General features: G+C 41.9%; 44 protein-coding genes, 1 tRNA gene, 1 rRNA gene and 3 pseudogenes (1 of these 49 running past the window's edge). 18 read left to right on the top strand and 31 right to left on the bottom strand.

All coding sequences use genetic code 11. The features are described 5' to 3' along the window. The 5 genes from D3222_RS01410 to pepQ all read right to left on the bottom strand — a co-directional run. A 16S ribosomal RNA gene (locus D3222_RS01410) occupies positions 1 to 79 on the bottom strand; the annotation flags it as partial. Between the two features lie 377 nt (positions 80 to 456). Then, the gene (gene hemG / locus D3222_RS01415) at positions 457 to 993 is read right to left on the bottom strand and encodes a menaquinone-dependent protoporphyrinogen IX dehydrogenase (RefSeq protein WP_118984523.1); all 537 of its coding nucleotides are present in this window, start codon (positions 991 to 993) and stop codon (positions 457 to 459) included. 23 nt (positions 994 to 1,016) lie between these two features. Then, positions 1,017 to 2,468, bottom strand: coding sequence for a Trk system potassium transporter TrkH (gene trkH / locus D3222_RS01420; RefSeq protein ID WP_118984524.1), 1,452 nt, complete (start codon positions 2,466 to 2,468; stop codon positions 1,017 to 1,019). A gap of 37 nt (positions 2,469 to 2,505) precedes the next feature. Beyond that, complete coding sequence (locus D3222_RS01425; protein ID WP_118984525.1) at positions 2,506 to 3,117, bottom strand: IMPACT family protein; 612 nt, start codon at positions 3,115 to 3,117, stop codon at positions 2,506 to 2,508. Next, positions 3,117 to 4,451 carry a Xaa-Pro dipeptidase gene (gene pepQ, locus D3222_RS01430; RefSeq protein ID WP_118984526.1) on the bottom strand — a complete coding sequence of 445 codons (1,335 nt, stop codon included), beginning with the start codon at positions 4,449 to 4,451 and terminating at the stop codon, positions 3,117 to 3,119. Before pepQ ends, D3222_RS01425 begins: the two co-directional genes overlap by 1 nt. Positions 4,452 to 4,724: 273 nt before the next feature. On the opposite strand from pepQ, the gene fadB reads away from it, so the two are divergent. Further along, entirely contained in the window at positions 4,725 to 6,911 is a 2,187-nt protein-coding gene (fadB, locus tag D3222_RS01435) for a fatty acid oxidation complex subunit alpha FadB (RefSeq protein WP_118984527.1), read from the top strand. 11 nt (positions 6,912 to 6,922) lie between these two features. After that, positions 6,923 to 8,089, top strand: a complete 1,167-nt coding sequence (fadA, locus tag D3222_RS01440; RefSeq protein ID WP_118984528.1) for an acetyl-CoA C-acyltransferase FadA — start codon at positions 6,923 to 6,925, stop codon at positions 8,087 to 8,089. A gap of 83 nt (positions 8,090 to 8,172) precedes the next feature. Here fadA and fre read toward each other — a convergent pair whose 3' ends face one another. Both fre and ubiD read right to left on the bottom strand, forming a co-directional pair. Continuing rightward, positions 8,173 to 8,874 carry an NAD(P)H-flavin reductase gene (gene fre, locus D3222_RS01445; protein ID WP_118984529.1) on the bottom strand — a complete coding sequence of 234 codons (702 nt, stop codon included), beginning with the start codon at positions 8,872 to 8,874 and terminating at the stop codon, positions 8,173 to 8,175. A 10-nt stretch (positions 8,875 to 8,884) separates the two neighbouring features. After that, positions 8,885 to 10,357 (bottom strand): 4-hydroxy-3-polyprenylbenzoate decarboxylase, encoded by a 1,473-nt coding sequence (gene ubiD, locus D3222_RS01450; RefSeq protein ID WP_118984530.1) that lies wholly within the window; start codon positions 10,355 to 10,357, stop codon positions 8,885 to 8,887. 596 nt (positions 10,358 to 10,953) lie between these two features. Here ubiD and rfaH point away from each other — a divergent pair. Then, positions 10,954 to 11,442 carry a transcription/translation regulatory transformer protein RfaH gene (gene rfaH / locus D3222_RS01455; RefSeq protein ID WP_112878799.1) on the top strand — a complete coding sequence of 163 codons (489 nt, stop codon included), beginning with the start codon at positions 10,954 to 10,956 and terminating at the stop codon, positions 11,440 to 11,442. A gap of 49 nt (positions 11,443 to 11,491) precedes the next feature. Here the strand turns inward: rfaH and hemB are convergent, their stop codons facing one another. The 13 genes from hemB to metE form a co-directional block, all read right to left on the bottom strand. Beyond that, a complete protein-coding gene (hemB, locus tag D3222_RS01460; RefSeq protein ID WP_118984531.1) occupies positions 11,492 to 12,505 on the bottom strand; it encodes a porphobilinogen synthase in 1,014 nt (337 codons plus the stop codon). 109 nt (positions 12,506 to 12,614) lie between these two features. After that, positions 12,615 to 13,397 (bottom strand): Sec-independent protein translocase subunit TatC, encoded by a 783-nt coding sequence (gene tatC / locus D3222_RS01465; RefSeq protein ID WP_118984532.1) that lies wholly within the window; start codon positions 13,395 to 13,397, stop codon positions 12,615 to 12,617. 3 nt (positions 13,398 to 13,400) lie between these two features. Further along, positions 13,401 to 13,862 (bottom strand): Sec-independent protein translocase protein TatB, encoded by a 462-nt coding sequence (gene tatB / locus D3222_RS01470; RefSeq protein ID WP_118984533.1) that lies wholly within the window; start codon positions 13,860 to 13,862, stop codon positions 13,401 to 13,403. Positions 13,863 to 13,865: 3 nt separating this feature from the next. Further along, positions 13,866 to 14,126 (bottom strand): Sec-independent protein translocase subunit TatA, encoded by a 261-nt coding sequence (gene tatA / locus D3222_RS01475; protein ID WP_036778270.1) that lies wholly within the window; start codon positions 14,124 to 14,126, stop codon positions 13,866 to 13,868. 97 nt (positions 14,127 to 14,223) lie between these two features. Next, complete coding sequence (ubiB, locus tag D3222_RS01480) at positions 14,224 to 15,864, bottom strand: ubiquinone biosynthesis regulatory protein kinase UbiB (protein WP_118984534.1); 1,641 nt, start codon at positions 15,862 to 15,864, stop codon at positions 14,224 to 14,226. Further along, entirely contained in the window at positions 15,851 to 16,501 is a 651-nt protein-coding gene (locus D3222_RS01485) for a ubiquinone biosynthesis accessory factor UbiJ (protein WP_118984535.1), read from the bottom strand. Before D3222_RS01485 ends, ubiB begins: the two co-directional genes overlap by 14 nt. A 1-nt stretch (position 16,502) precedes the next feature. After that, complete coding sequence (ubiE, locus tag D3222_RS01490; protein ID WP_118984536.1) at positions 16,503 to 17,258, bottom strand: bifunctional demethylmenaquinone methyltransferase/2-methoxy-6-polyprenyl-1,4-benzoquinol methylase UbiE; 756 nt, start codon at positions 17,256 to 17,258, stop codon at positions 16,503 to 16,505. A gap of 72 nt (positions 17,259 to 17,330) precedes the next feature. Next, positions 17,331 to 18,626: a DNA recombination protein RmuC gene (gene rmuC / locus D3222_RS01495; protein ID WP_369973493.1), complete on the bottom strand. Its 1,296-nt coding sequence runs from the start codon at positions 18,624 to 18,626 to the stop codon at positions 17,331 to 17,333. 165 nt (positions 18,627 to 18,791) lie between these two features. After that, positions 18,792 to 19,328: a DedA family protein gene (locus tag D3222_RS01500; RefSeq protein WP_369973492.1), complete on the bottom strand. Its 537-nt coding sequence runs from the start codon at positions 19,326 to 19,328 to the stop codon at positions 18,792 to 18,794. Between the two features lie 68 nt (positions 19,329 to 19,396). Then, positions 19,397 to 20,179 (bottom strand): tyrosine-protein phosphatase, encoded by a 783-nt coding sequence (locus D3222_RS01505; protein ID WP_118984715.1) that lies wholly within the window; start codon positions 20,177 to 20,179, stop codon positions 19,397 to 19,399. Between the two features lie 94 nt (positions 20,180 to 20,273). Further along, entirely contained in the window at positions 20,274 to 21,029 is a 756-nt protein-coding gene (gene udp, locus D3222_RS01510; RefSeq protein ID WP_118984538.1) for a uridine phosphorylase, read from the bottom strand. Positions 21,030 to 21,641: 612 nt separating this feature from the next. Then, positions 21,642 to 22,475, bottom strand: a complete 834-nt coding sequence (locus tag D3222_RS01515) for an intradiol ring-cleavage dioxygenase (protein WP_118984539.1) — start codon at positions 22,473 to 22,475, stop codon at positions 21,642 to 21,644. Positions 22,476 to 22,844: 369 nt separating this feature from the next. Then, a complete protein-coding gene (metE, locus tag D3222_RS01520) occupies positions 22,845 to 25,121 on the bottom strand; it encodes a 5-methyltetrahydropteroyltriglutamate--homocysteine S-methyltransferase (protein WP_118984540.1) in 2,277 nt (758 codons plus the stop codon). Positions 25,122 to 25,229: 108 nt separating this feature from the next. Here metE and metR point away from each other — a divergent pair, with 108 nt between their 5' ends. Beyond that, the gene (metR, locus tag D3222_RS01525; RefSeq protein WP_118984541.1) at positions 25,230 to 26,186 is read left to right on the top strand and encodes an HTH-type transcriptional regulator MetR; all 957 of its coding nucleotides are present in this window, start codon (positions 25,230 to 25,232) and stop codon (positions 26,184 to 26,186) included. A 203-nt stretch (positions 26,187 to 26,389) separates the two neighbouring features. Here metR and D3222_RS01530 read toward each other — a convergent pair whose 3' ends face one another. Both D3222_RS01530 and D3222_RS01535 read right to left on the bottom strand, forming a co-directional pair. Continuing rightward, positions 26,390 to 28,039 (bottom strand): Na+/H+ antiporter, encoded by a 1,650-nt coding sequence (locus D3222_RS01530; RefSeq protein ID WP_118984542.1) that lies wholly within the window; start codon positions 28,037 to 28,039, stop codon positions 26,390 to 26,392. A 273-nt stretch (positions 28,040 to 28,312) separates the two neighbouring features. Next, positions 28,313 to 29,659 (bottom strand): NCS2 family permease, encoded by a 1,347-nt coding sequence (locus tag D3222_RS01535; RefSeq protein ID WP_118984543.1) that lies wholly within the window; start codon positions 29,657 to 29,659, stop codon positions 28,313 to 28,315. Positions 29,660 to 29,978: 319 nt separating this feature from the next. Between D3222_RS01535 and D3222_RS01540 the strand changes: the two genes are divergently transcribed. Both D3222_RS01540 and D3222_RS25780 read left to right on the top strand, forming a co-directional pair. Beyond that, complete coding sequence (locus tag D3222_RS01540; protein WP_118984544.1) at positions 29,979 to 30,701, top strand: DUF6088 family protein; 723 nt, start codon at positions 29,979 to 29,981, stop codon at positions 30,699 to 30,701. Beyond that, positions 30,698 to 31,657 (top strand): annotated as a pseudogene (locus D3222_RS25780) (nucleotidyl transferase AbiEii/AbiGii toxin family protein). The gene D3222_RS01540 and the pseudogene D3222_RS25780 overlap by 4 nt, the downstream one beginning before the upstream one ends. A 9-nt stretch (positions 31,658 to 31,666) precedes the next feature. On the opposite strand, the gene D3222_RS01555 reads toward D3222_RS25780, so the two are convergent. Further along, entirely contained in the window at positions 31,667 to 32,839 is a 1,173-nt protein-coding gene (locus D3222_RS01555) for an MFS transporter (protein WP_118984547.1), read from the bottom strand. 108 nt (positions 32,840 to 32,947) lie between these two features. After that, a complete protein-coding gene (locus D3222_RS01560) occupies positions 32,948 to 33,700 on the bottom strand; it encodes a sulfite exporter TauE/SafE family protein (protein WP_118984548.1) in 753 nt (250 codons plus the stop codon). Between the two features lie 659 nt (positions 33,701 to 34,359). Here D3222_RS01560 and D3222_RS01565 point away from each other — a divergent pair. The 3 genes and pseudogenes from D3222_RS01565 to D3222_RS01585 all read left to right on the top strand — a co-directional run. Continuing rightward, positions 34,360 to 34,964: pseudogene (locus tag D3222_RS01565) on the top strand (restriction endonuclease subunit S); the annotation flags it as partial. Positions 34,965 to 37,189: 2,225 nt separating this feature from the next. Next, positions 37,190 to 37,477 (top strand): hypothetical protein, encoded by a 288-nt coding sequence (locus D3222_RS01580; RefSeq protein ID WP_232832370.1) that lies wholly within the window; start codon positions 37,190 to 37,192, stop codon positions 37,475 to 37,477. Positions 37,478 to 38,125: 648 nt separating this feature from the next. Continuing rightward, positions 38,126 to 38,596: pseudogene (locus tag D3222_RS01585) on the top strand (IS982 family transposase); the annotation flags it as partial. Positions 38,597 to 38,678: 82 nt separating this feature from the next. On the opposite strand, the gene ptuB reads toward D3222_RS01585, so the two are convergent. The 5 genes from ptuB to D3222_RS01610 all read right to left on the bottom strand — a co-directional run bounded on the left by ptuB (position 38,679) and on the right by D3222_RS01610 (position 42,790). Then, the gene (gene ptuB, locus D3222_RS01590) at positions 38,679 to 39,329 is read right to left on the bottom strand and encodes a retron Ec78 anti-phage system effector HNH endonuclease PtuB (RefSeq protein ID WP_118984550.1); all 651 of its coding nucleotides are present in this window, start codon (positions 39,327 to 39,329) and stop codon (positions 38,679 to 38,681) included. Next, complete coding sequence (ptuA, locus tag D3222_RS01595; RefSeq protein WP_118984551.1) at positions 39,326 to 40,984, bottom strand: retron Ec78 anti-phage system effector ATPase PtuA; 1,659 nt, start codon at positions 40,982 to 40,984, stop codon at positions 39,326 to 39,328. Before ptuA ends, ptuB begins: the two co-directional genes overlap by 4 nt. Next, a complete protein-coding gene (locus tag D3222_RS01600) occupies positions 40,981 to 41,916 on the bottom strand; it encodes a retron St85 family RNA-directed DNA polymerase (RefSeq protein WP_118984552.1) in 936 nt (311 codons plus the stop codon). Before D3222_RS01600 ends, ptuA begins: the two co-directional genes overlap by 4 nt. A gap of 245 nt (positions 41,917 to 42,161) precedes the next feature. Beyond that, positions 42,162 to 42,512 (bottom strand): integrase arm-type DNA-binding domain-containing protein, encoded by a 351-nt coding sequence (locus D3222_RS25785; RefSeq protein ID WP_157975268.1) that lies wholly within the window; start codon positions 42,510 to 42,512, stop codon positions 42,162 to 42,164. Positions 42,513 to 42,705: 193 nt separating this feature from the next. Then, a tRNA-Leu gene (locus tag D3222_RS01610) sits at positions 42,706 to 42,790 on the bottom strand. 408 nt (positions 42,791 to 43,198) lie between these two features. Between D3222_RS01610 and ampH the strand changes: the two genes are divergently transcribed. Beyond that, positions 43,199 to 44,416, top strand: a complete 1,218-nt coding sequence (gene ampH, locus D3222_RS01615; protein ID WP_118984554.1) for a D-alanyl-D-alanine-carboxypeptidase/endopeptidase AmpH — start codon at positions 43,199 to 43,201, stop codon at positions 44,414 to 44,416. 112 nt (positions 44,417 to 44,528) lie between these two features. Here the strand turns inward: ampH and lptG are convergent, their stop codons facing one another. Together lptG and lptF are read right to left on the bottom strand one after the other, a co-directional pair. Beyond that, complete coding sequence (gene lptG / locus D3222_RS01620) at positions 44,529 to 45,608, bottom strand: LPS export ABC transporter permease LptG (protein WP_118984555.1); 1,080 nt, start codon at positions 45,606 to 45,608, stop codon at positions 44,529 to 44,531. Then, the gene (gene lptF, locus D3222_RS01625; protein ID WP_118984556.1) at positions 45,608 to 46,708 is read right to left on the bottom strand and encodes an LPS export ABC transporter permease LptF; all 1,101 of its coding nucleotides are present in this window, start codon (positions 46,706 to 46,708) and stop codon (positions 45,608 to 45,610) included. Before lptF ends, lptG begins: the two co-directional genes overlap by 1 nt. Before the next feature lie 286 nt (positions 46,709 to 46,994). Between lptF and pepA the strand changes: the two genes are divergently transcribed. The 8 genes from pepA to D3222_RS01670 all read left to right on the top strand — a co-directional run. Then, a complete protein-coding gene (gene pepA / locus D3222_RS01630; RefSeq protein WP_118984557.1) occupies positions 46,995 to 48,515 on the top strand; it encodes a leucyl aminopeptidase in 1,521 nt (506 codons plus the stop codon). A gap of 61 nt (positions 48,516 to 48,576) precedes the next feature. Continuing rightward, positions 48,577 to 49,026, top strand: coding sequence for a DNA polymerase III subunit chi (locus D3222_RS01635; RefSeq protein ID WP_118984716.1), 450 nt, complete (start codon positions 48,577 to 48,579; stop codon positions 49,024 to 49,026). Positions 49,027 to 49,039: 13 nt separating this feature from the next. Further along, positions 49,040 to 51,937, top strand: a complete 2,898-nt coding sequence (locus D3222_RS01640) for a valine--tRNA ligase (protein WP_118984558.1) — start codon at positions 49,040 to 49,042, stop codon at positions 51,935 to 51,937. 632 nt (positions 51,938 to 52,569) lie between these two features. Beyond that, complete coding sequence (locus D3222_RS01650) at positions 52,570 to 53,343, top strand: amino acid ABC transporter substrate-binding protein (protein WP_118984559.1); 774 nt, start codon at positions 52,570 to 52,572, stop codon at positions 53,341 to 53,343. 272 nt (positions 53,344 to 53,615) lie between these two features. After that, positions 53,616 to 54,317 carry an amino acid ABC transporter permease gene (locus D3222_RS01655; RefSeq protein ID WP_118984560.1) on the top strand — a complete coding sequence of 234 codons (702 nt, stop codon included), beginning with the start codon at positions 53,616 to 53,618 and terminating at the stop codon, positions 54,315 to 54,317. Continuing rightward, positions 54,295 to 55,059 (top strand): amino acid ABC transporter ATP-binding protein, encoded by a 765-nt coding sequence (locus D3222_RS01660; RefSeq protein WP_118984561.1) that lies wholly within the window; start codon positions 54,295 to 54,297, stop codon positions 55,057 to 55,059. Before D3222_RS01655 ends, D3222_RS01660 begins: the two co-directional genes overlap by 23 nt. 87 nt (positions 55,060 to 55,146) lie before the next feature. Next, entirely contained in the window at positions 55,147 to 55,920 is a 774-nt protein-coding gene (locus D3222_RS01665; RefSeq protein WP_118984562.1) for an amino acid ABC transporter substrate-binding protein, read from the top strand. A 393-nt stretch (positions 55,921 to 56,313) separates the two neighbouring features. Continuing rightward, positions 56,314 to 57,671: the beginning of an RHS repeat-associated core domain-containing protein gene (locus tag D3222_RS01670; RefSeq protein WP_118984563.1), read on the top strand. It continues 1,453 nt past the right edge of the window; only the first 1,358 of its 2,811 coding nucleotides appear in the window; it begins with the start codon at positions 56,314 to 56,316; its stop codon lies off the right edge, out of view.

The raw sequence follows: 57,671 nt of genomic DNA on the forward strand, positions 1-57,671 counted from the left end.
TTTCCTGTTACCGCTCGACTTGCATGTGTTAGGCCTGCCGCCAGCGTTCAATCTGAGCCATGATCAAACTCTTCAATTTAAAGTTTGATGCTCAAAGAAACTGACCGTTCATTCGTAATGAATTCACTGTTGTTCACTCTTCAAGACTTTAAAACGTATTTTTTGGTGATACGGTCTTGTGAGTGCCCACACAGATTGTCTGATTAATTGTTAAAGAGCAGGCTGAATTAAAAAATGACATTCTCGTTCAGCCGGGCTGCGTATAYTACGCTTTTCGCCCGCAGAGTCAAGCGCTTATTCGCYTTCCCTCTGCCTGACCTCACAATGTTTATCAGCGTTGTGTCGGTCAGTGGGGGCGCATTATAGGGCGTTCTTCGGCGCTGGCAAGCATTTATTTAAAAAAAACCATCGTTCGCGCATTTTTTCAACAAAACACTAAAAAAAAGAACAAATAAGTTACTTTTTACCCATTATTCCAAGGAAATCATCAGCAAAATGATCAACTTGCTGCCAGTCGGTATATTCAATCTCTTTAGTTGTATCAGTTTCCCCACCAGTCATTTTCATAATCATTTTAACCATTACCCGATCCAACCAATGATAACGAGGATAAAGCAATGCACCAGCAAAAACACCACACAAATCTGGCTTCCACGGGGTATTAAGCAGAAACTTACGAACATATACATTCGTTTCTGGTGTACGTTTCTCTGGCTTCCTTGCTGTCAGGTTTACGCAAAAAAATGCAGTTGGCATTTTATTAAGTTGTTGTTGATGACAGATGGCAAACTTTTTCAGTGCCGAATTGAAATGACCATATCTGATCGAAGCTCCAATCATAACCTTGTCATAAGATTCCAAATTGATCGTTTTTACTGTTGCTAAATCTCTGAGTTCGCATATCTCCCCTGATCTGCGTAAATTTTCAGCAATGCGGGTAATGATTTTCTTAGTCTGCCCATCCCGACTGGAATAAAGAAACAAACAATTCATAGCCATATCCCTCTCCCAATAGACTATTCACGCCAGAAGGTTGGTGTAAATAAAACTAATAAAGTGAATACTTCCAAGCGACCAAACAACATCGTTATAACTAATATCCATTTGGCTGTCGGATTCATTGCAGTGAAGTTATCCGCAACAGCACCCAATCCAGGCCCTAGATTATTTAGTGTAGCGGCTATTGCAGAAAACGCAGAAAGTTCATCTACACCAGTTGCGATAAGTAATAATAAACTAATGATAAATACCAAAGCATAAGCAGAGAAGAATCCCCAAACAGCTTCAATAATCCTTTCAGGTAATGCTCTTCGCCCTAGTTTGAGGGTATAAACCGCATTTGGATGAACTAATCTCTTCAATTCACGGGAACCTTGCAAGAATAGCAATAAGATACGAATGACCTTCAGTCCTCCTCCCGTCGAACCCGCACAACCTCCAATAAAAGCGGAACACAATAGCAGTATCGGCAAAAATGATGGCCAACGAGCAAAGCTATCTGTACTGAACCCTGCTGTTGTCGCCATTGAAACAACCTGGAAAAAAGCTTGGTTTAGTGTCTCTATACCCGACTTATAAACAGCGTGATTCCATAAGATCAGAGTGCAAATAATAACAAGCACTAATTGAATGGAGATAAACATACGGAATTCAGGGTCCCGCCAATATACTGTCAGGCTACGTCCCGTTAATACCGCGAAGTGCAAACCAAAGTTACAACCAGAAATCAGCAGAAAAATCGCAATAATGGTATTTATCGCGGGGCTATTGAAATAACCAATACTCGCGTCATGTGTAGAAAATCCACCAATTGCGATAGTTGAAAAACTGTGAGAAATGGCATCAAAAACTGACATACCCGCAGCCCATAACGCTAAAGCGCAGGCAATTGTCAGTAACACATAAATCAACCATAAAGTTTTTGCCGTTTCAGCAATTCGCGGGCGCATTTTATTATCTTTCAAGGGACCAGGCATTTCAGCCCGATAGAGCTGCATTCCACCAACCCCAAGTAGAGGCAGTATTGCAACAGCCAGCACAATAATCCCCATACCACCTAACCATTGCAGCATCTGCCGGTAGAAAAGAATCGCTTTAGGCAAGGAATCAAGCCCAATCAGTGTCGTAGCACCCGTTGTTGTTAAACCGGAGAAAGATTCAAAAAATGCATCTGTAATAGAAAGACTTGGCTGTTCAGAAAAGATGAAAGGTAAAGCCCCGACACTACCAAGTACTGTCCAAAACAAAGCAACGATAAGAAACCCTTCCCGGGGCTTTAGCTCATGTTTTTGCTCCCGGTTTGGTATCCAAAGCATCAAACCGATAATTAAGGCAAAAATAAATGTCTGACTGAATGCACGCCCAGCGCCATCACGATAGATAAGTGCTACCAATCCTGGAATTATCATGGTGACAGAGAAAAGAATGACAAGCAGCCCAACAATACGGGTTATGGCACGAAAATGCATTCAGCTGGTTCCTTAGAAATCCAGTTACAGAGAATATTTACAGATCAGGTGTTAAATACAGTACACCGCGACTTAGATCACGTAATTTATCACCGACTTCCCCCACTAAGGTAGTTGGAAGTGAAATTCGCAAAGTAACATTCTCTGCGTACTCACTGGAAATAATTTGCCCTGATGATTTCTGTAATAACTGTTCAATCATAGAGATATGGGCATATTCACACTGCAAGGAACAGAGTTTCTGTGGAACCTTATATTTTGTCTCCAGCAATTTCAGTGCCTGTTGGGCACCACTTCCATATGCCCTTACCAACCCACCAGTACCTAATTTTATTCCACCAAAATAGCGGACAACAACCGCGGTTATTTCACCAATATTATTTCCCATAAGTTGGGATAGTATCGGCTTACCCGCGGTTCCTGAAGGTTCCCCATCATCTGAAAAACCCAACTGTTGTGAATCATCCGGTGCACCAGCAACAAATGCCCAGCAGTGATGGCGGGCATCAGGGTACTGAGCTTTAATTTGCTGGATAAACGCTTTAGCCTCATCCACCCCGCCAGTATGCTCCAGCAAGGTAATAAAGCGACTTTTTTTAATCTCTTCAGTAAAACTCACTGAAGCGGCGGGTATCAAATAAGGCTTCATTATGGCAATTGAAGATCCCGAGTCATGTTTTCCACTTTATTTTCATGGATCACAATATTGTCTTCGATACGAATACCACCGAAAGGTTTAAACGTCCCAATTTTATTCCAGTCAAAATGTTTGCTGAACTCACTTTCACGCCAAGGTACAAGCAGCGATTCGATGAAATAAATGCCTGGTTCGATAGTCAGCACCATGCGGGGTTCTAGAATACGGGTACAACGCAGATAAGGATACATATCCGGAGCGGCTAAATGTGTGCCTGTATCATCCTGCATAAACCCTGCCACATCATGGACCTGTAATCCAAGAGGGTGACCAATGCCATGTGGAAAGAATGGCGTTGTCAGCCTTTTTTCAACCATGACTTCTTCACTGACATCTTTCACGATACCATATTTTTTCAACAACTTAGCAATCCGATGATGCATCTGAATATGATATTCGGTATAGCGAACACCTACTTTAATTGTACTCATTAACGCTTTTTGTTCAGCATCCATATCTTTAATTAGAGAAGCAAATTCATTATTACTTTTTGCTGAATAAGTGCGGGTGATATCTGCTGCATAGCCATTATATTCAGCACCAGCATCAATCAGAAAACTACGAATATCCGAAGGTGCGTTGTGCTGCAATGCAGTGTAATGCAAAACAGCCGCATTCTCATTCATAGCAATAATATTGTTATAAGGCACATCTGTATCACGATGACCTGTTGCCATAAGATAAGAGATATTAATATCAAACTCACTCATCCCAGCCTGAAATGCTTCATAAGCAGCCAAGTGTCCGACAATAGCCGCTGTTTGTGCTTCACGCATACAGGCTAGTTCATAATCTGTTTTGTATGAACGATAGAAATGTAAATAATCAAGAATAGACTTTGGATTAATATTGTGTTCAGAGAAACCAATCTCTTTCGCTCTTTGTGGTGAATAACCGATGTAAGCAACATTCTGTTTCACATAAGTGCTTAACACTGAATTGATATCTCCAGCATTTGCCAGCTGAATCATTTCAACTTCTTTAGTCCAGTAGCTAGTCGGCAGCGGCTCTACACTGTGCCAATAATCTACCGGCGAGTAAAACCATAATTTAGGTTTATTAATACCATCTACCCACAACCAACAATTAGGCACTTTAGTTACTGGTACCCAAGCTTTGAAGTCAACATTAACTTTGAAAGGGTAATCTCTATCATCAAGAAAAATACGCTGTAACTCACCAGAGTGAATAAGCAAAGCATCAAATTGATTAAGGGCCAATGCTTCACAGGTACGTTGCTGCAATGTAGAAATATGTTCGTGGTACAGAGATGCCAACTTTTCCATTTCAATTGACCTTTTTTATTTTATGACTAAACCATTAGCTTATCATAGCCATTGATATTTGCAGGTATCACGCAAAAAACCTCTCAATTTATCGGCTCCCGCTAACACCTTATTTATCAAAATATAAAAACAATTATTGTCAATGAGATACGAATCTCACTTGTGATCACCCTTGCAAAAAACTAATCACTCATTTGCATTTACTTAACATAATAACCACAATCAAACCCATCTGGTCATACCAGATGGTATGCGCTCATTTAGGAGAACGACATGCTCTATCAAAGTGAAACAATTCAAATAAGCTGGCTGAAAGATGGCATTGCTGAACTGGTTTTCAATGCCCCAGCCGCGATTAATAAACTAGATACCAAAACCGTTGCATCTCTCGATAAGGCTGTTGCCAGCCTGGAGCAACAAACTGGATTGAAAGGCGTTTTATTACGTTCTGAAAAAGCCGCATTTATTGTTGGTGCAGATATTACTGAATTCCTCTCTTTATTCGATTCACCTGTAGAAAAACTGCAAGAATGGCTTAATTTTTCAAATAGCATTTTTAACCGGATAGAAGATTTACCCGTCCCAACCATTTCAGCAATAAATGGTTATGCTCTTGGTGGCGGTTGTGAATGCGTTCTATCTACAGATTTCCGTGTAGCCTCCCCGGATGTACGCATTGGGCTGCCAGAAACCAAACTTGGTATTATGCCTGGTTTTGGTGGCTCAGTTCGCCTTCCACGCCTGATCGGGACGGATAATGCACTGGATATCATTGCCGCAGGTAAAGACATTGGTGCAGAAGAAGCATTGAAAAACGGTTTGATTGATGCTGTTGTTCCCAAAGAAAAACTGATTGATTCCGCAGTATCAATGCTGGAACAAGCAATTGCAGGGAACCTTGACTGGAAAGCCGCGCGCCAACCCAAATTAGAGCCTTTGAAACTCAATGAAATTGAACGTGGCATGAGTTTCAGTGTGGCAAAAGGTATGGTGATGAAAGTCGCCGGCCCTCATTACCCAGCGCCTATCACCGCAGTTAAATCCATAGAAAAAGCCGCTACATTTGGTCGTGATGAAGCACTGAAAATAGAAACCGCCAGCTTCATTCCTTTAGCACAGACAAATGTTGCCCGTGCCTTAGTGGGTATTTTTCTTAATGACCAGTACGTAAAAGGACTGGCAAAAAAACATCTGAAAGAAGTCACAACACCTGAGTATGCCGCAGTTCTAGGTGCTGGAATTATGGGTGGTGGTATAGCCTATCAATCTGCCCGCAAAGGGATTCCTGTCATGATGAAAGACATCAGCCAGCAAGCCCTTGAATTAGGTATGAATGAAGCCGCTAAACTTCTAAACAAGCAGTTTGAACGTGGCCGTCTAGATGCCATAAAAATGGCGAAAACCCTCTCTTCTATTCAACCTACCTTAAATTATGCCGGTATCGAACAGGTTCAAATCGTGGTTGAAGCTGTAGTAGAGAATCCTAAAATCAAAGCAGCTGTACTATCAGAAGCTGAAACTCTGGTTAACGAAGATTGTGTCCTAGCATCCAACACATCAACAATTCCAATTTCAGAATTAGCTAAGTCCCTAAAACGCCCAGAAAACTTCTGTGGTATGCATTTCTTCAACCCGGTACACCGTATGCCATTGGTTGAAGTAATTCGCGGTGAAAAAACGTCTGAAAAGACAATTTCAACCGTAGTCGCTTATGCCAGCAAAATGGGTAAAACCCCGATCGTCGTTAACGACTGTCCAGGGTTCTTTGTAAACCGGGTACTGCTTCCTTATCTCCTTGGCTTCGGTCTGCTATTGCGTGATGGTGGTGATTTCCGCCAAATAGACAAAATCATGGAGAAAGAATTTGGCTGGCCAATGGGTCCTGCTTATCTTATTGATGTTATCGGTCTTGACACCGCACATCATGCTCAATCAGTCATGGCCCAAGGGTTCCCAGATCGTATGCGGCGTGATTATAAAGATGCCATTGATGTTTTATATGACAATCAACGTTACGGGCAGAAAAACGGTCTTGGTTTCTACAAGTACACTCAAGATAAGAAAGGTAAGCCTAAAAAAGAGCGGGATGAGCAAACAGACCAATTGCTGGAAACTATCTGCCAACAGAAGAATAATTTCTCCGGTGAAGAGATCATTGCTCGTACTATGATCCCGATGATCAACGAAGTTGTCCGTTGTCTGGAAGAAGGTGTCATTGCCAGCCCGGCAGAAGCTGATATGGCTCTGGTTTATGGCCTTGGTTTCCCTCCATTCCACGGTGGTGTTTTCCGTTATCTGGAAACAATGGGAACAGCAGCTTACGTAAAAATGGCTGAAAATTATGCTCACCTCGGTGCTCTTTATCAGGTACCACCTGGTCTGAAAGCCAAAGCTGAACGTAATGAAAGTTACTACTCTACAGCAGCAGCAATTGCTGTCAGCACCGGAAAAACAGCGTGAGGTCTGGAAACATGGAAAATGTAGTCATTATTGATGGCATCCGCACCCCAATGGGGCGCTCAAAAGGTGGTGCATTCCGTCAGGTCCGGGCTGAAGATCTCTCTGCTCACCTGATGAAAGAACTATTTAAACGTAATCCGGCAATACAGCAACATGAAATCGACGATATCTACTGGGGCTGCGTCCAGCAAACTCTAGAGCAAGGTTTCAACATTGCCCGTAATGCAGCTTTACTGGCCGATATCCCTCACTCTGTACCGGCCGTAACGGTTAACCGGCTATGCGGTTCATCAATGCAAGCGCTGCATGATGGCACTCGTATGATCATGACCGGAGAAGCTAATGTTACATTGATTGGTGGTGTAGAGCACATGGGGCATGTCCCGATGACTCATGGAGTGGATTTCCATCCTAAAATGAGTCTGAGCGTTGCCAAAGCCGCAGGAGTCATGGGTTTAACCGCTGAAATGTTGGCAAAGATTCACCATATCAGCCGTGAAATGCAGGATGAATTTGCGCTTCGTTCGCACCAACGTGCAACACAAGCAACGCAATCAGGTGCATTCTCCAATGAGATATCACCAATTTATGGTCACGATGCCGATGGCATACTAAAACTGTTTGATTACGATGAAGTTATCCGTCCAGATACCAATCTGAAAGATCTGGCAGCTCTGCGTCCTGTCTTCGATCCGGTAACAGGCTCGGTTACAGCAGGCAGCTCCTCTGCCTTATCCGATGGTGCATCTGCGATGCTGATAACCAGTGAAAGCTATGCTAAAAATCTGGGACTAAAACCTCGCGCCCGTATCCGTTCAATGGCTGCTGTAGGTTGTGATCCTTCCATTATGGGATATGGCCCTGTCCCTGCTACACAGAAAGCTCTCAAAAAAGCAGGTTTAGAGCTGGATGATATTGGCGTAATTGAACTAAACGAAGCATTTGCCGCTCAATCACTTGCCTGCATGAAAGGTCTGAATTTGCTGGATCGCATGGATGACAAAGTGAACCTTAATGGTGGAGCAATCGCTCTCGGGCACCCATTAGGCTGTTCAGGTGCTCGCATTACAACAACATTGTTGAATCTCATGGAGCGCCGCGATGTTCAGTTTGGGCTGGCAACCATGTGTATCGGTTTAGGCCAAGGTATTGCCACTATTATAGAAAGAATGGATTAAGAACTTATCTGTAGAAAATATTATAACTGAGTCGTTGTTGCCGTAATTCCCGCCTGTCAGGGGCGGGTTTTTTTATTATTATTTTAAATGAATTCGAAAGCATCGCCATACATGTTGTCAGCAGAAGCATCACGCTCACTACAAAAACGCTCACGAGCAATTTTTGCCATTTCAAATCGCCCTGCAATATAGATATCATAATTGGCTAAACTACCGAAATCCTCTAGTACCGCTTTGAGCACGGTTCCAGTACGTCCACACCATCCATTCTCCGACTGTTCAACAACCGGAACAACCTTCAGATTAGGATAACGCTCTGTAAGTAATTGCAATTCAGCCAAGTCATATAAATGTTGAGATTCTCTACCACCCCAATAAATAGAGATCTGGCGTTCAGGTTGTTCTTCCAATGCTGTCAGTAATATAGAACGGGTATAAGAAAACCCCGTACCGCCTGCAATTAATAACAGCGGATTAGTGCTGCTTTGACGAAACCAGGCTTTACCATGAGGGATATCAATATCGATCACTTTCTGATCCAGAATTCTATCCATCACAGCCATTGCATACAAATTCAGTTCAGAAGCACCAATATGTAATTCAATAAACTCCTTTTCTGAAGGCATTGATGCCATTGAAAACGGACGTTTATCTCTCTCACCCATTACCACCATCAGATACTGACCGGCGCGGAATGAGAACGGAGAATCGGGAAGTAACCGTACCCGATAAACCGTATCAGTAATAGCCTCTACAGAGGTTACTTTGCAGCTCAGTGTTGTCATGCGTTCCCTCTTATGGTCCTAAAATATCTAATTCATCCCAGATTTTGTCGACGCGGGTACGCACTTCTTCACTCATCACAATAGGACGTCCCCATTCCCTCTGCGTCTCTCCCGGCCATTTGTTCGTTGCATCCATTCCCATTTTCGAACCCAATCCTGAAACTGGTGATGCAAAATCGAGATAATCTATCGGAGTATTCTCCATTAATACTGTATCTCTTGCCGGGTCCATTCGCGTAGTGATTGCCCAAATGACATCGTTCCAATCTCTGGCATTGATATCATCATCACAAACAATAACAAACTTTGTATACATAAATTGCCGTAGATATGACCAAACTCCCATCATGACCCGCTTGGCATGACCTGGATATTGTTTCTTCATAGTCACGACGGCGAGACGATAGGAACAACCCTCAGGAGGCAAATAAAAATCGACAATTTCAGGAAACTGTTTTTGTAAAATCGGTACCAGCACCTCATTCAATGCCACCCCCAACACCGCAGGTTCATCTGGCGGGCGGCCAGTATAAGTCGAATGATAAATAGCATCATGACGCTGAGTAATATGTGTCACAGTGAACACCGGGAACATATCGATTTCATTATAATAGCCCGTATGATCACCATATGGCCCTTCTGGAGCTAACTCGCCAGGCTCAATATACCCCTCCAATACGATCTCAGCACTTGCTGGTACCTCCAAGTTACTTGAAAGACATTTTACAACTTCTGTTTTATATCCTCTTAATAACCCGGCGAATGCATATTCCGATAATGTGTCAGGAACTGGCGTCACAGCCCCCAATATTGTCGCTGGATCAGCCCCCAAGGCAACAGCCACCGGGAAACGTTCTCCTGGATGTGCCTGACACCATTCCTGAAAATCAAGCGCACCACCACGATGAGATAACCAGCGCATAATGAGTTTATTTTTACCCAGTACCTGCTGGCGATAGATACCAAGATTTTGCCGCTCTTTATTCGGGCCGCGAGTGACTGTCAACCCCCAAGTAATCAACGGCGCAGCATCCTCTGGCCAACAGTGCATAATAGGAATACGGGTTAAATCTACATCGTCACCAACCGAAACCTGTTCCTGACAAGGCGCAGTATTAAGCCGTTTAGTTGGCATATTAAGGACTTGCTTAAATTTCGGTAGTTTATCCAGTAAATCACGAAAACCTTTTGGAGGATCGGGTTCCTTCAAAAAAGCTAGCAGCTTACCTACATCATGCAAAGCTTTAACATCTTTCTGCCCCATCCCCATAGCAACACGTTCAGTAGTACCGAACAAATTACACAATACAGGCATTGAATAACCTTTGGGATTTTCAAACAACAAGGCAGGCCCACCAGCGCGAAGGGTACGATCTGCAATTTCAGTCATCTCCAAATAAGGATCAACTTCAAAGCTGATGCGTTTCAACTCACCTTTATGCTCCAATAAGGTTAGAAAATCTCTTAAGTCACGGTATTTCATACTATTCATTTATGCCGGTTTTTAAGGGGGAAAACATTATAAGCCATCCCACTCAGCTTTTTTGTGTTTTTTTCAGAAGACTACAAAGTAAACCAATAAGTTACTAAAAAGCAATGGAGTTAATTCAACCTTGCGACCTTAAAGTCAAATACAACGAAATGGAACCTAATGAGTTAATACTTGAGCATCAAATTACTCAGTAAGATGTTTAGTTGGAACATCTCGATACCTTCACTCTTACCACAGAAATAATGCTGTCACTATCTTTTCTCGGTTCACCACACAAGATACAACCAATCGCTCACCACGGATTTCCCATATAACTACTCAATGACTATCAAATTTTGCAATTACTCAACAGAAATACTGATATTTTTCTTTTATTAATATTTTCTGAACAAATAACAATCAATTTTATATTAATTACTTTATCTGTCACTTACCAAAATATTACTCATCGCTTTTTTACTGAAAAACATAGGCCCCATTCATAACAATAAATATGCATCATTAAACAATTATCACTAAGATAATGCCTGTAATGCCCTTTTCTATTTTGCTATGCTTAATAGTCATTGGATCAAGGTTAATTAAAGATGGAAAACTGGTACCTCATTTACTGTAAACGTGGGCAAATTTCACGAGCAATAGAAAATCTGGAACGACAGGATGTTGCTTGCCTGACTCCTACCGCCAGAATTGAAAAAATAACCCGTGGTAAACGTACTGTGAATATAGAACCACTTTTTCCTAATTATTTGTTTGTTCAGTTTGATCCTGAAATTATTCATACTACAACTATTAATTCAACACGCGGTGTTAGCCACTTTGTCCGTTTTGGCGTGCACCCTGCTATCGTACCGGAAACACTGATTAAAGAGATCGTATCAGCAACCGAGCAAGAATATGTATCACCAGATACACCTGTGGCTGGTGATACCGTATTAATCACCGAAGGAATTTTTGAAGGATTGCAAGCTATCTACAATGAGCCAGATGGAGAAACCCGTTCTATTCTGTTACTTAATATTCTGAATAAACAATTACCTAAGGCACTTAATAATAAACAGTTTGTGAAAATTTAACCAAACAAAAAACGGGCAGAATTTGCATTCGCCCGTTTTTAATCAAATATTAACGCTTCTGTTCATATAATTGTTGAGCAACCTGTTTTGCAAAATACGTCAGTACACCATCTGCTCCTGCGCGCTTGAAGCATAACAGAGACTCCACAATTACCTGTTCCTGTAACCAACCATTCTGAATAGCAGCCATGTGCATGGCATACTCGCCAGATACTTGATAAGCAAAGGTTGGTACACCGAATGTGTCTTTTACCCTGCGGATAACATCCAAGTAAGGCATACCTGGTTTTACCATTACAGTATCAGCGCCTTCCTGCAAATCCTGTGCAATCTCCTGCAACGCTTCATCACTATTCGCAGAGTCCATCTGATAGGTTTTTTTATTACCCCCTTTCAGATAACAATTTGAACCGATTGCATCTCGGAATGGGCCGTAATAACCAGAAGCATACTTAGCGGAGTAAGCCATAATTTGAGTATTTACATGTCTTTCCGTTTCAAACAGTTCACGGATCGCACCAATACGCCCATCCATCATGTCGCTCGGTGCCACAATCTCAGCACCAGCTTCTGCATGTGACAATGCCTGTTTGACCAAGATCTCTTTGGTTATATCATTCATCACATAACCATCCTGATCGATGATCCCATCCTGACCATGTGTAGTGAATGGATCTAATGCCACATCAGTCAGCAATCCTAGTTCAGGAATGGCATCTTTCAGTGCACGAACCGTACGCTGAACCAACCCATCAGGGTTATAAGCTTCTTCCGCATCCAGAGATTTTTTATCTGCTTCAATAACGGGGAACAGAGACAACACCGGAATCCCCAGTCGAGCAATCTCTTCAGCTTCTTTCAGCAAAAGATCCATCGTCAGACGATACACCCCTGGCATAGAGGACACTTCTTGACGACGATTAGTGCCTTCCATCACAAATACAGGATAGATTAAATCATTAACAGTTAATTGGTTTTCAGCAACCAGACGGCGGGAAAAATCATGACAGCGCAACCGGCGCATACGTCGACCAGGGAAAGTTCCTGGAAATGCATAGCTCATATAGCTCTCCTAACTCAAACCCAGCGCACTCGCGCTGGGTTAATTAATATGCTATCACTTCGTGCTAATTATCTTAGCACTACAGAACAACATGTTAAGATTACTATTATCACTTTTCCGTATTCGCTTCTGGCGCTTGCTGCTCATCTTCCTCTGAACGATCCCCCAATTTCCGCTGTCCGATATAAAAACGGGAGAGCAAAATCCCCAGTTCAAACAGCAGATACATAGGAATAGCCAGCAAGGTTTGCGAGAAAACATCCGGCGGCGTTAACAACATGCCAACAACAAAAGCACCTACCAAAATATACGGACGCTTTTTCTTCAAGGATTCAGGTGTAACTACCCCACTCCAACATAATAAAATAATGGCAACGGGTACTTCAAAAGAGACACCAAAGGCCATAAACAGTGCCATGACAAAACTTAAGTAGTTACTGATATCCGTTGCAATCAGCACCCCTTCAGGCGCCGTTTTAGCAAAGAACCCAAAAGCTATCGGAAATACAACAAAATAAGCAAACGCCATCCCCAAATAAAACAACAGGCTACTGGAAACAAGCAGAGGGATCATCAAGCGGCGTTCATGCTTATATAACGCAGGTGCAATAAATGCCCACACTTGATAGAGAACCATAGGTGCAGATACGAATATCGACACCATAATGGTCAGTTTTATTGGCGTAAAAAAGGGAGAAGCAACATCTGTCGCTATCATACTGGCACCCTGAGGCAACTGCTTAATCAAAGGTGCAGAAATCATCTGATAGATGTCGTTAGAAAAATAAACCAATGCTAAAAAAACCACTAATACAGTAAGTAAACTGTTTAGAATTCGCTTACGCAATTCAATAAGGTGACTGATAAGTGGTTGAGTATCATCAACAGCCATGTTTTAGTGTTCACCATTAACTTCATCAGAAGTTTTTTTCTTCGTTGCAGAAGCCGCTTGATCATCCACTGGAGCAGAAGGTCCAGATGAAGCCACAACCTGAGACGCTGCCGGCTTTTGTGCCACCTCATTTATTTCTGATGCTTTCATACTCCCCGCATCAGGTTCATTTTGGTATGCTTTTTTCAAAGACTCAGCAGCTTCTTTTAGCTCATCCATCGAAGCTTGTAGTTCCGGGGATAAATTCTGCAACCCCGCTTCTTCTTGAACTTTTTTCAGGCTTTCCTGGAGCTCCTGCAATTTCAGCTCTTGGGCCAACTCATTTTGGACATTAGCAGCCAAAGAGCGCAGTGCCCTGATCCAACCAGCAACCGTTTTTACTGCCACCGGTAACCGTTCTGGCCCCAGAACCACCAAGCCAATAACCATAACCAACAGCAGCTCACCAAAACCAATGTCAAACACGGTTTATACCTGCTCTTTGTTTTTGCTCTCAGATGTTTCAGACTGAGCTACAGATTGTTTTTCAGTAATGTTTTTAGTCTCAAAATCGGCATCATTACTGGTTTTCTGAGCCTGTTGAGGCTGATTATCATCCCCTATCGCCTTTTTAAAACCTTTAATAGATGCCCCAAGATCAGAACCCAAAGTACGGAGTTTATTCGTGCCGAACAACAGCACCACAATGACCGCAATAATGAGTAATTGCCAAATGCTTATACCGCCCATTCTGATTACCTCTATTTAACAGGGATTATTTTAACAGCTCATTATACATACGACGAACTATAACCGACCTTCAAGAAAATCTGCACTAAGACAAATTTTACTCAATTTTACTCAGACGAAACCAGCCAAACAACCATGAAACGGTACCCGCGCCTATAAACAACCAAGGAATATTTGCCAAACCAGACAACAAAAACAAGCTGCCACAGAGAAACAATGTCGCACCAACACCAAGCAAATACTGCGACTGCCGCTGTTTTATCTGTTGTCCTTTTAAATGATCTGATAACTTCTCAATACTCACTTGCAAATGTTTATGCTGCTGAAGACTGTCATACACTAATTCAGGTAGTTCTGGCAACTTTTCTGCCCAATAAGGTGCTTTTTCTTTCAACGCCCGGATAACCGCTGGCAATCCAACCTGGCTATGCAACCACTCCTCCAGAAACGGTTTTGCTGTTTTCCACAAATCAAGCTGAGGATAAAGCTGCCGTCCTAAACCTTCTACATACAAAAGTGTTTTTTGCAGAAGAACTAACTGAGGCTGCACTGCCATATTAAAACGACGTGCAGTATTAAATAAATTCAGAAGTACATGACCAAATGAAATTTCCGCAAGCGGCTTCTCAAAGATTGGCTCACAAACTGTACGGATTGCAAATTCAAAATCTTCAACATTGGTATCGCTGGGAACCCAGCCTGAATCCACATGAAGTTCAGCAACTTTCCGGTAATCACGATTAAAGAAAGCAATAAAATTCTCAGCCAGATAACGTTTATCATCTTTATTAAGAGAACCAACAATACCGTAATCAATACCAATATAAAACGGATCTTCAGGATGTTCATAGCTGACAAAAATATTTCCCGGATGCATATCCGCATGGAAGAAGCTATCGCGAAAAACCTGCGTAAAAAAGACCTGCACGCCCCGTTCAGCCAGCAATTTCATATTGGTATTCCGCGCTTCCAATGCTTCAATATCAGAAACAGGGATACCATAAACCCGCTCCATCACCAGAACATTTTCACGGCAATAATCAGAATAAATTTCCGGTACATAAAGCGTTGAACTCTTTTCGAAATTACGGCGGAGTTGAATTGCATTAGCCGCTTCACGCAGCAAATTCAGTTCATCAATTAACGTCTTCTCGTATTCCCGCACAACTTCACGAGGACGTAAACGGCGTCCATCGGGTAATAACATTGGTACCCAATTAGCCAGACGGTACATTAACCGGATATCTGCTTTGATAATCGGTAGAATATCAGGACGAATGACTTTGATAACAATTTCTCGTCCATCCTCTTTTAACCGGGCAGTATGGACCTGAGCAATTGAAGCAGAGGCCAGAGCAATAGGTTCAAAATCATCAAACCAGGTTTCCAGTGCTCCCCCCAAAGCGGTTTCAATATATTGACGCGCCAAAGCACCATCAAAAGAGGCAACTCGGTCTTGCAACAATGCCAATTGATCCGCTATTGCTGGAGGAAACAGGTCACGCCGCGTTGAAAGCATCTGTCCAAGTTTAATCCAAACAGGCCCTAATTCCTGTAAGGCAAGCCGCAGTCTCTCCCCAAGTGATTTATCTTTATGTCTATTCGGGATCCAGAACAACAAATAACGACCAAAACGAAGAGGCCAGGTTAAGCGAATTCGAGGAATTAGCTCATCCAATCCGTAAGAAAGAAAAACCCGTATGATCAAATAAAGGCGTCTTAATTCACCTGGAGTCATATTTTTCCTCTAATACTGCCAATCGTTGTTCTATTTGCCCGATATCTTTGGCCAACATGCCAACTTCTTCACTGAAATAAGCCACTTCAAGCTGATTTGGAGCCAGTTTCCATTCTTCTGTTAACGTTTCCGCCAGATAATTTCTCTGACATTCCATTGAACCGGAAACAAACTGAAATCCTTTTTTAATGACTTGACTCATACTTTCGGCAGCGATATCCCCGAAATAAGGGGAAAGATAATGGGCCAAATCCCATTCAACCATATCCAACAAAACAGACCATTGCTGAACAACCTGCATATCCCCTTCAATAACCATTTCACCACTATTAAGCAATTTGGAAATTTGTTGGCGATCCCGTAGCTTAAGCAAAGCAGAAACATGAGTTTTAACAGTACAATCGGCAGATTCGACCCATTGACTTAATACGTCCACCTGTTTCTCACTAAACACCAATGTGAGTGGTGTACTCATTTCTTTTAATTCAATCGACAAAATTTTATTCACCAGCCGCATACGGGCTGGCCTTAACACAGGTTCACGGTACAACAGGTAATTCAACGATGTTTCCATCACTGCGGTTAAAACCGGCGTAAGTGTGGAATTAATAACTGTACTCAGTGATGGTCTTTCCATCTCAGAATTTAAAACCTCTATGTAGTGCAACAATGCCGCCAGTCATATTGGTATAAGTCACCTGTTCAAAGCCAGCCTCTTCCATCATCGTTTTAAGCGCATCCTGATTAGGATGCATACGGATGGATTCCGCCAGATAACGATAACTGTCAGCATCCTGCACAAAAACCTGACCAATTTTTGGTAGCACATGGAAAGAATAAGCATCATACGCTTTGCTTAACGGTACGAACAAAGGTTTAGAAAATTCAAGCACCAATAAACGTCCACCCGGCTTCAACACCCGAAACATAGAACGCAGGGCTTTTTCTTTTTCGGTAACATTGCGCAAACCAAAAGAGATAGTGATGCAATTAAAATAGTTATCAGGGAAAGGCAACGCTTCCGCATTAGCCTGCACATAGCTGACATTACCAACAATACCAACATCACGTAATTTCTCACGCCCAACCTTCAGCATAGATTCATTGATATCAGCAAGAACAACTTCACCTTTTTCACCAACGATACGAGAAAATTTGGCTGTCAGATCGCCAGTACCACCAGCTAAATCAAGTATCCTCTGACCTCGGCGTACACCACTGGCATCAATAGCCACACGTTTCCAGATACGATGGATACCAAACGACATTAAATCATTCATTAAATCGTATTTTGCCGCAACAGAATGAAACACTTCGGCCACCATGCCTGCTTTTTCATCTTTTGCTACAGTACGGAAACCAAAATGTGTGGTTTGTTTCGTTTGGTCTACCATGTTATTTGCCCATTTTTTATTCAAAGCGTTATAAAAGTGTATCAGCCTTTCAGATAAAACCCTATCTTGGTATTAATCATTAGCACAGGGTGGTTGGCTGGCCCTATCCGCCAGTTCGGGATCAATAGGACGTTTCACTTCAACACCTAAATTACGAAAACTCTCTGCCTGGCTGATCAGGTTGCCACGTCCCTCGGTCAGCTTTTTCATTGCCAGCCGATAATTAAGTTGAGCCTTATCCAGGCTTTGCCCCAAACCTTGCATGTCATCGACAAACAAACGCATTTTATCGTACATACGGGCGGCCTTATCCGCGATTAAACGCGCATTCTGGCTTTGATACTCATAGCGCCACAAGTTATTAATAGTCCGCACAGCAACCAACAATGTTGATGGACTAACTAGCATAATATTGTGTTTAAGAGCCTCATCAAGCAGCTCAGGCGCCTTGTTAAGCGCAACCAGATAAGCAGGTTCAACTGGAATAAACATCAATACATAATCCAACGATTTCAGTCCGGGCAACTGTTGGTAATCTTTGCGACTCAAACCACGAATATGACCTTTAATTGAATCAATATGTTCTTGAAGAGCTAACTCCTGCTGATGCCGATCGCCACTGTTAAAATAACGCTCATAAGCGACCAGTGACATCTTGGCATCAATGACCACATCCTTCCCTTGCGGCAAATGAACAATAACATCAGGTTGGAAACGGCGGTTACCCTCTACCTTGATATTAACCTGAGTACAAAACTCATGCCCTTCTCGTAAACCAGAAGCTTCCAGAATACGGGATAACACGACTTCTCCCCAATCTCCCTGAATTTTATTATTACCTTTAAGGGCATTTGTCAGATTGATAGCTTCCTGCGCCATCTGGACATTCAGTTGCTGTAAGTTACGGATTTCATGTGCAAGAGTATGCCGTTCACGGGCTTCCTGACCAAAACTTTCCTGTACCTGCCGATGAAGGCCATCAAGCTGTTCACGAAATGGCGCTAAAAGAGTATTGAGACTTTGCCGATTTTGTTCATCCGTACGGCGGCCCGTTTGTTCAAAAATACGATTAGCCAAATTCTCAAATTGAGTATTCAAACGTAGTTCACTGTTGATCAGCAACCGCTGCTTCTCTTCAGCCGCGAGACGACTCTCTTCCAAGCGTGTCGTCACTTCCCGCAGTTCAGATTCTTGCACGCTATTAATTTCTCTTTGAGCCCGCAGTTCCTGGTTCAATTGTTCGCATTCAACCCGCCAATAAGCTGATTGTTCAAGTTTCTCACTGGCAACGGCAAGCTGGCTGTCCAATTTCCGTAATTCCAATTCTTGCTGTTGAATACGTTGATGAACGGAGAACCAAACAAGAATACCACCGCCCAACAGGCCGCCAAGAGCACCTATCAACGTATATAACAACTGGATACCCACCGGTATTTCCTCTATTACACTCTTCGACCAGATAAACTAAATTGCTACTGTATAGATGTCCAGAATGATTTATACAGATGGTTCAGTCTGCGAAGCTGCTCTCAATTAACTCACCCATTGCACTAACCATTGCAAACCAAACGCGCCTGGAGCTAATACCCCAAAAGACCAGATAAGTGCGGAACAGATATTCGCTATCTGAAAATAACGCAATGGCATGGTACAAATACCTGCGACTAATGGCACAATTGCACGGAATGGCCCAAAGAATCGACCAAAGAAAATGCTCCAGATACCCCAACGTTCAAAGAAATGGTGCACTCGTGTCAGTAGTTGTGGTTTACGGGAAATCGGCCAGACTTTACTAATATCACCTTTAAAATAGGCGCCAACAATATAAGATACCCAATCGCCCAAAAAAGCCCCTGCTGCCGCAGCCAACCAAATTGGCCAGAAATTAAGACCACTTTCGCCTATTAATGCCCCCAATCCAAGCAATATGATCGTTGCAGGTAATAACAAAGAGAAAAAAGCCAGAGATTCACCAAAAGCAAGCAAGAAAACAATCGGCATGATCCAGGTATCATGAGCTTTAACAAAAGCGATTACCAGATCAACTATTTCATGAAGACTCAAATTCATATTCCTGTATTAATTAATACCACATTCAATTTAACCACCGCTGCATTAACCAGAATTAAACCAACGTTTTATTCAAGGAAATAACCTTGTAATTTCTTACGGGCAGCAAAATCAAGGCCAAGATCTTTTTCCAGCCATATATCCACACTGCCATAATGTTGGTTAATACTGTTTAATGCCGTCATTAAAAACTCTTCTCTCACGGAATAAACATAAGCGAATTTATCAACCACATCATCACCCATGGTTTTCGCATGCTCATTTAATAAATATTCACGGTAAGGAGCCAAAGTAGAGTGAGTCACTAAATAATCTTCCATTACCGTATTCAAATCAGCCCCCAGAGCAAACAATACCAAAGCAGAACCTACACCGGTTCTGTCTTTACCTACCGCACAATGCTGGACTATCCCACCTTTTTCCGGTTGTTGCAGTAATTTAACTAATGTCTTATAGGCTGAATTTTTCAGAGGCAGTAATGCATAAAGACGGAACATAAATGTTTGCGGATCAAATTGTTCCAACATCTCTGATGTCAACTTCTCCAGATTCGCATTCACTTCCTCAGATAATGGATTGGCCGGGGCATGATGATAATTAGCGCCATTCCATACCAAATCGGGCTTATCCGCTATTTCACTGGTATCACGATAATCTATGATTTGAAAGAGATTTTTATTTTCCAGGAAAGATTGGTCTTTTTCTGTTAAGCGATCCAGAGAACCTGAACGGAAAAGTAAACCTGATTTGATTTTTCCACCGTTCACTACTTTTTTACCGCCTAAATCACGAAAATTAATCCCTCCACTGAGGGGAAGTACTGATGGATGCAATAAAGATGTTGTGATCATGATGACTTTTAATGAGTTGTTAGGTATTAAAACATTAACAGATTTCTGTTTAAAATAAGAGTGAGCCGGAATACTCCGGCCCAAAAAGTATGATTTACAACAAACGGCGAGCAGCTTCCACGACAATCCCCAATGCGTTACTTTCTGTTTTCTCAAGTAATTCAACATTAGGAATCTCCTGCTGAGTACGGTTAACAATGACACCAGCAACCATACCCGCACGTAGCCCTTGGCTTGTACACATTGTTAATAAAGTTGCCGATTCCATTTCATAATTCATGACGCCCATCGCCTGCCATTCAGCCATTGAGCCTTTGAAACGGCTCACAACCCGGCCAGAATAGGTATCGTAACGCTCCTGACCGGGATAAAAAGTATCGGAAGAGGCCGTTACCCCCACATGTACCGTTGCACCCAAATCTTTTGCTGCTTCGTACAAAGCAGTCGTACATTCAAAATCAGCAACCGCCGGGAATTCCATCGGAGCAAAATGCAGGCTGGCACCATCCAAACGAACAGCAGCGGTCGTCACCAACACATCACCAACATTGATATTTTCCTGAATTGCACCTGTTGTGCCAATACGCAAAAAAGTACGCACACCCAATTGCGCTAATTCTTCAACAGCGATAGAGGTTGACGGGCCACCAATACCGGTAGAGCACACAATGACGGCCTTACCATCAATTTCTGCCCGCCATGACGTAAATTCACGTAAAGAAGCAAGATGAACTGGGTTATCCATCAATCTTGCGATTTTTTCCACACGTTTCGGATCACCCGGAACAATAGCTAAAGTTGCGCCTTGCAGGTCGCTTTTGGTCAGACCTAAGTGAAATACATCAGACATATCAGACTCCTCAGCAAGAAAATTTATAATGAAATGAGTTGAGATCTACTGTATTGAGCATTTAGACATCTTTTAGTGATAAATGTCACTTCAAAGTAATATAAAAAAGAAAAACATACATTATTTTGAGACTTAAATCACAAAATAACCATAAGACAGTAAAGAAACAGGGCATTTTCTTCCGCTAACTAACTTGAATGAGCCATATTATGGAAAAAACCATCCATTGTTTAGTTATACCTAATAGATTTCGAGTTGCAGCGCGGCGGCAAGTGAACGAATCCCCAGGAGCATAGACAACTATGTGACTGGGGTGAGTGAAAGTAGCCAACAAAGCAGCAGCTTGAAAGATGAAGGCTATATATTTATTTGACATTCTGCTTGCAAGACTGAAAGTTTTTCTCTGAGAAAATGACAGGCACAAAAAATATGATCTACTGGTAATATCCATCAAACAGTAAAGATAATCCTCTCTGTGCCTGCACAATATCCGTATGTAAATATCAAGTACCTGATACTTTATTAAATTATTAATCAGCATACCATTTACATAGGTTACTTTATAATTTAGATTGTTATTATATTGAAATTTAGTTTATTCAACAAAACCGGTCATACCGTATGGGAATATAAATCATCTTTAGTTATGAAATTAGATATATTTTCCAAGTCTATCGATAGAATTATTTCACCCAGTATCCCACGGTTAATATCAGATTCGTCTATTTTTGTTACTTTTATTTCTGAAAGATGACCACTCATATTTTTAAAATATTCATCCTCATGATTTTTGGTTCGGATTACCCTCCGTTTTGAATACAGATCATACTTATAAACCTCTGTATTGATCTCTTCTGGAAAATACATTTGACCAACAAAAGCAAAATGCTCTTTGTCAGTTATATCTGCACTCAATTTTCTGATTCCAATATGAATATGAGTCGCTCTACCAGCATAAAACCCAGGATAAATAGTCGTAAAATTAACTATTCCATTCTTATCCGATGGTTGAGCTCCTCTTAGAAAATTTTTATCATCAGTTCGATTGCTAGAACCTATTCCAGCAACGTTAGGTACTATATCGGGGCTGATATAACTCCAACCAGAATATTTTCCCCGACTATTACAATGCCAAATATCAACAAATAGATTATCAACTGGTTTACATGTTTTTTTATCCATGACAGTAATTTTCAATAAAAAAGGTATTCCTACTTCTGAATCGGTAATATCCCTTCTTACAATTTTGTCATTTCGGAAATACGGCCCTGATATCTGCTCTGGCGCAAGCGTACATACGCCTATTCCATGTTGTGGGGATAACTTTGCTTCCGCACGAGCTAAACTCATCGGAGCAAGTGCCGCAGTCGCCGTAATAGCGGCACCACTTTTTAAAAAATTTCTTCGAGAGCTACTTTTCTTACCTTGCAACTTATTAACATCCATATAATCCTCTCTTTAATTATTAAGTTTCTATACCCGTTATCTTTCAAGTTGCCTCTTTGTTGGCTGCACTCGCTCACCCCGGTCACATAGTTAGCTATGCTCCGGGGGATTCGCTCTCTTGCTGTCGCGATGCGTCTTGAAATCCATAGGGTATATATTACAATGCTTCCATCTTGTTACTACACGGGTTATTTTGTTAATAAAATGTATTTTTTCAAATACCAATATGGCATATATAAGTTACTAAAAGTTTGGTAATAGAAAAGATCCCGGCTAAGCCGTATCACAATGCGCTACTGCAAAAAAAAAGATTATTTTATGAAAAATGCCCATCACCAATTAATGGTGACAGGCAAATTGCTGGATTAGTTATTTCACTGATTCGCGGAGGCGTTTCGCCGCTTGTACCATGTTTTCCAGTGACTGGCGAGTTTCAGTCCAACCACGGGTTTTCAGGCCACAATCCGGGTTAACCCATAAACGTTCAACCGGAATACGATCAGCCGCTTTACGTAATAGTGCTTCAATCCATTCAATACTGGGTACGTTAGGTGAATGAATATCATAAACACCCGGCCCGATCTCATTCGGATAAGAGAAGTTTTCGAATGAATCCAACAGCTCCATATCTGAACGGGAAGTCTCAATAGTAATCACGTCCGCATCTAATGCTGCAATGGAAGGCATAATGTCATTGAACTCGCAATAACACATATGAGTGTGAATCTGTGTGTCATCTTTAGCAATTGCAGCATTCAATTTAAATGCTTCCACCGCCCAATCAAGATAGGACTGCCACTCTTCCCGGCGCAGTGGTAAACCTTCCCGCAATGCTGGCTCATCAATCTGAATGATACCAATGCCCGCTTCTTGCAAATCGTCCACTTCATCACGCAGTGCCAATGCAATTTGCTTAGCAATCGTCTCACGGCTGACATCTTCCCTTGGGAATGACCAACAGAGAATTGTCACCGGCCCAGTTAACATCCCTTTGACAGGTTTCTCTGTCAGCGATTGAGCATATTTAGCCCATTCTACAGTGATAGCTTCAGGACGGCTGACATCACCAATAATCACTGGTGGCTTAACGCAGCGAGATCCATAGCTCTGAACCCAGCCATTCTGCGTAAAGACAAAACCGTCGAGGTGTTCACCGAAATACTCCACCATGTCGTTACGTTCAGCTTCACCATGCACCAATACATCTAATCCTAAACGTTCTTGTTCGTTAATTGCCTGCTTAATATGTTCACAGATATTGGTACGATAGCTGGCACCATCCACCCGACCTTTTTTGAAATCCAAACGCAAACCACGAATTTCCGTCGTTTGCGGGAATGATCCAATTGTTGTTGTCGGCCACAATGGCAAGTTATAGCGCTGACGCTGTATTTCCGCACGCTGTGGGTATGGCTGATTACGCTCACTGTCCTGTGGATTAATTGCGGCAAGGCGCTCAGTAACAGCCTGATTATTCACCCGTTTAGATTCACGACGGGCACGGATTGGCGCACTGTAAGCATCCAACTCTGCTTGTTTACCGCCTTCTGGCTGATTCAATCCCGCAGCCAGCAGGGCTAACTCTTCACATTTCTGCAATGCGAACGCAAACCAGCTTTTCACCTCTGCATCAAGCGCAGTCTCATCATTCAGATCGATAGGGCTATGCAGAAGAGAACAGGAAGAACCGATCCACAGTGTACGGCTATCTACCAATGGCTTAATCAACTGATATTTAGCAGTTAAATCAGCACGCCATACATTACGACCATTAATCACACCAAGGGAAAGCACCCACTCTTTCGGCAATGACTCATTCAGTTGCGCGATATCATCCTGACCAGCAACCAGATCCACATGTAGCCCTTGTACCGGCAAGGATTTGATCGTTTCTAGGTTGTGACCAACGCTATCGAAATAGGTAGTCAACAATAATTTAACCTGCCCCTGTAGTGCCTGATAAGCAACCGGATAAGCCGCCAACCACTCTGCTGGCAGTTCCAGTACCAGCGCAGGTTCATCAATCTGAACCCATTCGATACCACGTCTAGCCAGCTCAGCCAATACTTGCTGATAAACAGGAAGAATATCTTTCAATAAAGAGAGACGATCAAATACCTGACCTTTCACTTTACCCAACCACAGGTAAGTTACTGGCCCCAGTAAAACAGGTTTTACTTGATGACCCAGAGCCAATGCTTCATCCACTTCTTCTAGTAACTGAGTCCAACTCAGTTTAAATTCCTGCCCTTGCTGAAATTCTGGCACAATATAATGGTAGTTAGTATTAAACCATTTAGTCATTTCTGCGGCGGCGGCAGGTTCACCCGTCGGTGCACGACCGCGAGCAATACGGAACAGTGTATCCAGATCAATCGTGCCATCTGGATTCTGGTGACGCGGTGGCACATTACCGAGCAGTAAACTGGTCGTCAGAACATGATCATACCAAGCGAAATCACCAACTGGCACTAAATCAACACCAGCCTGCTTCTGTTGCTCCCAGTGACGGGCACGTAACTCACGCCCAGTTTCCAATAATTCTTGCTGAGAAATTTTCCCTGCCCAATAGTTTTCCTGAGCCTTTTTGAGTTCTCTTTTCAAACCGATACGTGGAAAGCCAAGTGTGTGATTAATAATCGTCATTTCATTATCCCGTCATTTTTAGCCGTCTAGATGTTTACACATCCATAATCAACAGGTAAGGTATAAACCACAAGCGCAATTTATTCATTATCACCTTGAAGGTTTCTCATGATCGAAATAAAACATCTAAAAACATTACAATCATTGAGTCATTGTGGTTCATTAGCGGCAGCAGCCAATCATCTGCATCAAACCCAATCCGCTTTGTCTCATCAGTTCAGCGATCTTGAACATCGCCTTGGCTTCCGGTTGTTCATTCGTAAAAGTCAACCGCTTCGTTTCACGCCACAGGGTGAAGTTTTATTACGACTAGCAGAACAAGTGCTCCCTCTGGTTCAAAATGCGCTGCGCGAATGTAAAGAACCGGGCCAAACAAATCTGCGTATCGCTATTGAATGCCATAGCTGTATTCAATGGCTGACACCTGCACTCAAGCATTTCCGAGAAACCTGGCCACAAGTCAATGTGGATTTCAAATCCGGCGTCACTTTTGATCCACAACCTGCACTACAGCAACGAGAATTGGATGTCGTTTTGACATCAGATATTCTCCCTGAGAGTCATTTGCACTACACGCCGCTATTTGATTATGAGGTGAAACTGGTTGTTGCTCCGGATCATCCTCTGGCCAATAAACTGCACATCCAGCCAAAAGATTTAATTGATGAGACGTTGATGATCTACCCCGTTCAACGTCAGCGATTCGATATCTGGCGGCGTTTCTTGCAACCAGCGGGCGTTGTCCCTACGTTGAAAAATGTGGATAACACCCTGTTACTGATTCAAATGGTCGCTGCCCGCATGGGAATCGCGGCGCTGCCACATTGGGTTGTTGAGACATTTGAAAGGCAAGAGTTAGTGGTAACTAAAACACTGGGAGAAGGTTTATGGAGCAGGCTGTACGCTGCCGTCCGTGAAGGCGAGCAGTACCAGCCTGAGACTGAAGCATTTATCCATTCCGCACGCCAACACGCAATGGATAATCTGCCATTCGTAAAAGGAATTTCAAAAGTAAGCGTCGATGCCCCTAGAACAACGCAGCAACCCAACTCCCCTCAATGGTAAATTTATCAGCCATTCCACCGGAACCAACATATTATTCATCATTGCCAAGAGGTTCCGGTATCTACGGCGGGAAAACCAATACCACCAACCAGACACGAGCAAACACCACGAATCAGCTATCAACCTGATAGGCAAGATATTCACCGATCAGGCTGAATAAAGTGGCTCACAAGATTGTCGTGACAACCAACAAATATAGGAGATCAGTGCTCTTTCTGTACCAATAGAGCTTCCAGTAAATCCAAATCATGCAGCAAGGTTTGCAGTGTCTCATTACTGATTTTTCTGGTTGCACGCAAATGATACAACTCACCGCGCTCTGCCCTTAATGCAGTCAGACGAAAACGACGTTCCAAATCTTCCACTAGCAGGTTATGTTCTATCTCATCCTGACCCACAGTACGGCGACGCAAATAGCCAATTACCCTAGAAGCAACTTCAGTAATCACCTCAGCATCCAATTGCTCTTCGGGGCTAGCAGAAAGACGCTCTTCCATCTTATTCATACTAACAATCGCCACTTCCGCCATAGCTGCCCGTGCCATTCTGACTTCACTGATATCTGCCTCCTTATCGGAAGTTTGCATTCCCCGTAACAGGAATGGCAAAGAGAGAACTCCAATTAACAACGAGAACAGGATGACCCCTGCCGCAATAAAGATAAGCTGATAACGTGCCGGGAATGGCGTACCATCCGCCAGAAACAGAGGAACAGACAGTGCACCAGCAAGTGTGATTGCGCCACGAACGCCGGCAAAAGATGCCAGCCACAATTCACGGGTGGTATAAGTCGCAAAATTCAGTGGATTTTTCTTCATAAAGACTTTGCTGATATTCTTCATCAGCCACAACCAACAGAAACGCAATAACAGGAGCGCCCCATAAATCACTGCAACTGCGGCAAATAACATCCAGGTTTCAACGGTTGGATCAAGTTCTGCCTGTATAACGGAAGTTTGCCAGATCCCCGGTAGTTGCAGGCCCAACATGATAAACACCAAGCCGTTAAACACGAACGCCAGCATTGACCAGACACTATCAGCACGCAAACGCATTGCCAACGGTGCATTACGGATGACCCCAGACTTACTGATCGTCATACCCGCGGCAACTGAGGCAAGGATACCGGAAACACCAATATGTTCTGCAATCAGATAAGAGGCAAACGGCAACAGCAACATGAAAACAATTTGGGTTGCCGGATCGCCACCGCTCCAACGATTCATTAAGCGCAGGGATTTACTGTACAACCAAGTTACTGCAATACCGGATAACAAACCGCCAATAGCAACTTTGAAGAATTCCATGGTCATGCCAGTAACAGAAAATGCCATCGTTCCCATTGCTATCGCTACTGCGAACTTTAAGGCTACCAAGCCGGAAGCATCATTCATTAACGCTTCCCCTTCCATCACATTCATCATGCGCTTAGGCATGCGCCTTTTTCCAACAATGGATGATAAAGCCACCGCATCTGTTGGCGATAACACAGCAGCAAGGGCAAAAGCAGCAATTAACGGAATACCTGGCATCAGCCAGTAAATCAGGTAACCAATACCGACAACAGTAACCAGCACCAATACCAGCATCAGTATGAAAATTTCCCGTCCGTACTGGAAAAACTCTCTGGTTGGCATTTTCCAGCCGTCAACGAATAACAAAGGAGGGATTAGCAGAACGAGAAACAGCTCAGGATTGAAAGTAACATGTAAACCAAAGTGCGGCCAAGCCAGCAATGCCCCCATGGCAATTTGCATTAACGGCAAAGGTATGCGGAACGGAATCACTTTAGTCAGAACACCAGAAACTGAAACCACCAAAATCAAGATCAGAATAGTAAAGAATATTTCCATGTTGCCCTTACAATTTACCTAAGAACCGTTGGTATACAGATTGAAACTCTTTTTCTTCCCGTTAACACAAAAACAGTGAGAATAAATCTTAATACTAAAGTAACTGAATCAATCGAAAAAGGTAGATACACACGGAGCCGTATCCGAAAGAATTGCAGGAATATTGTAAACTAATCAGATAAATAGAGGGGGAAATAATTAAGAATTTAAAAGTAATCGCAAGAAATAGCAAAGTGCGCAGGGGTGAACAGACCTTACGCACTTTTTAATCAATCAAATAGCCCAATCACCAGCATAAAATGCTACTAAAGCGATCGTAATTATCACTGTACCGATATTCAATTGGCGCCATTCACCGGAACAGATACGACCAACAACCAGAGAACCGAAACCCAACATAATACCGGTTACAATATTGCAAGTCAGAACAATAAAGACCGCGCAAAGCATACCGGACATCGCCCCAACAAAATCATTGAAATCCAGTTTCCTGACATTACTCAGCATCAGCAGACCAACATACATCAGCGCCGGCGCAGTGGCATACGCTGGTACAAGATATGAAAGTGGAGAAAAGAACAAAATTAACAGGAACAGGATACCGACAACTGTTGCAGTTAAACCTGTTTTACCGCCTGCGGCGGTACCCGCGGCTGATTCGATATATACCGCAGCCGGAGAAGCACCAATAGCACCGGCAAAAATACTACTGACAGAATCGGCAGTCAGCGCTTTACCGCCGTTAATAATCTGTCCACCTTTATCCAACAGATTCCCTTGCCCTGCTACCGCACGGATAGTACCGGTCGCATCAAATACCGCAGTCATTACCAGCGCCAACACACTGGGTAACACAATTGGCTGCAAAGCCCCCATAATATCCATACTAAAAATCAGGGACAGGCCATCATCTCCCAGACTCGGTACCTTAAAGAACCCTTGATATTTCACCGCCGGATCAAAAATCAGCCCAATAACAGAAATCACCACGATTACTAACAGCACACCGCCGGGGACTTTCAATTTTTCCAAGCCAAAAATAACAGCCAGCCCAAGCAGAGTCATCATAACCGGAAAAGAGGTGAACGAACCCAAAGCAACAGGCAAACCTTCCAGTGGGTTCTTAATGACCAGACCAACACCGTTTGACGCAATCAGTAACAAAAACAACCCAATACCAATCCCTGCACCATGCGCAATACCCATGGGTATATTGCGTAAAATCCAAGAACGAATACCGGTCACAGAAATCACTGTAAACAAACACCCCATCAGAAATACCGCACCGAGTGCAACCGGAATAGTAATTTGCTGTCCTAAAACCAAACTAAAAGCGGTAAATGCAGTCAACGAAATTGCACAACCAATTGCCATTGGCAAGTTAACCCACAGCCCCATTAACAAAGAACCAAAACCGGCAACCAAACAAGTCGCAATAAAGACAGCAGCATGGGGAAACCCTGCCTGCCCTAACATCCCCGGTACAACGATGACTGAATAAACCATCGCCAAGAAAGTTGTGAGCCCTGCCAGAATTTCACGACGTACGGTTGTGCCACGTTCGGTCAATTTAAAATACTTGTCCAGCTTGCATTTAGCTGGTGCCTGAGTGCCAGACATGTCATTCCCCTGCATTATGTTCATGGTACTTCTTCCACTTCCTAATCAAACGAAAACGATTACCTCGCTTAATAACACAACACTTAATGAACATTGCACCAATCGGTTCAACAAATCATAAAAGCAATCGTTTGGCTTTTAGAATAGAAAACAGTGAGAGAATTTGAGGCGAAAGATTATCCAGTGATCATGGTGTTGGAATCAAGAGCTAGCAGTATTATTTAACACAAAAAAAGCGGTCTGTTTATTGTCATGTTTTTATCGTGAAAAACTTGATAAAAACATAATTGTTGATAAAGTCACCAACAGGAGGTAAACCATGAGCATCAAAACCAAACTAATAGATGATATAAAACAATTCCAACCTGGTACTATTTTCACTTACCAGGAGTTGCCAACCTATAAATCAGCACCAAACACTGTTGTTAAGGCCGTCAGTCGTCTGATTAAAACTGGCGAATTGCGCCGTTTTTCCAAAGGTAATTTCTATCGCCCCAAAAGCGGGCTATTTGGCGAGCAAAAACCTTCAGATCAAGAGAAAATCAAAACCTTCTTATTTCGTAACGGGCACCGTATCGGCTATATAACAGGAATCAGTCTATATAATAAGCTGGGCTTAACAACTCAAATTCCCATGACTATCACAATTGCAATGGCAGGATCGCGGCAAAAAAAAGATATGGGAACTCTACGGGTAAACATTATCCCTTCCCGCACACCGGTAAATGAAAACAATCAAACAGCACTTGAAATATTGGATGCATTAAATGGTATAAAAAAAATCCCAGATACCTCCCCATCTGATGCGTTAAGTATATTAAGACATAAACTCAATGAGTTAGATAACCGACAAATCAAAATGGCAATAAAACTTGCGCTAAACCATTATCCTCCATCAACACGAGCACTCCTGGGGATGCTTCTGGATGAAACAGGAATCGAAGGCAACAAACTAAAAAAATCTTTAAACCCATTAAGCCGTTATAAAATTGGTCTTAACTGTAATCAATGGCAAAAAGCCAGGGAGTGGCATATCTCATGAATCTCCATCAAAATCCAGAATTATTAGCTGAACTGATAACCAAAACAGCTCAATATTTTATAATTCCAGAAGTTTATGTAGAAAAAGATTATTGGGTCACCTGGGTTTTGCATAACCTCAATCAATCTGAATATCGTGATCACCTGATATTTAAAGGTGGTACATCACTATCAAAGGCTTTCAAGTTGATCAATCGTTTCTCTGAGGATATAGATCTTGCCGTCTATGCTCCTGGACTAAATGATAACCAGACAAAAAACTTAATTCGAAAAGCAGAAAAAGCCCTTGTTTCAGGACTAGAATATCTTCCCAAACATGCCCGATAATCAAAAGGCAGCCGATTCAGAAAAACACTTTATCGTTATCCTCGCCATGTAAGAGGTGAATTTGGTCAAGCATCAGAAGAATTACTTCTAGAAATTAATGCTTTTACAATGCCAGAGCCTTGGGTTCTACGTTCTGTAAATACACTACTCGCTGAATTTCTTGCGACAATTAATCGCCATGATTTAATCTTAGAGTTCGGCTTGTCAGCTTTTGAAATTAATATACTCAATGTCGAACGAACAATGGCCGAAAAAATCCTAAGTTTAATTAAATCTTCTCGTTCTGATAAAAACAGCAAAAAGCTAAAATCAAAAATCCGCCATATCTATGACCTATGCATGATCATTCGTCAAGATAATTACCTTAAGTTTATGAATAGTGAAAAAATGCTGGAAATGCTACGTATTGTTGAACAAACAGATCGTGAGAAATTTCCTGATGCCGAAAAATGGCTAACCCATCCGCTCCATGAAACGGATCTTTTTGCCCATCCACAACAAATCTGGAGCACATTATCATCTGAATTTCATCAATCTTTTGCCGCGCTAGTATATGATAATGATCTCCCCAGTAATAATGAGGTTTACTCAATGCTGACTGCTGTTCACAGCCAGCTTCTACGCCTGTAACACTCCCCCTCAGCCGTTCTCACTCTGTAGATTAAACCGATCCATTGTTGAAATCAGAAACACTACTGCAATGATGACAAGTAGAATAGGTAAACCTGATGGCGTCACTGAACTCGCTATACCAGCAAGCAGTGGCCCAAACAAACTCCCAATACCCCACAACATAGCCGCCGCCGCATTAGCCACTATCAGATCATTCCCTGAAAAATACTGACCAATTTGGACCAATGCAATGGTATAGATAGCCCCCGCAGTTGCCCCTAAAGCAATCAACAGAGGCCAGATAAGATACTGATGTGCCATCGCGAATGGCAATAACGCACTTGCTCCGAGCGTTGCTACACCGCAAATCTGGTATAAGCGCATACGATTCATATGATCGGCCAGCCAACCAAACGGGAGCTGCATCACTGCGTCACCAGCAAGAACGACACTTATCATCAGTGCAGCTACAGCTTCGGCATACCCACAACTCATTCCGTAGATGGGTAACATAGAAAGAATGGTCCCGTCGAAAAAGGAAAAAAATAGCACGCCACCACAGATCGCCGGCGCAATCTTCACAAATTGAACAATAGAGAAATTGGATTTCTTACTGTGTTGCGGCAATTTATCGACTTTCTTCTGATCTACCATGACAAAAAGCACCAGTGAAAAGATATGGATCAGAGTACAAATCAGTATCGGCGTTTTATCTGCGATACCATAAAAAGCAATGATAGAAGGGCCAAGCAACTGACTGATAGTAAAAACCGTTGTATAAACAGCCAGTACCCTGCCTCGTTTATTCTCTTCAGAGAGTTCATTAATCCAGGTTTCACCTAGACAGATCATTAACCCGTTAGCAACACCAGTAACTAGACGCAGAGGAAAAAGCAACTCCATCGGCAACGAACCCAAAAGTGGGAGCAAACTGCCAGCAGAAACCCCTGTTGCAATCATCATGACGTGTTTCTTACCTACCAGAGCTACAATTTTCTGGACTACCGGAGCACTCAAAAGAACCCCCAATGCCGGAGCCGCAGAAATCAAACCAATATACAACTCATCAATACCTTGGCTATTCAAGCGTAACGCTATCATGGGGATAGTCAAACCAATGACAATGCCAATAACAGCGACACTCGTGGTAATAGTAAAAATGGCAAAAAAATTATTATTTCGATAATCACGACTATTCATTTTATTTGTGCCTATCCAGCAAAAATAAAGAGAATAAATACGAAACAAACTGAAAACAACAAATTAATGACATTATATGAAATATATTAATTATGATTAGTTACTATTTTAAAGAGTAAATATATAACGACATATCAGCATTAACCCCGAAGCCAGCACAATAATATTGATAAACTTCAAAAATATTTCTCTGGAGATTTTCAGTGTCACCTGGCGGCCAAAATAGATTCCCAACAACATGGCTGGAATAAATACCAGTATTAATAACAAAAATGACGTATCCAGATAAATACCCATGACAACAAAAATAATCACTCTTGTCAGGGTACTGAAACCAATTAAAGTCGTCTGAGTAATCCTGAAAATTTCCTTATCTGATATCCGCCCGGTTAGATAAATTGCATAAAGAAAACCCCCACTACCAAATAGTGCACTGAAAATACCGCCACTCAGACCAAATGGAATAGCGGCTTTAGCCGGGAATTGACGGTAAGTTTTACTGAAAAATAGCGAATAAATTGAATAGAAAACAACAAATAACCCTAACACCAGAACTAAAACATCAGGTCGAGCCATCAATAAAATGGCAGCGCCAATCAAGCTACCGGCAATCATTAACGGAACAATTAACTTGATCTCACTAAACTCTGATTTCTTGCCATCTCTGGTAATATTAATCACTGCGGCGGTTAAATCTATCAACGCGAGCATAGGAACAATTTTTGCTACGGGAATATAAAACGCCAGAATTGGGCTAGCAATTAGTGCAGAACCAAACCCGGCCATACCAAAAACCAGATAAGCAAAGAAAACGACAAAAATACAAATAAACAGATCAGGCCATGCAAGTACATGTAACATTTCTATTTCCCTGAAAATAGTTGTCAAACTAAAGTGATCGTTTTCCCAATACTAATAGTTTTTACTATCACTTGTCAGGTCTGTCTGCAAAAAATGGGGCTCACCAATTAAAGATGTACTTAATGTACACATGATGCTGGCATAGCCCTGATAAAAAAATAAGTAACTGAAATTATAAGTAATTGTAAATATTTACTAAGCAATAAATGATCTACCGTATGTTGGGAGCATATGACGGTATTGGTAAGACGAAAACGATACCACCAATAAATCGGAGGACACTCTTTTGAGAAGAATAGAATGTCTCTGGATTAAACTAATATTTTCATTAATACATTTCGCTTCATTTTCATGAGATGAACGTGAATCTTCCATAACATTACATTTATCCTCCTGTAAAAAATTAATAATTTCTTTATTATTAATGTTTTTTTCTTTTATGTATTTTTCTAACTAACCTGTAAAGAGAAGATGAACTCTGTTTATAGCTAATCGGCTGATTCTTTTTTAATTCAATAGGTTAAGACAGAATATACTGGTAAGACGTGCATACTGTGACACATTGGTCGGAAAACATGCGGAATACATTTGGACAGATCCAGCAAACAGAGCCAGAAAATAATCACTTAAAAGAATTATTTCATCACCTTTTCCGGTACAATATACCTGTAATAGCATCAACTGGTATTGGCGGATATCACAATGAAACAAAAGTAAACGCCCCAGGAGTAGTAATTGGAAGAAGTGGAAGCATTGGTGGAGGACAGTATATAACCGTTGATTTTTGGCCATTAAATACTACTTTGTGGGTCAAAGATTTCAAAGGTCATCATCCACGGTATGTCTACTATTTACTAAAAAGTATCGATTTCAGTCAGTTCAATGTCGGTTCTGGAGTACCAACATTAAATCGAAACCATTTAAGTGGTGTGTTGGTTGCCAATACTAGTTATAAATATGAAAAAAATAGCCGATATCATTGGCAATTTAGACGATAGAATAGAATTTAATAAAAAAATCAATCAAACCCTGGAACAAATGGCACAAACCTTGTTTAAATCCTGGTTTGTTGATTTCGATCCGGTGATTGATAATGCGCTGGAAGCGGGAAACCCGATCCCGGCCTCCTTGCAGGAACGAGCAGAATTGCGCCAAAAATTACGTAAAAGCGCAGATTTTAAGCCGTTGCCAACTGAAATTCGTATATTGTTTCCAACAGAATTTGAAGAAACAGAATTGGGTTGGGGGCCGAAAGGGTGGAAGCCATCAAATGTTGGAAATGAGTTTAAGATAACTATGGGCCAATCTCCTCCTGGGACAACATATAATGAAGATGGTATTGGCATGCCTTTTTTTCAGGGAAAAACAGATTTTGGATTTAGATTCCCTGCAAACAGAGTGTTTTGTACCGATCCTAAAAAGTTGGCTAATAAACATGACACATTAATAAGTGTTAGAGCACCAGTTGGTACGACAAATCTGGCATCAGAAAATTGCGCAATAGGTCGTGGGCTAGCCAACGATGACATATATCAGGGCGTACTGGCACAAGCGGAAAACTTTAAGATGAACAGGATGAGCCAAGTTTAATCTGGCATGTTGTAGATCTTTTTGCGGATATATTTACCTGGCATTTCGTGAATAATGGCGTGTTTTTCAGTATGACTAAAGGAACGGAGCTCCCGTATTTTGATAAATCTATCGTCGAGCGTGAAACTTTGCTTGCTGAACAAAATACAAATCCAAGCATCTTATTGCTTCCGGCTCACGAAATGTCTTTTCATACAACCGAACGAAAAAATATCCTTTAAAAACAAATATATGAACATATTTTAGCATGTTAAAAGCATAAAAAGAGGAATGGTTTAAATCAAATCATAGCAAAGAAATGCTATTCAACGGGTTAAAACAGGGTAAAGCAAGTTTAAACTGGCGCATTTACAGGCTTCCAATTTGTATTCTGTTAAATCATTTATCTGGGGATTTTGTTATGACGATTTTTTATCATCGATTATTTAACTGGTTTATAAAAAAATCTATTCTCCGATTGAAAACGTTATTAAAACGCTTCATCTTTAAAAATAGATTAACGGATTAACGGATTCATATTTTAATTTATCTTTTTACCTGGAAACATACTCAAACTGATTTTTATTTCTCATTTTCCGCTGATAGTTTTATAATGGATAGATTTTAAACTATTATTAAAAGCCATTTTTTCAACCATTGATTTTAATCAGTATAAAGTTTTAACAGTTTTTTACCACTTTTGACATATGCTTTTTATATTAAGATTAATCATCATGGAATATCGTACTTTACGTTTACCAATGTAAATTACACCCTTTTTTATCTTTACTGACACTATTTTATCGGTAATTTAAAGCTATTTTTATAGATCCATAATCCTTTATTTTTCCACACAAATTAGCCAATAAATAGCTTGATGACATAAAGATCCCCATTTGTATATTTTCGGATAATCACCTCTTTTTCAAAGTTTAAATCCTGCTAAATTCACCGTTTTATCTTTTTTTATCACATCATCTCTTTCAGCTTTTTTCATAAAATAACAGCGAGAAAATACTTTAATATTATCCGGTTCGGATAATATTATTTTACGTGCTAGTTTCTTTTTAACTCTTTGTTAATGAATTTAGATTAAATGCCATCAACCATTACCATAAGTGAAAATTTATTTATAAAAATCAAACCATTAAATAAAAAATCACTATATTTACGTTTTTAAATATCCATAGCAGGTTAGTTAAATATAAAATAACCGAAGAATAACATTGCCGATAAATGCATTAAACATGGTAGTAAATAGGCCGTTTTTAGTCACTATATGCCTTTTAAAAACTGGCATTAATGGAGGACCTGTTTTTATAACTCTTAGCTGATTAATCACCGATAAAAATGAACATGCAGGTAAAAATAAATGGTGAACCACGTTAATAAAGATGATAAACCTATAAATTAATTTTCATTCCAACGGTTTTTTTCTTGTTTTTAATTAAAAATTCGTTTAATAAATGATTTTTATTGAGTAGCTTATGTAAATATAATAGTTTTTCCATCTCCTAACCTTCATTTAAACCTTCCTATTTTCATTAAGTTAACACTTAAGTTTTCTTGTTTTTCCTTTTTCTGTATTTAATTTTTTTTGGTTTAAAACCAAAAAGGGCAGCAGGTATGCTAATGGTATTAAAATCAACATCAATGCGGTTAATGCGGTTAATGCGGTTAATGCGGTTAATGCGGTTAATGCGGTTAATGCGGTTAATGCGGTTAATGTGGTTAAATGTTTTGATATAACATCGTATTCTTATAGTTGAGTTAACACTGTTATTTTATCACTTTGGTTAATCAATTTAAAACCTGTTTTATCCGATGTTTTCTCTTTCAATGTTAATATAGCATCAGATTTTTCACCCGCTTTAAAAAATCCTTAATCACTTCTTGGAAGGTCGTAAATTCGGAGTATTTTTGACTTTATCCAGTCAGCGGCCAGCAGATATTTCACCAACAATTGTATCACAGATACATAATTTCTTTATTCATCGACTGGTCAACGATCGTGACCTCCTGCTGATTGATAATGCAATAAGCACACTTGACAATATGTCAAAGAGCATGATCCCTAACTTAGCTAAAGGTTGCTGTGTCGCAACTGGTACATCGTTTAACCTGCCAATAGTGTTGCAAGTTGACGTATTAGAAAGATCAAAGCAACCGGATAGTGAATATGTAGACTTGGAAAAGATATGGAAGTAATAAACTTTCTTCGGTATTACTAGTGCCGTAGGAAAAATTGAGAGTCTAATCATATTTTACACATCTATTTCTCTCAACTATAACCATGTGGTAGCTGAGTGACCACCATAAAACTTACTATTTATTTAACTGGAAGGATATGCAAGATGGGCAGCAACGACATAGGTAATGAAGTAATAAAAATAGTCTGCGACTCATCCCTGCTGATAGAAGTTATGATGAGAAACTAAATTCAGAGTTGAGAGAAAAAGCAAAAATTTGTCATCCGTTCTTAAAAGAAGAGTTGAAAGAATTTAATATCATACCGTCTAAAATATCTTAATGTAATTATTTGCGAGGATTTTAAATCCTCGCTATTGACAAAAAACATAATTTAAATCAGTTCGTCAAGCGAGAGCGTTTCTAGTGGGAAAGTTTGGGGAAGCAGTGTTCTTAACATAGCGACAAGCTCCGTTTGGTGAACGGAACTTAATTAACCTGAACTCTGGATAAAAAATGGAACTCAGTGCCTGTTCCAAGATCAAAATTTTCGACCAAGAAAAAAGTGATCTTATCAGGAACAGGCATGGATAAATTAGTTGAACTCTTCTGCGATGTCGATGATTTTTGTCGTGTATTCATTCCACTCTGATAAGGTCTTTGCCGGGAGGAAAAAATGCAATGGGATGGTTTTATGGTTTCAAATTACACCTAGTTGTCAATCACCAGGGTGAAATTCTGGCACTTAAAGTCACGGCCGGTAATGTAGATGCTCGGGAACCTGTTCGCGAATTAACAGTAGAATTAATGGGTTTGCTTTACGGCGATAAAGGTTATCTCAGTCAGGAACTGGCAGACGATTTAGGCAAAACCGGTGTTACATTCGTCACCCAAAAGCGCCGAAATATGAAAGTACAGCTGCTGGCTGAGTGGGATAAGATAATGTTATCAAGGCGTTTCATCATCAAAACGATTAATGGGCAATTAAAAACCCTTTCTCAAATAGAGCATTCTCGCCACCGAAGTATAAAAGGATTTATGTTGACCGTTTTAGGCGGTTTGATTGCTTATTGTATTAAATGGAAGAAGCCATCACTGAAAGTTTTCTATTCGGAAGATGATTTTTCAGTGACGGCTTAAACAGAATTCGGGTTAATTAAAACAAAGTGCCGGATAAAAAAACCAGCATTTTGTCAATAATCTGTAACGGGTATACCCGTTTTCATACATATTCTTTGTTGTATCGCCAAGCATGTTTCAAAGCAGTACTGAACTCTTCTCCTTCGATATTCTCTAATTCCGTATAGAGCATTTTGGTCCAATCATCCTCGCCGAGTTCATTATATGCTGCGTAAAGCTCCTCAACTTCTAATATGACATTTTTCAATGCTGTCTTTCTGCTACCGACCAATCTTGAGTCACCGTTCAAATTAAAAACACGAATGGTTTCTTTAGCCTTTTTCAGTGCTGAACCGGTGAGTCCATCAACGGGAACGACCATGCCTGAGGTCAGGAATAGCAAAAAGTCGTCAGGGTTATCTTCATCAGGTTTGATAAGATCATTCGCATCATACGGCCCCGCACCATTATCTTTATATATTCCACACCGTGCCCAACCACCTGATTTTGAGCTGTCGCCACAGGAACCAAACAGGTTATGCCAATCAAAAGCCTGGGCTGGAAACTTACCCCGAAGTCTGAAATGCTCGATATGCTTACGAGTCAACCGACACTCACAATATGCACAGAATCCACCTTGCATTTCCTCCAATCGAGGCCAAATCTTCCCTTGATCTACATCCATCCAGGCATCTTGACCCGCAATGTAATGTTGCAAGATTTCCGGCCTTTCCGGACGAGTTAATTCTTTCATCTTTGTTTGTCCTTCTCCGATTTTATCTTATTGATTCTGCTCTTCATTCTATGAATACGGATGAGACTGTCAGCTTTCTTCAATTCCGGGCTGCTTGGACCAAAATGCCCTTTGATTTTTTCGAATAGATCATGAGATTGCTCACTGAGCTCCTCACCCTTGCCAACCAGTGATCTTTCGAAGTCACTCACCCAATGAGACTCTTTAATATTTGGCGGCGTAGAAAAGACTTTCATCACTTGTTCAAGAATTTCAGCATGTTCACTGCCTTTAGTTTGCATCAGCGGGGACTGTAAGAATTGCGCACCACTATCATCATTCTCTGCGAATTCACGAATGCATTGCTTTTCAGTAGTCGAGAGCACGATAGGACTATGCGTGGTAATGATAAATTGGATGTTCGGGAACACGCTACGCAAGTTTGTTATTACATCTTGCTGCCACTTTGGATGAAGATGGAGTTCAATTTCATCAATTAATACAATGCCCCGTCCTTCAAGCGGATTTTTCAAAAGAGGGTTGAGCATCACCATGCGCCGCGCAAGGTCAGCAACTACCCCTAAAAACACACGTTGCCCGTCTGAAAGTTGCTCAATTGTCACATCCTGGCTGTCATTAGTGACCTTTATAACGTCAACGCCGGTTGCCGTTTCAACCCAAATCCGACTGATACTGGGAACTACAGTGGTAATCGCTTCCTCGACAATTTTCCTTTGAGCTGATTCTGGCAGCATCTGATTCTCTATGGATGCATTATGCTTTGATATAGTCGCGACGAGTTTATTCTTCATATCCTCAAGCAGCGGTTTTACCGAAACCATCCCATTATCAACGGACTTCTGTAGATCACTCACTTGCTGTTCCAGCATTTCAATAGACGATGAAACCTCTGAAACCGTTCTTTTATGTAGATAGACAAACCATTCGATAAAATGGTCGAAACGGCCTGCGCCTGTGAGAGCATGATTATACGCATCAAACCGGTCTTCCCTTCTTTCCCCACTTTCTTTTTGAGATTTATTAAAAGGGTGCGACCTCTCTACAGAGTAAAATGCGAATGCAGGTAAATTTATCGTCTTATTCTCATTAATCACACGCCATACATCAGATAGCTCTTTAGCAGGCTTGATAATGCTATCCCTTCGCTCCGCAGTGCCAGGAGCCGATCTGGATAGCCTAAGTGATAAACTTTTAAGGCCCTTTCCAAAGTAAAAATTACTACTGACATCGGCATATTTATTCTCAGAATCATTCTTGATATCAGTCAGTTCACTCAACCTCTGGCCACTGCCATCTTCTTTGAGAATGTTTGCACTAAACCAACTTAACGTTTTGGCAATAGCAGAAAGAATGCTGGTTTTTCCCTTACCATTGTTTCCTATGATAATCGTGAGGTCTTCTTCGAAGTTCACTTCCAGATGTGAAAATCGACGAAAATCTCTTAATGACAAGCTGCGAAGATATAATGCATTATCAGGATGAAATCCATCTGATTCATCGGTGTAACCATTTTGAAGATACTTCCAACAAAGCTCAAACCATTCGTCTGTATTTTTATTATCCTCGGGGAGATCGTTGCTTACGTTGCGCTGATAAAGTTCGAATGCTGACAGTAAACTCCCACCTTTTGCTTTTCGTTCTAGTTGTTTGGTCATCTCTGTCTCCTAATACGTTCAATTAATTCATTAGAATACTTTTCGTTCATTCGGGTAATGAATTCAGGCTCAATATGGCTCGCAAATGCCAATAATCCGATCAGGTAAGCCTTATCCGCGTCATCTAGTAATCCATACTTATACTGATTAATCAGATGCTTAATAAATCTTTTCCTCTCACGCCCTAAAGAGAGTTTCCCTTCGTTGTTGAGCGTGATACCCGTCACATGACGGTTATGAGCCTTTGAAGAAAAAACTGTTTTACCGTGGTTCATCCTCAACGCATTTTTAAATAATTTATTTAACAACGCTTCAATAATTGCCGGAACCGTTCTCAATAAATCTTGTATGTTGCATGAAAATGTCAAATCATCAGCATAACGCGTGTACGTTATACCCAAATTTTTGCATTCCTCGTTCATCTGACGATCAAATTCATAAAGACAGAAGTTTGATATTGCTGGCGATGACGGTGCGCCTACACTCAACATCAACCTGCTCTTGCTACGCTTTACAGGTTGCCAGAAAAGAATGCGCTCAACATAGGGCTTATCTTGGGTTGAGAATCGAGGAGCCTGTTCTGAAGACATTTCAATGCACCGCCAAAAAATCGCTGGGGTGATTGAATTAAAAAAATCTTCAAGATCAGTTTTTAAAAGGTACTGGTTGTTCGCGTGCGCGGAAGCATTATCACGTATGCTCTTTCCTTTCCTGTATGCTATAGATGATTCATGCACAGGGAAGAGATAAAGTTGCATAAATGCACGCTGAAACTCTTTCAGCCCCCTGGCTGGTTGCGCGATTATCCTGAACCCAGTGGTACGCTTGGGAATTCTGTAAACTTTGTACTTTCTCGGGGCATCTTCTAGAAATAACCTTACATTCGATTCACTCTGGTGTAATAACGTAGCTAATCCACTAATAACCGACATAACTTTACCTGTAAAAAGCCCGGCGCGTAGGTTCTGCCGGGCTCGACTCTTTACTGGAGGAAGCGAAAGTGTCGCAACCTGAAGGAGGAACGAGTTCAGGTTGCGACACTTTCGCAACCCTTAATGCGTTCAATAAGTTAGAGTCTGGCTAATCACCCGACTAGACGTAAGACGTCCAACGCTAAAGAGTTTTTCAAGCTTATCTCACTCAGCCACACTTAACAACTTTGTCTTAATCATGCGATTCAACGTGTTAACTGTATGTTGTCGCTGCATTTACACCGACAATAACACCGCAAACGCTTATTGCTACTGTGCCAATCCCTAGCCACTTTTTCAAAAGTTAAGGTTTCAGCAATCGCTTCTTGTTTTTCTACTTCTCTTTTTTTACTGGGATTGATGCCATTACGGATCATTATCTTGATACTATCGCGTTGCTCTCTAGCTTTCCCCAGTGTTACTTGAGGATATGCACCTAAAGCAATCCGGCTTTCTTTACCCGCAAACCGATATTTCAGATACCAGCGTTTTGAGCCATTGGGTTTGATGAGAAGATACAAACCTTGTACATCGGTATAGTTTGTATTCTTTTTCACGGGGCTTTGCCGCACGAGCTTCCATGTCTGTTAAAGGCATAATTTGGGGGTCAACTCATTATCGAAAAGAACTGACCTCCAAATATCATGGATGTCAACGGATACGAATGGACGATTATAGACTCAAAAACTAAGTAATTTGTTGTTTTTTCAGATAGTTATGGGAAATTATGGACATCTCTAGAAGGTCAGATGGTGCCGAAGGCCGGACTCGAACCGGCACACCCGAAGGCGGTTGATTTTGAATCAACTGCGTCTACCGATTTCGCCACTTCGGCACTGAAGTAGTATGCGGAGAACGGGGGCCATTATACTTGTCAGCAATCTGTTAGCAACTGTTATCCTTCTAACTTTGGTTTAAGTGTTGAAAAAAAGATCAAACCCATTAATTCAACACAAATGTGCGTTCAATTACTGAACATGAAAGCTCTAAATAAATACACCCAGCAATATCTTTTCTACCTGACGTCGATAGACAACCTATAATCACCTTATATAATCTCAGCATGATAATTCGCTATGAGGTAAATGGTTATGACGATTATTAGCTGGATTGGTGCCGGGATCTTTTTGGGCATTGTCATTGGCGCGTTGATGATGCTGTTTAAAAAGAATAAATAACAGCTTTTGCTATCTTTATCCTGTTTGTGAATTCACTGGAAATATGCCTGATTGGTCAATTCAAAATGAATAAACAGTTTTTTAAGATCTTCTCTGTTTCTGCCATAGTGCTGGCTCTTACAGCCTGCTCTTCTTCAAACAAAATATATTCGGCAAAGTTTCTGCAACCGAAGACACAACCATTGAAATGGGAAGTGTTCGAAGGAAATGCAAGAACTAAAAAGCTAGCTTCACAGTTGGTTGATCAGTATGCACAGGATATTTTCAACAGCAGCAATGCACAAGGCATGGCGATGGTGGTGATTGATAATAATCAGACGGTTTACCGCAGTTTCGGTGAAACACGGCCGGGAAGTAGCATCCGTCCGAAGCCCGATTCACTCATCCGTATTGCCTCGCTAACCAAGCTGATGACCAGTGAGATTATGATCAAGCTCGAAGAGGATGAGGTTCTGCGCTCCACCGATCCATTGCAGGACTATAGCTATTATGGCGTTAAAGTGCCCCAATACAGCCCTCTTCAACCTATCCGGTTGTTCCACCTGGCAAGCCATACCAGTGGTTTACCTCGTGAGCAGCCGGGAGGTCAATGGGGGCGCCCTGTTTTTGTCTGGCCTACACAAGCCAATCGCTGGATCTGGTTAAAAACAGCTCAATTAGACTCCTCACCAGGCACAACAGCATCTTATTCCAATCTGGCTTACGATTTATTGGCAGATGCGCTCTCTAAGGCTACAGGTAAGCCATATACCCGTTTGTTACACGATAAAATCACCGGCCCTTACTACATGAAAGACACCACACTGACACCAAACCGTTCTCAGTGTGCTCGTTTGATGGAAAGTTATAAACCGAGTCCGTGTCTTAATACTGTTGCTGCGGCAGGCAGTGGTGGAATCTATTCAACGCCAAAAGATATGCAGCGCTGGATGCAGCAATTTTTATCCTCAGACAGTCAATTACGTAAACAAACGGCCAGTCGCGAGCAAGGTATTTATTTTAAACGTTCCAATCTGGCTTCAATTAAAGGGATGGATGTTGCCGGTCAGGCAGATGGCGTTGGCCTTGGTTGGGTTTACATGAACGCTCGTGGTGATGTGCCGGGTATTTATCAGAAAACCGGCGGTGGCGGAGGATTCAATACGTATATGGCAATGATCCCCGAACAAAATATCGGGGTGTTTGTTGTGATCACTCGTAAACAACACAGCCAGTTCAGTAGCGTAACAACGGGGGTTAATCAACTAGTAACTGCATTGTCGAAAAATCACCATCAAGCTTGAACCTTTTACGTCCTAAAATCGAGATATCCAGGATAGGGTTTCTTAGCCAAAAACCCTATCCCTATGTTGCCTCTAATATCTGGCTCCATACTGGTACCACTATTTCTAAAAGCTACTGTCTTCTCTTAAGGAGTAAATAAATACTTACAGTAAGGAACAATAGGCTTGGTAACAGTGCCGCCAAAACCGCTGGCACGCTATACACCAAGCTCAGTGGGCCAAAGATCTCATTAAGTACATAAAATAGGAAGCCAAAACTTATCCCTGTTACTATCCTCACTCCCATCGGCACACTGCGCAGTGGCCCGAAGATAAAAGAGAGTGCCATCAACATCATCACTGCAACTGAAAGCGGCGCAAATATTTTTTTCCACATATTCAGTTGATAACGGCCTGATTCCTGTTCACTCTGCTTAAGGTATTTGATGTACTGATATAAGCCACTGATGGAAAGCGCTTCTGGCTCAAGTGCTACCACATTCAACTGTTCTGGCGTCAGGAGAATTTTCCAGTCAGCAGAAATACGTTGTGATCCAGTGATTTTTTTGCTGTCTGTCAGATCAGATTCTTCCACCTGAGAAAGCTTCCACAGGTCGTTATCCTTATCATAAACCGCACTGGCTGCATACTTTACAGAGAGTAGTTTTTTTTCATCACTAAAATGATAGATATTGACGCCTTTAATCTCTGTATCACTCACAATCCGCTGGATGTAGATAAAATCGTCCCCATCTATCGTCCACATACCTTTATTTGTTGAAACCAGAGAACCACCAAGCATCTTCTGAGCCCGGTAATTACGCGCCATCTGTTCACCTTGTGGCGCGACCCACTCTCCGATAACCATAGTCAGGATTACCAACGGAATAGCCGTTTTCATCACTGAGCCAGCAATCTGCATACGGGTAAATCCAGAAGCCTGCATAACCACCAACTCACTACGGGTCGCCAGCGTACCAAGCCCCAGCAAGGCGCCAAGTAAAGCTGCCATCGGGAAGAATGTCTGAATATCTTTCGGCACACTTAGCAAAACATAAAGACCAGCGGAAATAGTAGTATATTCCCCCTGTCCCACTTTTCTTAACTGCTCAACAAACTTAATAATGCCAGAGAGTGATACCAGCATAAACAGCGTCATCAGAATAGTCTGTAGAATAGTCCGCCCGATATAACGATCCAATACACCAAACATCAGGCTACTCCTCCGCCGTTGAAACGAGCCCGGAGCCTACGCACCGGCAACGTATCCCAAATATTGAGAACCAGCGCCAACATCAGATAAGTCCCATTAGTCAGCCACATCCAAATCATCGGGTCCAATTTGCCTTTACTACCGTTAGAACGCAGAGAGCTTTGCAATAAGAAGAAAATCAGATAAAGCAACATTGCAGGCAACATGCTTAGCACTCGTCCTTGACGTGGATTCACCACGCTTAACGGTACAACCATCATAGCCATAATCAGCACCGAGAGCACCAGTGTCAGACGCCAATGGAACTCAGCGCGGGAATCCTTATCATTATCCTGCCATAACTGGATAATAGACTTCTGTTCAACTTTACTATTATCTACGATTGAAGTCTGATGCCCGACAATCGCTTGATAATCACGGAACTCAGTGATCCTAAAATCACGCAGCATTGCAGTGCCTTCATAACGAGTACCATGATTAAGGACGACCACCTGTTTGCCATCAGGTCGCTCCACCATATAACCGCCATCAGAGATCACAACGGAAGGACGCTGGTTATCAACGGGGCGAAGTTGGGCAAGGAATACGTTTTCAAATTTATTGCCGTGCACGTTGCCAATATAGAGCACCAGATTACCATCCTCGGAAGGTTTGAACCTCCCTTCCATGATCACTGCCAAGCTTGGGTTAGCTTTAGCATCAGCTACCATCTGTTCTTGATATTTCGAGGACCACGGCATGGCCCAAATGACATTCACTGCCGCTAGCGCGGAAGTTAACAACGCCAGAATAAGCGCCGAAACCACCAGCACACGCTTGCCCAAACCACACGCATGCATAACAGTAATTTCACTTTCAGTATAGAGTTTACTGAAAGTCATCAATACCCCAAGAAACAGACTCAGGGGCAAAATCAACTGCGCCATTTCAGGCACACCTAATCCTAACAAGGATAAAACTAAATTTGCCGGGACGTTTCCTTCCACTGCGGCACCCAAAATTTCGACTAATCTCTGACAGAAAAAGATCAGTAAAAGGATAAAGAGTATCGCAACTTGGCTTTTCAGGGTTTCCCGTACCAGATATCTAATGATGATCACGCTTATTACGCCTGTGAAAACTTGTCTTTTTGCAGGAAAATCGCTAACTTCATTGTATATATACCATTTATTATGTGCATCAGTTTGGCTTCCTCACTGCTAAAATGATATCGAAGCATTCCATATTTAGGTTCCCAGTCAGAACATACTTATATAGTTAGCTAAATAATAACAACCAGTGCGTTTAGCTTAACATAAATAGTTAATTTTCTATGGGGTAGATTAATGCGGAACGCTATATTTTAGCGATAGCATCCGTCTTTGTCTTTAAGATTCAGGAGAACGCATGGAGTTTAGTGTAAAAAGCGGTAGCCCGGAAAAACAACGTAGTGCATGTATCATTGTCGGCGTTTTCGAACCTCGCCGTCTTTCCTCTATCGCTGAACAACTTGATAAAATAAGTGACGGTTACATCAGTGCATTGCTACGCCGCGGTGAACTAGAAGGCAAAGTTGGTCAATCACTGTTGCTGCATCATGTTCCCAATGTGTTATCTGAACGTATTCTGCTTATCGGCTGTGGTAAAGAGCGCGAATTGGATGAACGCCAGTATAAACAGATTATTCAGAAAACGATCAATACCCTCAATGAAACGGGTTCAATGGAAGCTGTTTGCTTCTTAACAGAATTGCATGTTAAAGGCCGCAATAATTACTGGAAAGTGCGCCAAGCGGTAGAAACAGCAAAAGAATCGCTCTATGTTTTCAACCAGCTAAAAAGTAATAAAAATGAGTTGCGCCGCCCACTGCGTAAAATGGTTTTCAATGTTCCGACCCGTCGGGAGCTAACCAGCGGTGAACGTGCAATCCAGCACGGCCTTGCTATTGCTGCCGGTATCAAAGCGGCCAAAGATCTTGGTAATATGCCACCCAATATCTGTAATGCAGCTTATCTAGCTTCTCAGGCACGCCAGCTCGCAGATGCTGCTAATAGCCATATTACAACAAAAGTGATTGGTGAAGAGCAGATGAAAGAGCTAGGCATGAATGCGTATCTGGCGGTTGGTCAGGGTTCTCAGAATGAATCTCTGATGTCAGTCATGGAATATAAAGGCAGTCCTGATAAAAATGCCAAACCCATCATCCTGGTTGGCAAGGGGCTGACTTTTGACTCTGGTGGTATTTCAATCAAACCTGCGGGTAGCATGGATGAGATGAAATACGATATGTGTGGGGCTGCAACAGTTTATGGCGTGATGCGTGTGGTTTCTGAGTTACAACTACCGCTCAATGTCATCGGTGTCATGGCAGGCTGTGAGAATATGCCAGGAGGTCGCGCTTACCGACCTGGAGATATTTTAACCACCCTATCTGGTCAGACTGTCGAAGTGCTCAATACGGATGCAGAAGGCCGTCTGGTTCTGTGCGATACATTAACCTACGTTGAACGTTTTGATCCGGAACTGGTCATTGATATCGCCACGCTGACTGGTGCTTGCATCACTGCCCTTGGTAATCATTACAGTGGATTGCTATCCAACCATAATCCACTGGCTCATGAGCTACTAAATGCTTCTGAACAATCAGGGGATCGCGCATGGCGTCTGCCAATGACCGATGAGTTTTTTGAGCAAATCGATTCTAATTTCGCTGATCTGGCAAATACCGGTAGCAGTGGAGGTGGCGCGATTACCGCAGCCTGCTTCCTATCTCGCTTCGCCACAAAATATCACTGGGCACATCTGGATATCGCCGGTACCGCATGGCGTTCAGGTAAAGCAAAAGGCGCCACAGGCCGCCCGGTTGCATTACTGTCGCAATTCCTGTTAAATCGTGCAGGCAATGCCGGTATCAATAACGACGATTGATTTGATCTCCCCCGCTTATTAAAGGGCATTTACAATGCCCTTTTTTCGTAACAGAGACATTATGAAAAGTGCCACGTTTTATTTACTGGAACAGCCATCACCTCAGGCAGATTTGCAGGCTCACGAATGGCTAGCGTGTCAATTTGCCGCTGACCAATGGCGAGCAGGAAAACGAGTGCTAATTGCCTGTGAAAATCAGCCCCAGGCAGAAAAATTAGATGAAGCCTTATGGCAACGGGAGCCTCATCAGTTCGTACCACATAATCTTGCTGGTGAAGGGCCAAGATATGGCGCGCCAGTTGAGTTATGTTGGCCACAAAAACGGGGAAATGCCCCCCGTGATATCCTAATAAATCTGTTGCCGCAATTTGCAGACTTTGCCACCGCTTTCCATGAAGTGATAGACTTCGTTCCTATAGATGAAAATTTGAAACAGTTGGCGCGTGAACGATATAAATCATATCGCAGCGTCGGCTTTAATTTGACCATGGCAACGCCGCCAACATACTAAGTATCAAGATAAAATGGAAAAAACACCCGCAATTCAAACGCAAGCCGAGCCATCTCTCGATAAAACGTACAATCCTAAAGAAATTGAGCAACCTCTTTATAACCATTGGGAAAAAAGTGGTTACTTCAAACCCAACGGCGATACCAGCCGTGAGAGTTTCTGTATTGTTATCCCGCCACCAAACGTGACCGGCAGCCTGCATATGGGTCATGCGTTTCAGCAAACCATTATGGATACCATGACCCGTTATCAACGAATGCAGGGTAAAAATACTTTGTGGCAGTCCGGTACTGACCACGCAGGTATTGCTACTCAAATGGTGGTTGAGCGCAAGATCGCAGCAGAAGAAGGCAAAACCCGTCACGATTATGGCCGTGATGCGTTTATCGATAAGATCTGGCAGTGGAAAGCAGAATCCGGCGGCACGATTACCAATCAGATGCGTCGTCTGGGTAACTCCGTTGATTGGGAGCGCGAGCGTTTCACTATGGATGAAGGTCTATCCAACGCCGTAAAAGAAGCCTTTGTCCGTTTGTATAAAGAAAATCTCATTTATCGGGGTAAACGTCTAGTTAACTGGGACCCGAAATTGCACACTGCAATTTCTGATCTGGAAGTTGAGAACCGTGAAGTTAAAGGTTCCATGTGGCATCTGAGTTATCCATTGGCCGATGGTGTCACGACCGCAGAAGGGAAAGATTACCTGATTGTTGCAACTACCCGGCCTGAAACCATGCTAGGCGATACCGGCGTAGCCGTTAACCCGGAAGATCCGCGTTATAAAGATTTAATCGGCAAAGAAATTATTCTGCCATTAGTTAACCGCCGCATTCCTATTATTGGTGATGAACATGCGGATATGGAAAAAGGTACCGGCTGCGTGAAAATTACACCAGCCCATGACTTCAATGACTATGAAGTCGGTAAACGTCACGCCCTGCCGATGATCAATATCATGACACTTGATGGCAACATCCGTCATGAAGCAGAAGTTTTCGATACCAATGGTGAAATTTCTGATGCTTACGGTTCTGATATTCCGGCTGAATACCAAGGCATGGAGCGTTTTGCCGCCCGTAAAGCGATGGTTGCTGAGTTTGAAAAACTGGGCCTGCTGGTCGAAATCAAAGCTCATGATCTGACCGTTCCTTATGGCGATCGCGGCGGTGTGGTTATTGAACCCATGCTGACTGATCAATGGTATGTCCGTACCGCGCCTCTGGCGAAAGTGGCTATCGAAGCCGTTGAAAATGGCGACATCCAGTTTGTACCCAAGCAGTATGAAAATATGTATTACTCCTGGATGCGCGATATTCAGGATTGGTGTATCTCTCGTCAATTGTGGTGGGGCCACCGTATCCCGGCATGGTATGACACCAACGGTAATGTCTATGTTGGTCGCAGTGAAGAAGAAATACGTCGTGAAAATAATCTGGGCACAGATATCTCTTTAAACCAAGATGAAGATGTACTGGATACCTGGTTCTCTTCCGGTTTATGGACTTTCTCTACCCTTGGCTGGCCTGAACAAACTGAGGCGTTGAAAACTTTCCACCCAACCGATGTATTGGTGAGTGGTTTTGATATCATCTTCTTCTGGATTGCCCGTATGATCATGATGACCATGCATTTCATCAAAGATGAAAATGGCAAACCTCAGGTTCCATTTAAGACTGTCTACATGACCGGTCTTATCCGGGATGAAGAAGGTCAGAAGATGTCCAAATCCAAAGGGAATGTCATTGACCCATTGGACATGGTTGACGGTATTTCTCTGGAAGATCTGCTAGAAAAACGTACTGGCAATATGATGCAGCCACAGTTGGCTGAAAAAATCCGCAAACGTACCGAGAAGCAATTCCCGGCAGGCATTGAAGCGCATGGTACCGATGCCCTGCGCTTTACGTTAGCAGCGCTGGCCTCAACAGGTCGTGATATCAACTGGGATATGAAACGTCTGCAAGGTTACCGTAATTTCTGTAACAAATTGTGGAATGCCAGCCGCTTTGTTCTGATGAATACGGAAGGTCAGGATTGCGGCCAACATGGCGGCGAAACAGTGCTGTCACTGGCTGATCGCTGGATCTTGGCTGAATTTAACCAAACAGTAAAAGCCTATCGTGAAGCACTGGATACCTATCGTTTTGATATAGCTGCCAATATCCTTTATGAGTTCACTTGGAACCAGTTCTGTGACTGGTATCTAGAGCTCTCTAAACCGGCAATTAACAAAGGTTCAGAGGCAGAAGTTCGTGGTGCCCGTCATACTCTAATTGAAGTTCTGGAAGGATTATTGCGCCTGGCTCACCCAATTATTCCATTTATCACCGAAACCATCTGGCAACGGGTGAAAGTGGTTAAGGGGATTGAAGCAGATACCATTATGCTGCAACCGTTCCCAGAATTTGATCAATCGAAAGCGGATGAATTGGCGCTGAACGATCTGGAATGGATTAAAGAAGCAATTATTGCGGTACGTAATATTCGTGCTGAAATGAACATCGCACCAGGTAAACCGCTGGAAGTTCTGCTGCGTAATGCTGATGCTGATGCACAACGTCGTGTAGCGGAAAACCTGAATTTTATTCAGGCAATGGGCCGCTTATCCTCTGTTACGCTTCTGTCCGCAGGTGAAGAAGCACCGATTTCTGTCACTAAACTGATTAATGGTACAGAAGTATTAATCCCAATGGCTGGCTTAGTGGATAAAGAGGCTGAACTAAGCCGTTTGAATAAAGAGATTGAGAAGCTGGATAAAGAGATTGGTAGCATTGAAGGCAAGCTGTCAAATGAAGGTTTCGTCAGCCGTGCGCCCGAAGCGGTTGTAGCCAAAGAGCGTGAACGTCTGGCAAGCTGCAATACATCAAAAGAGAAGCTGCTGGCTCAGAAAGAAACGATTGCCGCATTGTAATATGCTCAAAAAATAAATTTCCACCAAAGCCACTGCAATTCATTGTCAGTGGCTTTTTAATTTAAATAGTAAACGATAAAATTAATAATAAAGTGTAAATTCAACCGATTATATATAAACATCATCAAATATATTGAAAATAACAATATCGATTTCATTAACATGAATAATCGTCTATTTCATTCATTTCCATATTTATATATCTTAAATGACAATATAATATAATTTTATTTTATATATAAACCATTAGATTTCGCATATTATATAGAGAATAAGATCATATAAATATACTATTACAAGTAAAAAGGTGAACAATAATTAAAATATAGTTTAACTCAACATTCAATTATTTATTGTTTCAAATAATCTATTTCAACAGGGATTATTAAGGTGGCAATAAATAGTCAATACAGAGAGCAAACAGAAACCAAAGCACACATATACCTAATAGATTTCGAGTTGCAGCTAGGCGGCAAATGAACGAATCCCCAGGAGCATAGATAACTATGTGACTGGGGTGAGTGAAAGTAGCCAACAAAGCAGCAGCTTGAAAGATGAAGGGTATAAAGTCCATAGGATCACGCATTTCCAACGTATTAATCCACTAATTTATAACAACCCGGAGAAATAAAATGAAAAAAATTCTTACCCTATTATTGGCAAGTACTATCCAACTCGGTCTCGTACATTCAGCTAACGCAGAATCAACCCTTGATAAGATTAAATCCACCGGCACATTCAGAATAGCCACTGAAGGAGCTTATCCACCATTTACTTATCACGACGCCTCAGGTACTTTGACCGGTTTCGACGTCGACATTGGCCGTGAAATTGCACACCGATTGAATGTCAAACCAACATTTATTGAAGGAAAATGGGACGGACTTATTGCCGGACTGAATGCTGGGCGTTCTGATGCGGTAATTAATCAAATTTCAATTACACCTGAACGCAAGAAAAAATATGACTTCTCCATCCCCTATATCACATCGCAAGCGGTACTCATCATTAATAAAGATAACAATAACATAAGAACATTCAGTGATTTACAAGGCAAAACCTCAGCACATACGCTGACCAACAACTTTGCCCAAATAGCAAGAGATAACGGTGCGGAAATTATTGGCACGAATGGATTTAGTCAGGAAATCGAACTGGTTAGTACCGGCAGAGCCGATGCCACTATTAATGATAACCTATCTTATCTGGACTATAAGAAACACAAACCAAACGCACCGGTAAAAATTGTCGCAACGAGCCCCAATGCAGGGCAGACAGCCGTTTTACTTCGTCAGGGGGAATCAGAACTAAAAGTTGCTATTGATAAAGCAATAACTGACATCAAAGCCGATGGTACCTATCAGCGTATCTGGGCTCACTATTTTGGTGATAATCCTTCCGAATAAGTGAAATATTTCCTTAATTCAGATATACAGTTCCCTGGAAGTTAAAGACAAATTCTGACCTGGGAACTTTATCATTAATCCTGTTGAATCGAATAATCATAGAATATTTGACCAAATATCAACTATATTAATTTATATAAATTCTTTTATATATCTAAAATGACAATATGATATAACTTTATTTTATATATATAAATTGACAGCTTGCCATATGATATTCAAAAAAATCACATATAAATATATTGTTACATTACACACGATAGGGAAAATATATGGAGCCCTCCTGGTTTAATCTAGTACTCGATTCTTTTTGGCCTATGCTTTATGCGGGCTTGACTTTCACTATTCCACTAACGCTGATTACCTTTACTCTCGGTATCATACTGGGTTTTATCGTGGCACTTATCCGGCTTTACGGGCCAAAACCGCTTATTGCCGTCGCCAAATTCTACGTCTGGCTGATCCGTGGTACACCGTTGCTGGTACAACTGTTTCTTATTTTTTATGCCTTACCTAGCGTCGGCATTACGTTAGGCGCATTTACCTCGGCAGTGATTGGTTTCACTTTAAATATTGGCGCCTATACCTCTGAGATAATTCGCGCCACGTTATTATCTGTACCAAAAGGGCAGTGGGAAGCGGCTTATTCTATCAGTATGAGCTGGACACAATCACTGCGTCGGATCATTCTGCCTCAGGCTGCAAGAATCGCTATTCCACCACTCTCAAACACGTTTATTTCACTGGTGAAGGATACTTCACTGGCCTCAGTCATCACCGTACCGGAGCTTTTCCTTGCCGCACAACGTATTGCTGCGGTGACTTATCAACCACTCATTCTTTATACTGAGGCGGCAATACTTTATCTGATAATCAGTTCAGTGTTGTCATCACTACAAGCCCGTCTGGAAAAGAAGTTTTCGCAAAAGAGTGACACACAGGAATTAAAAGATGATCCAACTCTCCGGCATTGAAAAAAGTTTTAACGGGCAAAAGGTCCTGAAAAAAATCGATCTTACCATTGAGGAAGGCAGCCTGACCGCACTGATTGGCCCGTCCGGAAGTGGCAAAAGCACGCTATTACGCTGCATCAACTTATTAGAAATTCCCCAGGCTGGGCAGCTCCAAATCGGCAATGAAAGCATGGCCTTCACCGGCAAAGGGCGGATTGCCCACAAGGATATACAACGGATTCGCCAACAAACCGGCATGGTGTTTCAAAACTTTCAGCTTTTCCCCCATCTCACCGTTATTGAAAACATTATGGAAGGGTTAATCTGGGTTCAGAAATGGTCACATAAACAGGCTAAACAGCGAGCGCTTGAACTACTGGAAAAGGTTGACATGTCACACAAAGCCGATGTCTTTCCAACCACACTATCCGGCGGTCAGCAACAGCGTGTAGCAATCGCCCGGGCACTAGCGCCTTCGCCCAAAGTGTTATTATGCGACGAACCAACTTCCGCACTTGATCCAGAATTATCGCAGGAAGTTGTTGCCGTATTAAAGCAGTTGGCTAAAGAAGGAACCACAATGTTAATGGCTACCCATGATCTGCGTCTGGCAGCAAACCTTGCCCACGACGTCATATTTTTAGAATCCGGGGAAATTGTCGAATCGGGAACGTCGAAAACGATTTTTACCTGTGCCCTTAAACAACGTACTGTGGAATTTATTTCAACTTTAACCAATACTTTACCGGATTGGGAGATATAACCCACCGTTAAAATAACCTTGCCGTCATTGATCTGAGAATCAGTTCATTACCATCAAATAAATTTCTTAACAGTTTGGAGAAATAAAATGAAAGTGTTGCTTACCGCATTATTAGCGGGTGTTATTCAATTCGGCATTGCATATTCTGCGCATGCAGAGTCTGGCCTTGATAATATTAAATCAACAGGTGTATTCAAAATCGCTACCGAAGGAACCTATCCACCATTTACTTATCACGATGCTTCCGGAGCCTTAACTGGATTTGATATTGATATTGGCCGCGAAATCGCTCGACGTCTGAATGTTAAAGCCCAGTTTACCGAAGGCAAGTGGGATGGGCTTATTGCCGGGCTTGATGCCAAACGCTATGACGCGGTACTCAATCAGGTCGCTATTACGCCTGAACGTAAAAAGAAATATGACTTTTCCGCGCCGTATATCATATCTAAAGCCGTACTTATCACCCGGCAAAATAATGACAATATAAAAACGTTCAGCGATCTGAAAGGTAAAACCTCAAGCCATAGCTTAACCAGCAATTACGCCCAGTTAGCAAAACATTTCGGTGCGGAAATCGTCCCTACCGAAGGATTTAATCAGGCAATCGATTTGGTTGCTACAGGCAGAGCCGATGCCACGATCAACGATAATCTGTCCTATTTCGACTTTAGGAAACACAAACCCAAAGCCCCGGTAAAAGTTGTCGCGACCGAACCCAATGGCGATCCAGTCGGTGTGCTAATTCGTAAAGGTGAACCGGAACTACAAGCCGCTATCGATAAGGCACTAGCCGATATCAAAGCCGATGGTACTTATCTACGCATTTCCACTCAGTATTTCGGTACCGATGTTTCCAAATAAGAAAATAACCACCTCTTCTTGCAAGAGGTGATTATCTATTTATCAATTAATTATTTCTCTTTTTACATTCAAAAAGTTTTAATCATTATTAAATTAATATTTTCTCGTTAATTATTACTTTAGAAATATATTCAAGGAAGTTATTAATTAATTTTTTCTTAATCACAATTAAATAATTAAAATATCTATTTCGGTGTAAAAACATCATTTAATAGAAATAATTTCTTTCCCCTTTAGCATTCTATCCCTATCTATTGGAATATTAATTCTCATACTGTCAATCTCAAAAATTATCATACTATTCTGTTAAAGATTTTATTCATTCCGTAGTAAAGTCTCAATTCGTTACTATTAAGCCGACTAACAGATTAAAACAGCATAAGGAGCTGCAATATGAGTCGTTACAATTCTGCAATTAACCGAAATACCCCATCTGTCAGCGTACTAGATAATCGAGGGTTGAATATACGTACGCTGGAATACCGGCGTACTCAGGCTGATGAAACCAATAGCAGCGAATTGCTCACTCGTCATGAATTTAATACTCAAGGATTTCAAGTAAAAAGCACGGACCCACGCAGATATAAAAATCAGAGTGGCTCAAACTTCTCTCGTGTCTTTAACCTTGCTGGAAATACACTGCGTGAAGAAAGTATCGATGCTGGCCAAACGATTACCTTGAACGATATCGAAGGACGACCAGTACTAACTATCAATGCAATCGGCGCTCGTCAAACCCATCATTATGAAGGTAATACCTTGCCCGGCCGCTTGCTGGCTGTCACCGAGTTAATACAAAAGAACGAGAAAACCACGGAGCGCCTTATTTGGGCAAGTAATACAAATGCAGAGAAAAACCAGAATCTCGCCGGACAATGTATACGCCATTATGACACGGCGGGGTTGATACAATTGGCAAGCCTGTCCTTAACAGGATCAGTTTTATCGCAATCTCGTCAATTAATAGCCGACGATCTGGAAGCTGATTGGCTTGGTGATGACGAAAATAGTTGGCGTACAAAACTGAACGACAACATATTCACTACTCAAAATAAAACTGATGCCGTTGGTACTCTGCTAACCCAAATCGATGCCAAGGGAAATATACAGCGGCTGGCCTATGATGTAGCAGGTCAATTGAAAGGTAGCTGGTTAACACTAAAAGGCCAATCCGAAAAAGTTATTGTGCGGTCTATTACCTGGTCAGCCGCCGGACAAAAATTACGAGAAGAACACGGTAATGGCGTTATTACGGAATATACCTATGAACCAGAAACCCAACGGTTAATTAACATTACAACCCACCGGACAAAAGATAGTACAAAACCACTACAGGATTTACGTTATGAATATGATCCGGTTGGCAATGTGATCAATATTCGTAATGATGCAGAAGCAACCCGGTTCTGGCGTAATCAGAAAATAGTACCAGAAAATGCATATTCCTATGATTCTCTCTACCAACTCATCAAAGCAACCGGCCGCGAAATGGCTAATATTGGTCAGCAAGGAAGCCAGCTCCCTCCTTTAATTACCCCTCTTCCTACCGATGACAATACCTATACTAACTACACTCGCACTTACACCTACGACGATAGCGGCAACCTGACACAAATCCGGCATAGCGCGCCGGTAAGTAACAATAACTACACCACAAATATCACCCTCTCAAACCGTAATAACCGTGGTGTCCTCAGTACCCTAACCAACGATCCCAATCTCGTTGATACATTCTTTGATACAGGTGGTCA

This window comes from Photorhabdus sp. CRCIA-P01 (genome assembly GCF_003545805.1).
Taxonomy (GTDB): Bacteria; Pseudomonadota; Gammaproteobacteria; order Enterobacterales; family Enterobacteriaceae; genus Photorhabdus; species Photorhabdus antumapuensis.

Coding starts and splice junctions, on each gene's coding strand:
- D3222_RS01485 (WP_118984535.1), bottom strand. CDS start 16,501: ATGGAAAGACCATCACTGAGTACAGTTATTAATTCCACACTTACGCCG.
- fadB (WP_118984527.1), top strand. CDS start 4,725: ATGCTCTATCAAAGTGAAACAATTCAAATAAGCTGGCTGAAAGATGGC.
- D3222_RS01500 (WP_369973492.1), bottom strand. CDS start 19,328: ATGAATTTGAGTCTTCATGAAATAGTTGATCTGGTAATCGCTTTTGTT.
- fre (WP_118984529.1), bottom strand. CDS start 8,874: ATGACAACACTGAGCTGCAAAGTAACCTCTGTAGAGGCTATTACTGAT.
- pepQ (WP_118984526.1), bottom strand. CDS start 4,451: ATGGAAAAGTTGGCATCTCTGTACCACGAACATATTTCTACATTGCAG.
- metR (WP_118984541.1), top strand. CDS start 25,230: ATGATCGAAATAAAACATCTAAAAACATTACAATCATTGAGTCATTGT.
- pepA (WP_118984557.1), top strand. CDS start 46,995: ATGGAGTTTAGTGTAAAAAGCGGTAGCCCGGAAAAACAACGTAGTGCA.
- D3222_RS01540 (WP_118984544.1), top strand. CDS start 29,979: ATGAGCATCAAAACCAAACTAATAGATGATATAAAACAATTCCAACCT.
- D3222_RS01650 (WP_118984559.1), top strand. CDS start 52,570: ATGAAAAAAATTCTTACCCTATTATTGGCAAGTACTATCCAACTCGGT.
- D3222_RS01665 (WP_118984562.1), top strand. CDS start 55,147: ATGAAAGTGTTGCTTACCGCATTATTAGCGGGTGTTATTCAATTCGGC.
- ptuA (WP_118984551.1), bottom strand. CDS start 40,984: ATGACCAAACAACTAGAACGAAAAGCAAAAGGTGGGAGTTTACTGTCA.
- trkH (WP_118984524.1), bottom strand. CDS start 2,468: ATGCATTTTCGTGCCATAACCCGTATTGTTGGGCTGCTTGTCATTCTT.
- D3222_RS01530 (WP_118984542.1), bottom strand. CDS start 28,039: ATGGAAATATTCTTTACTATTCTGATCTTGATTTTGGTGGTTTCAGTT.
- hemG (WP_118984523.1), bottom strand. CDS start 993: ATGAATTGTTTGTTTCTTTATTCCAGTCGGGATGGGCAGACTAAGAAA.
- lptG (WP_118984555.1), bottom strand. CDS start 45,608: ATGTTTGGTGTATTGGATCGTTATATCGGGCGGACTATTCTACAGACT.
- fadA (WP_118984528.1), top strand. CDS start 6,923: ATGGAAAATGTAGTCATTATTGATGGCATCCGCACCCCAATGGGGCGC.
- ubiB (WP_118984534.1), bottom strand. CDS start 15,864: ATGACTCCAGGTGAATTAAGACGCCTTTATTTGATCATACGGGTTTTT.
- hemB (WP_118984531.1), bottom strand. CDS start 12,505: ATGAGCTATGCATTTCCAGGAACTTTCCCTGGTCGACGTATGCGCCGG.
- D3222_RS01635 (WP_118984716.1), top strand. CDS start 48,577: ATGAAAAGTGCCACGTTTTATTTACTGGAACAGCCATCACCTCAGGCA.
- D3222_RS01425 (WP_118984525.1), bottom strand. CDS start 3,117: ATGAAGCCTTATTTGATACCCGCCGCTTCAGTGAGTTTTACTGAAGAG.
- D3222_RS01515 (WP_118984539.1), bottom strand. CDS start 22,475: ATGGATGTTAATAAGTTGCAAGGTAAGAAAAGTAGCTCTCGAAGAAAT.
- rfaH (WP_112878799.1), top strand. CDS start 10,954: ATGGAAAACTGGTACCTCATTTACTGTAAACGTGGGCAAATTTCACGA.
- ubiD (WP_118984530.1), bottom strand. CDS start 10,357: ATGAAATACCGTGACTTAAGAGATTTTCTAACCTTATTGGAGCATAAA.
- D3222_RS01600 (WP_118984552.1), bottom strand. CDS start 41,916: ATGTCGGTTATTAGTGGATTAGCTACGTTATTACACCAGAGTGAATCG.
- D3222_RS01535 (WP_118984543.1), bottom strand. CDS start 29,659: ATGTCTGGCACTCAGGCACCAGCTAAATGCAAGCTGGACAAGTATTTT.
- D3222_RS01555 (WP_118984547.1), bottom strand. CDS start 32,839: ATGAATAGTCGTGATTATCGAAATAATAATTTTTTTGCCATTTTTACT.
- D3222_RS01660 (WP_118984561.1), top strand. CDS start 54,295: ATGATCCAACTCTCCGGCATTGAAAAAAGTTTTAACGGGCAAAAGGTC.
- D3222_RS01505 (WP_118984715.1), bottom strand. CDS start 20,179: ATGATCACAACATCTTTATTGCATCCATCAGTACTTCCCCTCAGTGGA.
- metE (WP_118984540.1), bottom strand. CDS start 25,121: ATGACGATTATTAATCACACACTTGGCTTTCCACGTATCGGTTTGAAA.
- D3222_RS01655 (WP_118984560.1), top strand. CDS start 53,616: ATGGAGCCCTCCTGGTTTAATCTAGTACTCGATTCTTTTTGGCCTATG.
- ptuB (WP_118984550.1), bottom strand. CDS start 39,329: ATGAAAGAATTAACTCGTCCGGAAAGGCCGGAAATCTTGCAACATTAC.
- udp (WP_118984538.1), bottom strand. CDS start 21,029: ATGTCTGATGTATTTCACTTAGGTCTGACCAAAAGCGACCTGCAAGGC.
- D3222_RS01560 (WP_118984548.1), bottom strand. CDS start 33,700: ATGTTACATGTACTTGCATGGCCTGATCTGTTTATTTGTATTTTTGTC.
- tatA (WP_036778270.1), bottom strand. CDS start 14,126: ATGGGCGGTATAAGCATTTGGCAATTACTCATTATTGCGGTCATTGTG.
- tatC (WP_118984532.1), bottom strand. CDS start 13,397: ATGGCTGTTGATGATACTCAACCACTTATCAGTCACCTTATTGAATTG.
- ampH (WP_118984554.1), top strand. CDS start 43,199: ATGAATAAACAGTTTTTTAAGATCTTCTCTGTTTCTGCCATAGTGCTG.
- ubiE (WP_118984536.1), bottom strand. CDS start 17,258: ATGGTAGACCAAACGAAACAAACCACACATTTTGGTTTCCGTACTGTA.
- D3222_RS01640 (WP_118984558.1), top strand. CDS start 49,040: ATGGAAAAAACACCCGCAATTCAAACGCAAGCCGAGCCATCTCTCGAT.